Origin of the sequence: Priestia sp. BR_2 (assembly GCF_041954005.1) — a bacterium.
Taxonomy (GTDB): domain Bacteria; phylum Bacillota; class Bacilli; order Paenibacillales; family Paenibacillaceae; genus Paenibacillus_AQ; species Paenibacillus_AQ lautus_A.
Genome location: NZ_JAVFHM010000139.1, coordinates 288,358 through 339,651, shown reverse-complemented (window position 1 = coordinate 339,651; position 51,294 = coordinate 288,358). Strand labels below are relative to the sequence as shown.

53 protein-coding genes and 1 pseudogene (1 of these 54 only partly in view) are annotated in these 51,294 nt (G+C 52.1%); 36 read left to right on the top strand and 18 right to left on the bottom strand.

Annotated features, from left to right (window positions below; translation table 11 throughout):
• Positions 1-21: 21 nt before the first annotated feature.
• A pseudogene (locus tag RB298_RS06700) lies at positions 22-723 on the bottom strand (acyltransferase); the annotation flags it as partial.
• Positions 724-752: 29 nt separating this feature from the next.
• Positions 753-2,105, bottom strand: a complete 1,353-nt coding sequence (locus RB298_RS06695; RefSeq protein ID WP_486046462.1) for a glycosyltransferase family 2 protein — start codon at positions 2,103-2,105, stop codon at positions 753-755.
• A 477-nt stretch (positions 2,106-2,582) separates the two neighbouring features.
• On the opposite strand from RB298_RS06695, the gene RB298_RS06690 reads away from it, so the two are divergent.
• Positions 2,583-3,398 (top strand): alpha/beta fold hydrolase, encoded by an 816-nt coding sequence (locus RB298_RS06690; protein ID WP_486046460.1) that lies wholly within the window; start codon positions 2,583-2,585, stop codon positions 3,396-3,398.
• Between the two features lie 35 nt (positions 3,399-3,433).
• Positions 3,434-4,429 carry a sensor domain-containing diguanylate cyclase gene (locus tag RB298_RS06685; protein ID WP_486046458.1) on the top strand — a complete coding sequence of 332 codons (996 nt, stop codon included), beginning with the start codon at positions 3,434-3,436 and terminating at the stop codon, positions 4,427-4,429.
• Positions 4,430-4,545: 116 nt separating this feature from the next.
• Here the strand turns inward: RB298_RS06685 and RB298_RS06680 are convergent, their stop codons facing one another.
• The gene (locus RB298_RS06680; RefSeq protein ID WP_009591157.1) at positions 4,546-5,460 is read right to left on the bottom strand and encodes a phosphatidate cytidylyltransferase; all 915 of its coding nucleotides are present in this window, start codon (positions 5,458-5,460) and stop codon (positions 4,546-4,548) included.
• A gap of 107 nt (positions 5,461-5,567) precedes the next feature.
• On the opposite strand from RB298_RS06680, the gene RB298_RS06675 reads away from it, so the two are divergent.
• The 8 genes from RB298_RS06675 (at position 5,568) to RB298_RS06640 (ending at position 12,015) form a co-directional block, all read left to right on the top strand.
• A complete protein-coding gene (locus tag RB298_RS06675; RefSeq protein WP_009591201.1) occupies positions 5,568-6,104 on the top strand; it encodes a hypothetical protein in 537 nt (178 codons plus the stop codon).
• Between the two features lie 356 nt (positions 6,105-6,460).
• Positions 6,461-7,210 (top strand): class I SAM-dependent methyltransferase, encoded by a 750-nt coding sequence (locus RB298_RS06670; protein WP_096775648.1) that lies wholly within the window; start codon positions 6,461-6,463, stop codon positions 7,208-7,210.
• Between the two features lie 23 nt (positions 7,211-7,233).
• Positions 7,234-8,181 (top strand): helix-turn-helix transcriptional regulator, encoded by a 948-nt coding sequence (locus RB298_RS06665; protein ID WP_375121611.1) that lies wholly within the window; start codon positions 7,234-7,236, stop codon positions 8,179-8,181.
• Between the two features lie 61 nt (positions 8,182-8,242).
• On the top strand, positions 8,243-8,782 hold the full coding sequence (locus RB298_RS06660; RefSeq protein WP_096775886.1) for a DinB family protein: 540 nt from the start codon (positions 8,243-8,245) through the stop codon (positions 8,780-8,782).
• A gap of 105 nt (positions 8,783-8,887) precedes the next feature.
• Positions 8,888-9,388 carry a cupin domain-containing protein gene (locus RB298_RS06655; RefSeq protein WP_090909659.1) on the top strand — a complete coding sequence of 167 codons (501 nt, stop codon included), beginning with the start codon at positions 8,888-8,890 and terminating at the stop codon, positions 9,386-9,388.
• Positions 9,389-9,652: 264 nt separating this feature from the next.
• Positions 9,653-10,669, top strand: a complete 1,017-nt coding sequence (locus RB298_RS06650) for an SDR family oxidoreductase (RefSeq protein WP_486046454.1) — start codon at positions 9,653-9,655, stop codon at positions 10,667-10,669.
• A gap of 90 nt (positions 10,670-10,759) precedes the next feature.
• Positions 10,760-11,101, top strand: coding sequence for a zinc ribbon domain-containing protein YjdM (locus tag RB298_RS06645; protein ID WP_096775651.1), 342 nt, complete (start codon positions 10,760-10,762; stop codon positions 11,099-11,101).
• Between the two features lie 200 nt (positions 11,102-11,301).
• On the top strand, positions 11,302-12,015 hold the full coding sequence (locus tag RB298_RS06640) for a sulfite exporter TauE/SafE family protein (RefSeq protein ID WP_096775652.1): 714 nt from the start codon (positions 11,302-11,304) through the stop codon (positions 12,013-12,015).
• 26 nt (positions 12,016-12,041) lie between these two features.
• Here RB298_RS06640 and RB298_RS06635 read toward each other — a convergent pair whose 3' ends face one another.
• The 4 genes from RB298_RS06635 to RB298_RS06620 form a co-directional block, all read right to left on the bottom strand.
• The gene (locus RB298_RS06635) at positions 12,042-13,148 is read right to left on the bottom strand and encodes a glycosyl hydrolase family 8 (RefSeq protein WP_486046451.1); all 1,107 of its coding nucleotides are present in this window, start codon (positions 13,146-13,148) and stop codon (positions 12,042-12,044) included.
• A 182-nt stretch (positions 13,149-13,330) separates the two neighbouring features.
• Positions 13,331-14,611, bottom strand: coding sequence for a polysaccharide deacetylase family protein (locus RB298_RS06630; protein WP_096775654.1), 1,281 nt, complete (start codon positions 14,609-14,611; stop codon positions 13,331-13,333).
• Between the two features lie 41 nt (positions 14,612-14,652).
• Positions 14,653-15,393, bottom strand: coding sequence for a hypothetical protein (locus RB298_RS06625; protein WP_486046449.1), 741 nt, complete (start codon positions 15,391-15,393; stop codon positions 14,653-14,655).
• 225 nt (positions 15,394-15,618) lie between these two features.
• Positions 15,619-16,605, bottom strand: a complete 987-nt coding sequence (locus RB298_RS06620; protein WP_096775656.1) for a glycerophosphodiester phosphodiesterase family protein — start codon at positions 16,603-16,605, stop codon at positions 15,619-15,621.
• 200 nt (positions 16,606-16,805) lie between these two features.
• Between RB298_RS06620 and RB298_RS06615 the strand changes: the two genes are divergently transcribed.
• Positions 16,806-17,498, top strand: a complete 693-nt coding sequence (locus RB298_RS06615) for an FHA domain-containing protein (protein WP_141397989.1) — start codon at positions 16,806-16,808, stop codon at positions 17,496-17,498.
• Positions 17,499-17,691: 193 nt separating this feature from the next.
• The gene (locus RB298_RS06610; RefSeq protein WP_486046446.1) at positions 17,692-19,320 is read left to right on the top strand and encodes a glycoside hydrolase family 9 protein; all 1,629 of its coding nucleotides are present in this window, start codon (positions 17,692-17,694) and stop codon (positions 19,318-19,320) included.
• Positions 19,321-19,426: 106 nt separating this feature from the next.
• On the opposite strand, the gene RB298_RS06605 is transcribed toward RB298_RS06610, so the two are convergent.
• Positions 19,427-19,717 carry a hypothetical protein gene (locus RB298_RS06605; protein ID WP_096775658.1) on the bottom strand — a complete coding sequence of 97 codons (291 nt, stop codon included), beginning with the start codon at positions 19,715-19,717 and terminating at the stop codon, positions 19,427-19,429.
• 80 nt (positions 19,718-19,797) lie between these two features.
• The gene (locus RB298_RS06600; RefSeq protein WP_486046444.1) at positions 19,798-20,256 is read right to left on the bottom strand and encodes a hypothetical protein; all 459 of its coding nucleotides are present in this window, start codon (positions 20,254-20,256) and stop codon (positions 19,798-19,800) included.
• Positions 20,257-20,624: 368 nt separating this feature from the next.
• Between RB298_RS06600 and RB298_RS06595 the strand changes: the two genes are divergently transcribed.
• The 5 genes from RB298_RS06595 to greA all read left to right on the top strand — a co-directional run bounded on the left by RB298_RS06595 (position 20,625) and on the right by greA (position 26,537).
• The gene (locus RB298_RS06595; RefSeq protein WP_015738000.1) at positions 20,625-22,058 is read left to right on the top strand and encodes a PTS mannitol transporter subunit IIBC; all 1,434 of its coding nucleotides are present in this window, start codon (positions 20,625-20,627) and stop codon (positions 22,056-22,058) included.
• 72 nt (positions 22,059-22,130) lie between these two features.
• Positions 22,131-24,200 (top strand): BglG family transcription antiterminator, encoded by a 2,070-nt coding sequence (locus RB298_RS06590; RefSeq protein WP_192570237.1) that lies wholly within the window; start codon positions 22,131-22,133, stop codon positions 24,198-24,200.
• A 16-nt stretch (positions 24,201-24,216) separates the two neighbouring features.
• On the top strand, positions 24,217-24,657 hold the full coding sequence (locus tag RB298_RS06585) for a PTS mannitol transporter subunit IIA (protein WP_009591149.1): 441 nt from the start codon (positions 24,217-24,219) through the stop codon (positions 24,655-24,657).
• A complete protein-coding gene (locus tag RB298_RS06580; RefSeq protein WP_192570238.1) occupies positions 24,654-25,823 on the top strand; it encodes a mannitol-1-phosphate 5-dehydrogenase in 1,170 nt (389 codons plus the stop codon). Before RB298_RS06585 ends, RB298_RS06580 begins: the two co-directional genes overlap by 4 nt.
• Before the next feature lie 237 nt (positions 25,824-26,060).
• The gene (gene greA / locus RB298_RS06575) at positions 26,061-26,537 is read left to right on the top strand and encodes a transcription elongation factor GreA (RefSeq protein ID WP_015737997.1); all 477 of its coding nucleotides are present in this window, start codon (positions 26,061-26,063) and stop codon (positions 26,535-26,537) included.
• Positions 26,538-26,658: 121 nt separating this feature from the next.
• On the opposite strand, the gene RB298_RS06570 is transcribed toward greA, so the two are convergent.
• On the bottom strand, positions 26,659-27,864 hold the full coding sequence (locus RB298_RS06570) for an MFS transporter (RefSeq protein WP_486046441.1): 1,206 nt from the start codon (positions 27,862-27,864) through the stop codon (positions 26,659-26,661).
• Positions 27,865-28,521: 657 nt separating this feature from the next.
• A complete protein-coding gene (locus tag RB298_RS06565) occupies positions 28,522-28,833 on the bottom strand; it encodes a hypothetical protein (protein WP_096775663.1) in 312 nt (103 codons plus the stop codon).
• A gap of 162 nt (positions 28,834-28,995) precedes the next feature.
• On the opposite strand from RB298_RS06565, the gene RB298_RS06560 reads away from it, so the two are divergent.
• From RB298_RS06560 to RB298_RS06535, 6 genes are all read left to right on the top strand, one after another.
• Positions 28,996-29,352, top strand: coding sequence for a nucleotide excision repair endonuclease (locus RB298_RS06560; protein WP_015737994.1), 357 nt, complete (start codon positions 28,996-28,998; stop codon positions 29,350-29,352).
• Between the two features lie 61 nt (positions 29,353-29,413).
• Positions 29,414-29,572, top strand: a complete 159-nt coding sequence (locus RB298_RS06555) for a hypothetical protein (RefSeq protein ID WP_486046438.1) — start codon at positions 29,414-29,416, stop codon at positions 29,570-29,572.
• Positions 29,573-29,623: 51 nt separating this feature from the next.
• Positions 29,624-29,953, top strand: a complete 330-nt coding sequence (locus tag RB298_RS06550; RefSeq protein ID WP_015737993.1) for an ArsR/SmtB family transcription factor — start codon at positions 29,624-29,626, stop codon at positions 29,951-29,953.
• A gap of 29 nt (positions 29,954-29,982) precedes the next feature.
• Complete coding sequence (locus tag RB298_RS06545) at positions 29,983-30,492, top strand: SRPBCC domain-containing protein (RefSeq protein WP_096775664.1); 510 nt, start codon at positions 29,983-29,985, stop codon at positions 30,490-30,492.
• A 259-nt stretch (positions 30,493-30,751) separates the two neighbouring features.
• On the top strand, positions 30,752-31,813 hold the full coding sequence (locus RB298_RS06540) for an LLM class flavin-dependent oxidoreductase (protein WP_096775665.1): 1,062 nt from the start codon (positions 30,752-30,754) through the stop codon (positions 31,811-31,813).
• A 101-nt stretch (positions 31,814-31,914) separates the two neighbouring features.
• The gene (locus tag RB298_RS06535; RefSeq protein WP_486046468.1) at positions 31,915-32,376 is read left to right on the top strand and encodes a hypothetical protein; all 462 of its coding nucleotides are present in this window, start codon (positions 31,915-31,917) and stop codon (positions 32,374-32,376) included.
• A 32-nt stretch (positions 32,377-32,408) separates the two neighbouring features.
• On the opposite strand, the gene RB298_RS06530 is transcribed toward RB298_RS06535, so the two are convergent.
• Both RB298_RS06530 and RB298_RS06525 read right to left on the bottom strand, forming a co-directional pair.
• Positions 32,409-33,113 (bottom strand): zf-HC2 domain-containing protein, encoded by a 705-nt coding sequence (locus tag RB298_RS06530; RefSeq protein ID WP_486046435.1) that lies wholly within the window; start codon positions 33,111-33,113, stop codon positions 32,409-32,411.
• Positions 33,110-33,598, bottom strand: a complete 489-nt coding sequence (locus tag RB298_RS06525) for an RNA polymerase sigma factor (protein WP_096775667.1) — start codon at positions 33,596-33,598, stop codon at positions 33,110-33,112. Before RB298_RS06525 ends, RB298_RS06530 begins: the two co-directional genes overlap by 4 nt.
• A 187-nt stretch (positions 33,599-33,785) precedes the next feature.
• Here RB298_RS06525 and RB298_RS06520 point away from each other — a divergent pair, with 187 nt between their 5' ends.
• The 6 genes from RB298_RS06520 (at position 33,786) to RB298_RS06495 (ending at position 39,406) form a co-directional block, all read left to right on the top strand.
• A complete protein-coding gene (locus tag RB298_RS06520) occupies positions 33,786-34,973 on the top strand; it encodes an amino acid deaminase/aldolase (RefSeq protein WP_486046433.1) in 1,188 nt (395 codons plus the stop codon).
• Positions 34,970-36,304 carry a D-arabinono-1,4-lactone oxidase gene (locus RB298_RS06515; protein ID WP_486046431.1) on the top strand — a complete coding sequence of 445 codons (1,335 nt, stop codon included), beginning with the start codon at positions 34,970-34,972 and terminating at the stop codon, positions 36,302-36,304. Before RB298_RS06520 ends, RB298_RS06515 begins: the two co-directional genes overlap by 4 nt.
• A 305-nt stretch (positions 36,305-36,609) precedes the next feature.
• On the top strand, positions 36,610-37,038 hold the full coding sequence (locus RB298_RS06510; RefSeq protein WP_036659443.1) for a MarR family winged helix-turn-helix transcriptional regulator: 429 nt from the start codon (positions 36,610-36,612) through the stop codon (positions 37,036-37,038).
• Positions 37,031-38,263, top strand: coding sequence for an MFS transporter (locus RB298_RS06505; RefSeq protein ID WP_486046429.1), 1,233 nt, complete (start codon positions 37,031-37,033; stop codon positions 38,261-38,263). Before RB298_RS06510 ends, RB298_RS06505 begins: the two co-directional genes overlap by 8 nt.
• 120 nt (positions 38,264-38,383) lie before the next feature.
• The gene (locus tag RB298_RS06500) at positions 38,384-38,782 is read left to right on the top strand and encodes a hypothetical protein (protein WP_486046427.1); all 399 of its coding nucleotides are present in this window, start codon (positions 38,384-38,386) and stop codon (positions 38,780-38,782) included.
• Between the two features lie 138 nt (positions 38,783-38,920).
• Positions 38,921-39,406, top strand: coding sequence for a DinB family protein (locus RB298_RS06495; RefSeq protein ID WP_375121598.1), 486 nt, complete (start codon positions 38,921-38,923; stop codon positions 39,404-39,406).
• 80 nt (positions 39,407-39,486) lie between these two features.
• On the opposite strand, the gene RB298_RS06490 is transcribed toward RB298_RS06495, so the two are convergent.
• The 4 genes from RB298_RS06490 to RB298_RS06475 form a co-directional block, all read right to left on the bottom strand.
• Positions 39,487-41,433, bottom strand: coding sequence for an FtsX-like permease family protein (locus tag RB298_RS06490; RefSeq protein ID WP_375121597.1), 1,947 nt, complete (start codon positions 41,431-41,433; stop codon positions 39,487-39,489).
• Positions 41,423-42,184 carry an ABC transporter ATP-binding protein gene (locus tag RB298_RS06485; RefSeq protein ID WP_009591195.1) on the bottom strand — a complete coding sequence of 254 codons (762 nt, stop codon included), beginning with the start codon at positions 42,182-42,184 and terminating at the stop codon, positions 41,423-41,425. The genes RB298_RS06490 and RB298_RS06485 overlap by 11 nt, the downstream gene beginning before the upstream one ends.
• 99 nt (positions 42,185-42,283) lie before the next feature.
• A complete protein-coding gene (locus RB298_RS06480; protein ID WP_375121596.1) occupies positions 42,284-43,288 on the bottom strand; it encodes a sensor histidine kinase in 1,005 nt (334 codons plus the stop codon).
• Complete coding sequence (locus RB298_RS06475) at positions 43,285-43,974, bottom strand: response regulator transcription factor (protein ID WP_375121595.1); 690 nt, start codon at positions 43,972-43,974, stop codon at positions 43,285-43,287. The genes RB298_RS06480 and RB298_RS06475 overlap by 4 nt, the downstream gene beginning before the upstream one ends.
• A gap of 223 nt (positions 43,975-44,197) precedes the next feature.
• On the opposite strand from RB298_RS06475, the gene RB298_RS06470 reads away from it, so the two are divergent.
• The 5 genes from RB298_RS06470 (at position 44,198) to RB298_RS06450 (ending at position 49,035) form a co-directional block, all read left to right on the top strand.
• Complete coding sequence (locus tag RB298_RS06470) at positions 44,198-45,709, top strand: copper amine oxidase N-terminal domain-containing protein (RefSeq protein ID WP_486046423.1); 1,512 nt, start codon at positions 44,198-44,200, stop codon at positions 45,707-45,709.
• Between the two features lie 277 nt (positions 45,710-45,986).
• Positions 45,987-46,931: a DMT family transporter gene (locus RB298_RS06465; protein WP_176502503.1), complete on the top strand. Its 945-nt coding sequence runs from the start codon at positions 45,987-45,989 to the stop codon at positions 46,929-46,931.
• Positions 46,932-47,083: 152 nt separating this feature from the next.
• Positions 47,084-47,326, top strand: coding sequence for a helix-turn-helix domain-containing protein (locus tag RB298_RS06460; RefSeq protein WP_036659432.1), 243 nt, complete (start codon positions 47,084-47,086; stop codon positions 47,324-47,326).
• 4 nt (positions 47,327-47,330) lie between these two features.
• Positions 47,331-47,849 carry a peptide deformylase gene (def, locus tag RB298_RS06455; RefSeq protein ID WP_096775678.1) on the top strand — a complete coding sequence of 173 codons (519 nt, stop codon included), beginning with the start codon at positions 47,331-47,333 and terminating at the stop codon, positions 47,847-47,849.
• A gap of 208 nt (positions 47,850-48,057) precedes the next feature.
• Positions 48,058-49,035 carry a ring-cleaving dioxygenase gene (locus tag RB298_RS06450; RefSeq protein ID WP_090909696.1) on the top strand — a complete coding sequence of 326 codons (978 nt, stop codon included), beginning with the start codon at positions 48,058-48,060 and terminating at the stop codon, positions 49,033-49,035.
• Between the two features lie 85 nt (positions 49,036-49,120).
• On the opposite strand, the gene RB298_RS06445 is transcribed toward RB298_RS06450, so the two are convergent.
• On the bottom strand, positions 49,121-49,480 hold the full coding sequence (locus RB298_RS06445) for a YybH family protein (RefSeq protein ID WP_486046420.1): 360 nt from the start codon (positions 49,478-49,480) through the stop codon (positions 49,121-49,123).
• 168 nt (positions 49,481-49,648) lie between these two features.
• Between RB298_RS06445 and RB298_RS06440 the strand changes: the two genes are divergently transcribed.
• Positions 49,649-49,990 (top strand): winged helix-turn-helix transcriptional regulator, encoded by a 342-nt coding sequence (locus RB298_RS06440; RefSeq protein WP_486046418.1) that lies wholly within the window; start codon positions 49,649-49,651, stop codon positions 49,988-49,990.
• A gap of 125 nt (positions 49,991-50,115) precedes the next feature.
• Positions 50,116-51,294, top strand: the 5' portion of a protein-coding gene (locus RB298_RS06435) for a BCCT family transporter (protein WP_096775681.1). The gene runs 372 nt beyond the window's last position; only the first 1,179 of its 1,551 coding nucleotides appear in the window; its start codon is at positions 50,116-50,118; the stop codon falls past the right edge of the window.

Sequence of the window (51,294 nt, the reverse complement as noted above, 5' to 3'; positions counted from 1 at the left end):
TTAGGTGGCCACCTACGGTGTAAAACAAGTGAGGATGCCCTGTGAGTAAATAAGTGTTTTGGTTTGAAGAGGCAGCTCGAAATGGAATGGATAGTACTCCAAAACTAAATAACACGGAAATGCCCTGAAGAACGGGATGTTCATACTCGTAATGTTCATGGATTGATCAGTTGCGCGGAAGACGGCATCCGAGATGAAACGATAGGCGATGCTGACGATGAACCAGAGCAGCAGATAATACCGCAGATCCTTCTCGCTGCACGATTGGATGAATTTGCTGATCAGCGGCACCGTCATATAGATGGCAATAATAGCGTACAGGAACCAGAGATGGACGTAATTTCGGTCGGTCAGCAGCCGGTAGCCGAAGTCGATAACGAACTCGTACGCACTCAGCTTGCTTCGCATCAGATAGTATTGATTGTACAAGCCGTAGATGAGCGACCAGGTCAGGAGGGGGATGAGCAACGGCACGACGCGCTTCGTATAGAACTCACGGTAGGATGTTATCTTCGTCCGCAGAATCATCGCTCCGCTGATCATGAAGAAAACCGGGACGGCGAACCGGGAAATGGAATTGAATCCGTTGCTGATCCACCATGAGGAGGAGTGGAAATCATTCGTGCCGGTCAGCACCTCTGCCGTGTAGTGCAGGATAATGACGGCTACGATAGATAGAATTCTTAGAATATCGACATAGATGATTCGTTTGTTGGGAACCATGCGGTTTCGGCAGTCTCCTTCACTATAATTTAGTTCGATCCAGCGGCAATGTTCTGGCTGATGGCGGCCACGCCTTTTCGCTCCACGAATCCCCAGCCCTCATCATTGTCAAAATATTTGAACGTGCCCGCAATGTTGATGTACAGCAGCAAATTCCGATAGGTTAGCAGTTCCGCTTGGCTGAACAGGAACATTCTCACGTAATCGCTAAACGCATAGGTGCTGCCATATTTACGGCATAAGTACAGGGAGATGACGATCTGCGCGGCATTCAGCACCACGCTCATCAGCAGAAAGATAATGGCATGCCACAGGTTCCCGCCCACAACCAGCGTCTGCCCCAGATAAAATATCGTGGTAAACGCCGAGAGCGTCCCCAGCATAAATCCGTCAATCGCAAAGAACAGGCTCACGCTGACGCTGAACTTCCGGGACAGCCTGGACCAATAGATCAGAATGCAGTCAATGAAGGCCTTCTGCCAGCGAATGCGCTGTTTATAGAAGTTCGGCAGATTCTCCGGACATTCGGTGTAGCATACCGCTTCCGGGGCGTAGACGAGTTTTTTCTTCAGCCGATGGGCCTTGATGTATTCATGGATTTTCAGGGTAATGTCGATATCCTCGCCGACCGTGCTGCGGAAGCCGTCGACATGAACGAGAACCTCTTTATAGAAGGCGCCAAAGGCGCCTGAAATCACCACGATCGAATTAAAATACGATTGCGTGAGCTTGCGGACGTAGAAGCCGTGCGTATAATTGATGATCTGGCTTTTGATGAGCCCTTTTCCGCGAAATTTCTCGACGACGGCACCGTTCTTGTCCCGGACGGCACCCTGCACGATTTTGACCGTACCGCCTAGCGCAATGATATCGTCATCGTGAAAATATTGATTCACATACTTGAGCGAGTCGGCTTCCAACATACTGTCCGCATCCAGGGTGATGACGATGTCGGAGACGGCATAGTCGATACCAGCATTCAGCGAGTCGGCTTTCCCGCCATTCATCTTATCGATAACGTAAATATGGCGGTATCGATTGGAACGATAGAATCCTTTTATTGGCTTATAGTTCAGCTTGCTGTCGGCCGTCCTGACACTCGGCTCCAAATCCAGGAGCCCGTCTAGGGCGGATAAGGTTCCGTCCTTGGAGCCGTCGTTGATGATCATGATCTCATAGTTGCGGTAGCGCAAGCCCGCCATGGCATCGATGCAATTCCGGATCGTCAGTTCTTCGTTGTAAGCGGGGACGAGCACCGTGATTGATTTTTCGGCGAGATCGGAATTCAGTTTCTTCACCTTGCTGCATAGCAGCGGTATGAATGTGTAGAGGGCCTGAAACACGAGAAACACGCCGGCTAATCCATAAAAAAAGTACTGCAAACTCCTCACTCCTCTCTTTCTCTGTCTTTTTGTGATGAAGACCAGTATGATGCGCCTTGGGCCTGCTCTATGGGGTGCGGATTAGGTGAGCGCTTTTTCTGTCCATTCGATGTCAAGGGATAAAATCGGGCATAGAGGGATAAAATCATACATTTATAACCTCTAATTCCATATAAATACAAATGACATCCTATGTAATAAACTATCGCAATCGTCCTACAAATGTAAAACCGCTCCATGGATCAAGAAAACGAATACATTGATGCTTTTCGAGAACAGTCTCTGTATAGGTTCGTCTTTCTATATTTTAGGCGGCTAAAGCGATTAAGCATATATGTACATGGAGCCCGTTCATCTTTCGCCTAACTTCGGTTCAACTCGTCTTAAATCGACAAACATTCGGCAAAATGACTTGATATTTACATAGGGTCCCTTAGAATGGAGAGAAAGAAGGAAGAGCATAGAGGAGTTTATGTCATGAATGAGGTTATTGCACGGAATCACGTGAAGGTGCTGGGGACAGGGGAGCGTACGCTCATACTGGCGCACGGCTTCGGCTGCGACCAGAGCATGTGGAGATACATCCTGCCTGCCTTCGAACCGTTTTATCGGATCGTGCTGTTCGATTACGTGGGCTCGGGCGGTTCTAATTTGTCGGCGTATACATCGGAGAGGTACGGCAGCCTTCGCGGCTATGTGCAGGATGTGCTGGACATTGTGGAGGCGCTGGAGCTTCGGGACGTGATTTTTATAGGCCATTCGGTCAGCTCCATGATCGGGATGCTGGCATCGATCGAACGTCCGCAGTATTTCGCTCAATTAATCATGATCGGGCCATCTCCGCGATATCTGAATGATGACGGGTACGTCGGAGGATTTGATAAAAGCGATGTGACGGAGCTGCTGGATATGATGGAGATGAATTTTGCCGGATGGGCAAGCTTCCTCGCGCCGATCGCGATGAAGAACCCGGAGATGCCGAAGCTGACCCAAGAGCTGGAGCGCAGCTTTATTTCGGCGGATCCGGCAATTACGAGGGAGTTCGCCGAGGTCACCTTTTTCTCGGACTGCCGGCAGGCGTTATCCCAAGCCACGGTTCCCTCGCTGATCCTGCAATGCTCGGATGACAGCATCGTCCCTATTGCAGCAGGCGAGTATTTGCACAGTCATCTGGATAACAGTACGTTCCGGTTGATGGAGGCGAAGGGGCATTATCCGCATATCAGCCATCCCGAGGAGACGATTGCGTTGATCAATGACTATCTGAAATCTGAAGCGGCGTATACAGGCTAGCGGGAATGTATTTGGAAAGGATCGATCGATAAGCAATGGATGAACGATTGAACTATGCGCCATGCGGCTATGTCTCCATCACCCACGAAGGCATGGTGGCGGAGGTGAACCAGACCTTCCTCGACATGATGGGGTATCGGCTGGAAGACGTGGTGCAGAAGCATTTTGAAGCTATGATGTCGACGGCGAACAAGCTTATATTCCACTCTTACTTCTATCCGCATATCAATCTGGACGGGCATGTGGAGGAGTTGATTATCCGGCTTAAGAACAGCCGGGGGGAATCGGTGCCGTTTATATTGAATGGACGCAAATTGGAGCGTGAGGGCCAGGAACGGCTGGACTGCGTATTGGTGCAGATGGGCAAACGCTTCGATTATGAAATGGAGCTTCGGATGGCCAACAAGCAGATTGAGAAGGCCTATTGGGAGAAGGACCAGGCATTGGCCGAGCTGCAGCAGATCCATGCCGAGATTGAACGGAAGCAGACGGAGCTCATGGAGATTAACGCGGTTCTGTTGGAACTGTCGAATACCGACAAGCTGACCGGATTGAAGAACCGGAGATTCTTTCAGGAGGAGCTGGAAGAGCAGCTGATGCAGTATAACCATAACCGGATTCCGCTTTCGTTGTTCATCATCGACATTGATCATTTTAAGCGCGTGAACGATACTTGGGGACATGGGTATGGGGATGAGGTTCTGTTTAATGTAGCAACCATCCTGAAGACCCACGCCGTCGAAGGGGAGACGGTGGCCCGCTATGGCGGAGAGGAGTTTGTCATGATCCTCCCGGAAACGGATGCGGAGAAAGCAAAGGCCGGCGCGGAGCGGTTACGGCGGGCAGTCCAGGATTTCAGCTGGAAAACGGGCAGCATGACGATCAGTATCGGCATCATCACGGCCACTCCGGACGCCAATGAAGCGACGCTCCTGCAAAAAGCGGACGAAGCCCTCTATGCCTCCAAGCAAAATGGACGAAACCAGGTTTCCCATTATGAGGATTTGAGGCTCCAGGGATATTCGCCTTAATACGTTCTATCCACGAAAAAGCCATAGCCAAGTTGAGCCTAAGCTCGCATGGTTATGGCTTATAGAGGTTCAGGCCCCTGAGCCTTGTTAACCTATTTTTTGCATGAGAGGCGAAACTACATAAAATCGTAAAAGTAACGGATGAAATGAAAAAAGATCGGCGAGGTATACGTCAGGCTGTCGACGCGGCTCAGGTAACTTTTCTTCAAAGCATCGAATCGTCCGTCATCCCCGATCAATAAATCGCGCTTCAGCACGGAAACCGTCAAGCTGCCGAAGAAGCCGGCGAGGCTGATCAGCATGCCGGACAAGAGGCCAAAGGTCGGGCTTAGCGGCGTCAGATAGGGATAGATGAGATAGGAGCATCCGGTGGTAACGAGAAACGCGCACGCAAAGCCTTCCCAAGTGAGATTCGGGTTCGATGTCGGCACGATTCTCCGTTTGCCGAAATAGAGGGAAGCGATCGTGTGCACCACATCGTTCAGCTGCGTTAAGACGACGAGAAACAGCACGAGCCCAGCTCCATACTGGGGCGTGGCAAATTGAAAATAAGCCAGGTGGCTGAGACCGAATACCATGAGCATGAGTCCCCACTGGGTCGAGCTAACGCTGCGCATAAATCCGACGGTGCCCTTGTTGATCAACCGTGGAAGCGGCAGCACCAAGAATACATAGATTGGAATGAACACGATGAACATCCCGTACCATTCGATATAGATCCAATAGAATTGGACGGGGATGGTTAGATAAGCCCACAGAAATAAACGGCGATCGGCCTTCCGGGTTTTGATCATCGAGAAATATTCTTTGAGCGTAAAGAAGGTCAGCACCATAAGGGATAGCAGGGATACGACGGGATTCAAAAGGGTCGCCAAACAGAAGATGACGAGCATGCCCCACCAGGTTTTGATGCGGAATCCTACTTCGGTATAGTCGATATTCGGCTGCGTCTTACTCATCACGTAATACAGGAGCTGGATGACCGATAAGACGGAGAATATAAGGATCAAGGTTAAAAGCGAGCTTTCCATATGCCTGTCATCACCAACTTGTCACGGGGTACGATTCTTGTTCTACTAAAAGAATCATATGTTATTATGAAGGAATAATTCAATACGGATAAGGGGAAATTTCGTAAATGGTAGACGATCAATCGGTCTTTATATTGCTTACCAATACCGGAACGCTCTTTACGAAAGTCATTCAGGGCTATACGAGAGCGCCTTATAATCATGCCTCGATCTCCTTTAACCGGGAGCTGTCGGAGTTATATAGTTTTGGGAGGAAGAATCCGAACAACCCCCTGAACGGCGGGTTTGTAAAAGAGGATTTGAAAACGGGAACGTTCAGCAAGTACCCCAACACGACCTGCGTGATCTATGAGCTTCAGGTATCCGAACGCGACATCGCGAAGATGAAGCGGGTTTTGCAGGCTTTTATCCGAAAGGATAAAAAGTATTTCTATAACATATTGGGCGTCCTGGGCATCGCCCTGAAGGAACCGATCGAATTCAGCAATTCCTATTTCTGTTCGCAATTCGTGGCCGAGATTCTGCAGCGTTCCGGAGTAAGGTTATGGGATAAGCTGCCTGCCTTGGTAACGCCGGACGATTTTCGCCAAAGCGAGCGCCTGCAGTTGATATATGAAGGGAAGCTGAGCGAGTATGAGCCTTGAACTTACAAAGCATTGTCGGCATCCTGCGGACATGACCAACTTGTAAGGCGGACGGTTGCTAAGACATTCAGCTTCAAGCGCATCCATTTATGCTCGTCAGTGTCAGTTTGTTCCATTCGAATTACCTTATTACGAAATAAGGAAAAAGCCCGCTTAGTCTGCATCCAGATGAGGCTGGGCTTTTTGCAGTTCGTGGATGATGAAGGTCGGGAGCCCCTTCCAGCAGCAAGTACTGGAGATTAAACAGCATTTGCTATAAAATGGAGTTATGAAAATGAAATGCAGTTTCATCTAATGAAACGAAAGGATGTCGTAGTCAGGATTCGCTTATATCTTGGATGGGAGCGTGGTTTAGGATGAACAGCAAGGAACGGTTTTCGAATCGCGTGGATTCGTACACGAAGTATCGCCCGAGTTATCCGCAGGAGGTCATGGATTATCTGTATGACACGGTGGGACTGCATGGCGATATCGCCGATATTGGCGCAGGGACGGGGATATTCACGAAGTTGCTGCTGAAACGGGGGAGCCATGTGACCGCCGTGGAGCCCAATCAGGCGATGCGGGAAGCCGCCGAGTCGGACCTTGGCGGCGAGCCCGGCTTCCGCATGGTTTCCGGTTCGGCCGAAATGACGGGGCTGCCCGATCAATCGATGGATCATATCGTAAGCGCCCAGGCTTTTCACTGGTTTGACCGTCATGCGGCCCAGTCGGAGTTTCGGCGGATCCTGAGGCCGGGCGGGAAGGTTGCCCTGATATGGAATTCCAGGCTCACGGAGGGAACGCCGTTCCTGGGGGCATATGAGCAGTTGCTCCTTACCTATGGCACCGACTATAAAGAAGTGGACCAGAAGAATATTGGGCATGAAACGCTGGCGGCCTTTTTCCGTTCAGGAGATATGAAGGAGGCGAAATTCTTCAATCGGCAGACATTCGATTATGAAGGCTTATGCGGTCGCCTTCACTCGTCATCTTATGCTCCCCTGCCCGGGCATCCGAACTACGAGCCGATGATGAAGGAGCTCCAAACCATCTATGAGCGGAATGAGCAGGATGGCTGTGTGTTTTTTGACTACGAGACGAAGGTGTACTGGGGAGAGGTTTAAGTCCTTTCGGAGGTAAACATAGAATGAACAAGACCGATCGATTACTGGCCATCCTGCTTGAGCTGCAGCAGCGCAAGGTTATGCGGGCCGAAGATTTGGCATCCCTATTCGAAACGAGCGTCCGGACCATCTACCGGGATATTCAGGCTCTTAGCGAAGCAGGCGTACCCGTGATCGGAGCCCCCGGGCAAGGATACTCGTTAATGGAGGGGTACTTTCTGCCGCCCATCATGTTCACGGCAGAGGAAGCCGTGGCGCTGCTCATAGGAACGGATTTCGTCGAGCAGCGCTTTGACGCAGACTATGGCGAGAAGGCTAGGGCTTCCCGCAAGAAGATAGAGTCCATTCTGCCGGACCGTGTCCGCGCAGACGCTGCCCGGGTTCGAAAGACCATGCGGCTCCTTGCTCCCGGCAGCAAGGCAGCTTTAGGAGAAGAGAGGGATTATCTGGAATTGGTTCGTAGGGCCATACTTGAGGAACGGAAGATAGAATTCCATTACGTGAAGAACATGCCGGATTCCAAAGGCAACCGAAAGAGCTTTCGCTCGGCGGCCCCTTATGGCCTGGCCTTTCTTCAAGGCTCATGGACATTGATTGCCTGGTGCGACCTCCGGCAAGGCATTCGTCATTTTCGGTTGTCCCGCATGAAGGACCTGACGATCCTTGAGGAGCGCTTTGAGATGCCGCCGGATTTTCATTTGGAGAATTATCGGCCACGGGATGACCGCAATTTGCTGGTACGGGTTCTGGCAAGTCATGGCATCGCGGATCGAGTGAAGGAAGCCGGCAACTATTATATGGAGACTTTAGAGGAGTGCGAGGAAGGACTGCTTGTGAGCTTTCGCGTCCGCCGTCCGGAGGAGATCCTGCATTGGGTGCTCGGCTGGGGATCGGATGTCGTTGTGCTTGAACCGCAATCCTTCCGAGACCGAATCCGTGACGAAGCGGAGAAGATGTTTAGACGCTACTGACATGACGTTGTCAGTAGCGTTTTTGTATATTCGGTACAAAGACGATGAAGGGGTTGTTGATATGAATACAAAGGAAGCATTGCAGCGCTTGGAAGAGACGGTAAAGGTATATGTGCAGGAGCTGGATGGATTCAGCGAGGAGCAATTAAGATATAAGCTGGCGGAGGACGAGTGGTCGATCGGGCAAATGTACCAGCACTTGATTCAATCCGCACTGTACATGCATCTGCGGAACATCGACCAGTGCTTGAACATGAATGGAGATGCGGCAGCTTCCCCGGCCGGAAAAACGGAAGTGGGAGCGGCGATATTCGAACAGGGCAGTTTCCCGCCCATCCGCATTCAGGTTCCGCCGTCTCCGCAGTATACCCCGGAACAGCCCGCAGACAAGGAGCAGCTGATTCAAGGCTTGAACGCGGTTCTCCATCGGGTGAAAGAAACCGAACCGAAGCTTGGTGAGGCATCCTTGCAGCATACCGTCCCCCATCCGAGGTTCGGAGGATTGCATGCCAAAGAGTGGTTTTTGCTCATTGAGATGCATTATCGTCATCATGTTCGGCAGCTGAATCGGTTGAAACAGGCGTTAGAGCAGCGGGTGTGATGACATATCAAGAATATCGTTTTTCTTGCAAGAAGATTGTTTGAGACACGCTCGGCCCGGGTACTGGTACACGAGTGAACAATGAATCGAAAGGAGCGGATGACCGTGGAAGTACATGTCAGATCATTTTTCGTGAATGACGATGGAGAGGTTCCCAACAATCCCGACCTGCCCGTCATTGTGTACAATGGGGTATTCGCGGATGACCCGAGCGGGTTGGAGGCAGCCTTTAACCGGCATCACTGGAGCGGCAGCTGGTCAGGCGGCGTATACGATTACCATCATTATCACAGCAATACGCACGAAGTCCTTGGCGTGCGGTCCGGAAGCGCGACCGTCCTTGTGGGCGGGGATGCAGGGGAGCGGCTGGAGCTTGCTACAGGTGACGTGATCGTCTTGCCGGCGGGTACTGCACATATGAAGCTTACCAGTACGCCCGACTTCGAAGTGATTGGTGCCTATCCCGAAGGGAATACGCCGAACATGAGGGAGCGGAATCCGACGGATCGGGCCCAGGCGATCAACGAAATCCAAAGCGTGCCTGTTCCGGATACGGATCCTGTCTTTGGAGAGGAAGGGCCTCTGCTGCATAAGTGGGTGAAATAACCTAAGCATGCGACATTATTAGAACGAAAAGACTCCCGCCTGCCGCAAGCAGACGGGAGTCTTTCTGCGCGTTACAACAGCACCTTAGCCTCATGCCGGTTCACGCACGATCTCTATAATGCTTCCTGCCCCACACTCTGCTCAAAGTCTTGTGCGGGTCAACCCTTTTTGGAAATTGTAATGCACCCGTGCCCATGCTATGGTAAGGGATAGAAGGTCAAGTTGCAGTCAGTCTTCTCATTATTGCTACCGGAGGTGCAGTTTATGAAAGCGTTGTTTATTGGAGGAACCGGAACGATCAGCACGGCGATTACGAAGCAGCTGCTTGAACAAGGTTGCGAGTTATACTTGCTCAATCGAGGGAACCGAAACGACACGTTGCCCGAGGGCGCACATATTTTGCAAGCCGATATTCATGACGAAGACCACGTAGCGAAACTGATTGAGCATCTCGATTTTGATGTTGTGGCCGACTTTATTGCATTCGAGCCCGCCCATCTGGAAAGGGATTACCGCCTGTTTGCAGGAAAAACCAAACAGTTCATCTTTATCAGCTCGGCCTCAGCCTATCAAACGCCCCTATCCGATTATCGCATTACGGAAGGGACGCCTTTATCCAATCCATACTGGGCGTATTCCCGAAACAAAATAGCATGCGAAGATTATCTGATGAAGCAGTATCGGGAGCATGGCTTCCCGGTGACTATTGTAAGGCCAAGCCATACGTACGATGAGCGGTCCATTCCGCTCGGCGTGCACGGCAGCCAGGGAAGCTGGCAGGTCGTAAAGCGCATGCTGGAGAATAAACCGGTCCTTATTCATGGAGACGGGACGTCGCTGTGGACCCTGACGCATAACCGCGATTTTGCTAAAGGCTTCATCGGCCTGATGGGCAATATCCATGCCATCGGGGAGTCGGTGCATATTACCTCTGACGAGTCGCTTACCTGGAATCAAATTTATGAAATCATTGCGGATGCCCTTGGCGTACAGCTGAATGCGGTGCATGTCTCTTCCGAGTTCCTGGATGCTACCAGCACGCAGGATTTCCGCGGGTCGTTACTGGGAGACAAAGCGAATACGGTGGTGTTCGATAACAGCAAGCTGAAGCGGCTGGTCCCTGAATTCGTGGCAACCATCCGTGCCGATCAAGGGATCAAGCAGACCGTGGACTATATTTTAGCCCACCCGGAACATCAGCGGGAGGACGCAGAGTTTGATGCGTGGTGCGATAAGGTCATCTCCGCGCTGGAGAAGGCCAAGTCGATCATTACGGGGTAAGGCTTAATCTTTCAGGGGCGGAAGTATATAGCGGACATCTGTTTCGAATATAGGGTATAGTTATTGTAAAACGAATGGAGAAACGAAACGATGTCTACTTTGCCGAATTGCCCGAAATGTAATTCAGAATATACGTATGAGGATGGGAACCTCCTGATTTGCCCCGAATGCGCTCATGAATGGACCCCGGGGTCCCAAGCGGAGCATGAGGAAGATGCGAGGGTCATTAAAGACGCGAACGGAAATGTATTGGCCGACGGCGATTCCGTAACGGTAATCAAAGATCTTAAAGTAAAAGGCAGCTCATCCGTATTAAAAATAGGCACGAAAGTGAAAAATATACGTTTGGTCGACGGCGACCACGATATCGATTGCAAGATCGAAGGATTCGGGGCCATGAAATTGAAATCGGAATTCGTTAAAAAGAGTTAAGATGTGTTAGCACGGTTCCATCATGAATAGCAGCAGCAAAAACCCTCCATCAAGGAGGGTTTTTCTCGTCTAACCAGGGTTTTTGCAGCCTATTGCGGCAACAAATGAGGAGCAGTCTTGTGATGGCCTTATGGTACAATGACAGGATGGGCTTGCTTCGTATAGGAGCTCCCCGAATAGGTGGAGAAAGCAGGTGCAGCGTGGATATCATACTATTTGCGGTTATCATATTCGTGGCGTCGATTCTCCAGACCAGTACCGGTTTTGGGTTCTCCATCCTGGCTACGCCGTTTCTGCTGTTGTTGTTCCGGCCCGCCGAGGCCATTCAGATTAATCTGATTCTATCGCTTGTCATATCGGCTGCCCTGATTGCCAAAATCCGCAAGGACATCGACTACGGCATCCTTAAACGATTGGTGATCGGAAGCGCGGCAGGTCTCCCTCTGGGCATCGTTATTTTTTCGCTCATCGATATCGGCTATCTGAAGCTGGGCGTCAGTCTGATCATATTGGCCCTGACCGTCATGCTGATGCTGAAGTTTAGAATAAACCAAAGCCGCGGCAGGGACTTGGCTGTGGGAGGACTCTCAGGCTCTCTAACGACGAGCATCGGCATGCCGGGTCCGCCCCTGCTGTTATATTTTTCGGGCACCGATACGCAAAAGGCCAAACTGAGAGGGACGACCCTGGCCTTCTATTTGTTCATCTACTCCCTGAGTTTGATCATTCAGGTGATCGTGGCGGGAACGTCCAAGACGGTCTGGGTATCGAGCGGAATCGCGCTGCCGCTGGTATTCATCGGGCTGTTTATCGGACAACGTTTATTCAACGTCATCAACCAGCGCGTGTTTCAGATCTTTACCTATATCATTTTGATCTTTACCGGTGTGTACATGCTGATCGAAAGCTTGTAGTCATGCCAAAGAAGATGGAAGGATCATCATTTGGACTGCTCGAACAGCGTCTCGGCCAGCAAGGGAATCAGGTTATCAAAAGCATGCGTATTCCCGTCAAACACGTATCCTCCCGGATAAGCGGGATCCTGATCCCGGAATTGGAGCATGCGTTCATGCAGCTGCTGCGCCCATGGGAGGTCATTGGTTTGCAGCGCCAGAATGATGGCCAGACCGTAAACGGCAGGCGACTCGTAATCCGCGTCCGGTTTGCGGCTTTCACGGGTGTAGCGGCCTGCCAGCCGCTGATGCTGGCGGAATTCTCCCTTCAGGAACGCTATAAGATCTGTCGGCGGATGATTCATCTCGGCGAGATGGACGCCAACGATCAATTGGTCGATCAGATTGACCGATGCGTCGTACTCATATTGGCCGGAGCCGATGTGATAGGTTTTGGGATAGAAAACGCCGTCCGAAGGCATATGAGCGAGCAGGTTTTGATATCGTTCATAATCCTGGGAGGGTAGGATTTCGTTATTATGCATTTCGCGCAGTGCCGATAAGTCAACGTAGACCAGGCTTAACGCGGCGGCGGATTCATCCCGTGCAAAATCATGATAATCGACGAGGTAACCTTCGGTTTGAATCGCAAGGAGTGCAGACCCGATCCTTTTTGCCAATTGAAGGTATTCTTCCTCGCCCCAGCGATTGAACGCCTTCAGCAGGGCATCGAGGATTCGCAGATCATCGCCCAGCGCATTGGTTGTGACCTCGGATTGACCGTCCGGCCTGAGCTTCCATTGGATATAGGGCTCTTGCTCCTGATTAAGAAAATAGGTGGTAAGAAGCTGGACGCTGTCGTCGAACCGGGCTCGATTGCCGGATATCACGGCAGTCCGCATCCAAAGCCCGAGCGACTCGGATAACGCTTCCCGGCCGGCAACGATGTCCGGATTCACGGAAGCAGCGGGTTTAAGATAGGTGGCAATGGTACCGTTATCGTTTGTCATATGCTCTTCAATGAACGCTGCGGTCACGTCAGGATTCTCCTTGTTCTTGTTGATCCAGCAGGCTATGAGGACGATGCCGGCAAGGGCAAGAACGACGATGATCGCAAGAATGGCTTTCTTGTGCGTTGAAATCCGGTTTGTCATAGGTTCACCTCGACCATACTATTTCGATATTCAACAGGTTAAAGCCTTCAAGGAAGACTGGGCGGCGGTGAACATAGCCCCCGGCTGTAGGAACGGGTATACTTCACTAAAAAAGGCTGTACCTGATGTTGGAAGCTCCAAATCATCAAAGGTACAGCCTTTCTTGCATAAGCGTATAGCGATTATTGCAGACTGACGATGGTTAGTCCTTGATCCTGCAGGCTCTTAATGATCTTCGGTAACGCATCCACGACCGCCTGGGATTCATGCAGGAGAATAATGGAGCCGGAAGCTTCGATGTGCTGGACATAATCCAGGATTTTATCCTCGTCGCGAGTCAGCCAATCCTCGGGATCCCGGTTCCAGAGCACCACTTTATTGCCTTGCTGGCGGCTTAACGCCTCGGTCCGGTCATCAAAGGCACCGTAAGGCGGACGGAAGAGCACCAGCTTCTCATCGGTAATATGCTCAATGAGATCGGCTGCGCGGGTCAGTTCCGCCTTTTGTTCTTCATAAGTAAGGTTTGGCATCTGGCTATGGGTCATCGAATGGCTGCCGACGGAGTACCCGTTGGCATGGATGGCCTTGACGTAGTCCGGATGTTTTTTCACATTGGTGCCGACAAAGAAGAACGTCCCGCCAACCCCGTGTTTCTTCAAGACGTTCATGATATCCATGGAGTGCTTGGATGGCCCGTCATCGAACGTAAGGGCGACATACCCTTTGGGGATGCTGTAGGAGATGAAATCCTTAAGCTCCAGCTGTGGAACGGCAGCCGAAGTCTTGATCTCCTTCCTCGGTTTGCTATCCGCTTCCTTCTCCACGGAAGCGGCTACAGGTTTGGCAATCATCGCATTCCGGTTCTCGGCAAGCAATTGGATGACCGTTTCGACCTCCGCTGCGGCGGTTATAGCAGCTTCATGCCGGATGTCACTCGGATACGAGTAATTAAATGAACTTAGCAATACCACAAAAATCAAGCTCATCAAGGTTGCGCTTGCCAGCTTAAGCGGAAGACGATGCGGCTTCCTTGCAGAGCGCGTGGTGTTTCGATTTCCATCGGTCTGCACCTCTTCGGCCGGACCCGGTTCGGATGGAGGCGCGGACAGGAAGGACAGGGTAGATACATCGTCCAAATGCCGGATAGCCTTGATCGCCTCTAATTCGTTTCTGAAGTGAACGGAGCAAGCAAATGAAAGTCGCTCGCCGTGGTCACGATATGTACGCGTAATGGAGCCTATGTATTGCTGTTGGATGGCATCCCATGTTGTATGTAAAGATAATCGGTATTTGTGAACCCCGTTAAATTCCGACACGGTCGCTATATTCGCTATGGTTTCATGATCGGTTAACCACAACAGCTCCGCCGATTCCGAGAAGGATAGCTTGATTCGCAGAGCGAAAGCCCCGGTATCCGTCTCGATCGCCAGCAGCTCAATGACTTTTCCATAGGAGTCAGACATGACGGCCCTCCTTTCTCTAGATGTTCATGCAGTGATTATGCTTATTCCGATGGTGTGTTGGGAGCCGATGTTTTTGGCGAGAAGGAGAAGGACATCTTCTCGGTAAAATCATTGATGGTCTGCATCAATTTGGCTTTATCGTCCAGAATGTTCTGGTACTGCTCCGCATACTTCTGGTTTGCAATCTCCAACTCGCGCACCTTCTCTTCAAGCGCGTTGATCTTGAGCATGCTCTGATATTGGGTGTTGTTAGACTCTTCGTAGAGCTTGTTGTACTTGGCGGTTTCGGTCTCCAGCTGGTTGGAGAGCTTCTCGTACGCCAGGTTCGATGTCAGCTGGTATTCCTTGTAATCCTCCAACAGCTGGTCGTAACTCATCTGTTTGTTGGTCAGCACGTTCTCGAGCTCGCGGATTTCCTTGTTCTTCTCCTGGACCAACTGATCGCGCTTGATCTGCTCATGCTTATACCGGTTGATCGTTTCGTTGGCGGTAAATAGCTGATCCTCCAGGCCCTTGTTCTTATAAGACAGCAATTGCCGCTCCTTCAGCATGTTCTCGATCGAAACGATGACGTCGAGGCCGATTTTGTCCTGGTTGTCCTTGGAGAAAAGATGCTTGCTGCTCTCCGCGGCGGGCAGTTCAGGCTCCGCGGAATAAGCCGGCTCTTCTTCGACGGTTATGGCAATTTCCTGGTGTTCGGCACTGTTCTTCTCGTGTTGGTTCTGGTTTGAGCGGGCATTCTTAAACCAGGCCATTCCCTTTTTTTCTGTTTCCCTGGCCAAAATATCAACTCCTATATATTTCAATGAATACAGCATGAATTTAGGATAAAAGACCCTATTAATAGTCATCGGTAAAAACACCCTAAAAACTTTGCCCTTTGACCCTATGAAAATAAAAAAAAGCCCCGCAAGCGAGAGGGGGCTTTTTAGAGGGCGGATCTTCCGGTTTATGCGGCCTTTCGACCCGCCTATATTCATGAATTGAAACGAACGCGATGCTTCGACTTATTCCGTCTTCTTTATGGTCAGCTCCGGGGCGATAACGTCGACCCGGTTCGTCCAAATCCCGCCGCTGTAGTCGTCCGGCAGCCTTTCCAAATCCGCTACGGAGTCAAAGCCTTCCGACCAGCCGCCGTCCCCGGCCACGAGGATGACCCGCGTATTGATGCTGTCCATCCGGTTTAGGAATTTATCCGGCCATCCCCATAAGTAACGGGCATATTTCTCTGGTATATGGAGCTGGGTGTTGCGGCAAACCGATGGAAGGTAGCCGCTCCAGCCGGCCCCGGCGTAGGATACGAGACAGCTTTTGAGCGTATTCATGGACATGACGCGCAGCGAGGGGAGCTGCGATTTTAACGTGCGGATCGGCTGGTCATCCCCGTAAACGGTCAGCTGGCTGAGACGCTTCACCGGCAGACCGGACAGATAATCGGCCAGTTGTTTTCCTTCTTCAGGGTCCGTGCTTTTGATATGGATCAGAAACGCGCCGTCCGGGAACGCCTCCAACACCTCGCCTAACGACGGAATCAGCCCGACTCCCTTTCCCCGAAAAGGATAAGTCGCTCCCTGGTCGGCCGTGTAGCCGTACCCGATGTCTATGTTTTTCAGCTCGTCCATGGTATAATCCTTGACCGAGCCCTCCACGTTGGTGCGGCATTCCAGCGTCCAGTCATGGAACACGGCGAACTGGCCGTCCTTGGTCGGTTTGATATCCAGCTCCACGATATCGGCACCTGCCTCGAAGGCGGCTCTCATGGACGGAATGGTGTTCTCCAGGTAAGCGTGCTCCGGCACATAGATGCGGGAGGCGGTACACGTGTCGGCTTCAATGCCTTCCATCGTAAAGGTCTGCCCAAGCCCGCGATGCGCCAGCAGAAGCGGCTCGCCGTCACGGTCTTTGGTGAACAGGGATGAATTGTTAACGAACAAAAACACGAGCAACACAACAAAAAACAGTATGATTTTCTTCCATCTTTTTAGTTTTCGCATGATCCAATCCCCCAAAATCGTATACAATATGCAATAGTAGATTTATATTTTTCTCTTTCTCTATACGAAGTTCTCTATTTATATCCTTCTTTATTCAATCTTAGTGATTTTGGGCGCATACTCAATGGCTGGAACATAACAATTGCATAATAACGAACTAACAAATACGAATGAGCGAGTATATGGGAACAGGAGGGAGCATGATGGACAAATCCTCCTTTTTGATGGTGGAGCGGGGAAATCCCTACGAACGCGGGGACGTTATAGCTTTGACCAAACCGATCACGGTGCTTGGCCGCAAGGGCCAGCATTTTGATCCGGATATCGCGTTTGACAATATTTTTGTGTCCCGGCGGCATGCGGCGCTGCTGCATCGAAACGGGAAGTTCAGCATCAAGGATCTGAACAGCAAGCATGGCACCTTCGTTAATCAGGCACGGCTGGCTCCCCATGATGAAATACCCCTTCAGCATGGAGATACCATCGTGCTTGCGGGAGATCTGATCGTGCTGTCCTTCTCCATCCTCAGCATGGATGAGACGATGGACATTACCCCGCTGATCAAGCAGCTGGCGGCGGTTGAGGGCTCCGGCGGGCTTAAGCTGAATCCTTTCAAGCAGGAGCTGGTATACGGCGAGGACGTGTACGTTTTTTCGGAAAAAGAGTACAAGTGCATGGAGCTGCTCGTCAATCACCAAGGACAGTTCGTGTCCAAGGAGCAGCTCAAGGCATACGTTTGGCCCGAGCGAAGCTACGGGACGGACGAAGTGCCCGATGTGAGCTCGGAAGAGCTGAATGCGCTGATCTACCGGGTCCGCAAGAAAACGAGGGATATTTTGGCCATTGAGAGCATCCGGGGAAAAGGCTATATTTTGCAGTCGACGGCTGAATGACGATCGCAAAAACGAAAACGCAATGAAATCTAAGGAACCATCAAACGGCAGGCCCTTCCTCCATGCAGGAAGGGCTTGCTTGCATGAACAGGACAAATTCGATGGCGGTGAGAGGGAAATGGCAGGCCCCAGCGAACTGTTATAGCATGGAAGTTTCGAATGAAACGACAATCGAAAGGGATGTGCAGAGCAGATGAACATGGAGCACGTGCAGCAAAACGGCATTGCCGTTAACCAGTTAGGTTATCGGGGCCGGGACGCCAAGATTGCCGTCATTGCCGGTCAGGGCGGACGGTTTCGCATCGTCAATGCGCGAAATGGCGAGGTCGTATGGCAGGGGCAGACGGCGCCCGCCATAGAGGATGCGTCCAGCGGACAGACGGTAAGCAGAGGGGAGTTTACGGCATGGGAAGCACCCAGTACCTATCGAATCGAGACGGAGGATGGGCAGTCGTCGGTACCATTTGCCATTGCCGACGATGTATATGAGGATGCCCACCGAGCAATGTTGAAAGCGTTTTATTACTTCCGGTGCGGGACGGCTTTGGATGAGCCGCATGCGGGGCCTTGGAAGCATGAAGCCTGCCATCTCACGCAGGCCATCGTTCATGGACATGAATCGCGGCGGGTGGATGCTTGCGGAGGATGGCATGATGCCGGGGATTATGGCAAGTACGTCGTGCCTGGCGCCAAAGCCGCCGCCGACTTGCTGCTGGCCTTCGAGCTGTACCCCGAAGCGTTTGCCCAGCCGCTGCCGCTGCCTGAAAGCGACGGCCGCATGCCGGATGTGCTGCATGAATGCAGGTATGAGCTGGACTGGCTGCAGCGCATGCAGGATGAGGAATCGGGGGGCGTGTTCCATAAGCTCACGACGCTGCGGTTTCCGGCGGGAGACGTCATGCCGGAGGACGATACGGCCCCGCTGTACTTGTCGCCGATCTCCGCAACGGCAACCGGATGTTTTGCCGGTATCATGGCCATGTCGGCACGGATCTATTCTCCCTATGATGAAGCCTTCGCCGCGAGCTGCCTGAAGGCAGCGGTGCGGGCTTGGGCATGGCTGGAGGAGCATCCCGACGAGCCGGGCTTCCGCAATCCGGCTGATATCGCTACAGGCGAGTATGGCGATGGCCAGGATGCGGACGAACGGTACTGGGCAGCCGCAGAGCTATACCGTACAACGGGGGAGGCGCCATATCATGAGGCTTTCCAAGCTTTAGCCAAGCAGGACTCTTTCGGAAAGTACGAGCTGGGATGGGCGGACATGGGCGGTTACGGGACGTTTGCCTATCTGATGTCGGAGCGGGAAGAAGAGCCCGAGCTGGCGCAAGAATTGATGGCGGGCCTGTTACGGCGTGCGGATGAGCTTGCTGCTGTCAGCGATCGGGACGGCTATGGCCTCTCGCTTCTGCCGGATCAATATATCTGGGGCAGCAATATGCTGGTCATGAACCACGCGATGCTTCTGTTGGTGGCGGGAAGACTGTCGGGGTCCGAGGACTTTGAGCGGCATGTGCACGAGCATGTGCACTATGTATTCGGGGCGAACGTGATGGAGACAAGTTATGTTACCGGATATGGGGCGAGGCCGATCCGGCATCCCCATCACCGTCCTTCCGAAGGCGACGGCGTGGAGGAGCCGGTTCCGGGCCTCGTCTCCGGCGGTCCGAACAAGGGGCTTCACGACGATTATGCGCGTGAGCACTTGGCCGGCAGGGCGCCCGCAGCCTCTTTTGCCGATGTGATGGAGAGCTATTCCACCAATGAGGTGGCTATTTATTGGAACTCGCCGGCCGTGTTCGTGCTGTCTCATTTTGTATAGAAAGAGCATTACATAGAAAAAGAAACGCCGAGAGATTCTTGACGTTTCTTTTTTTGTAATGGACTGTGGATTCTTCCATCTCCAAAGAGTCGAGTAAAGCATGGGCCTAATTTATCGTGATCGCTCGGTGAGGCTTGCTGTAATGGCTTGTTCCGCCCCCGCCGACCAGAACTTTCCCTCCTCTTCTAAACACCAGCAGCTTGGTCAGTCCGCCTGCCAGCAGCACCTCGACTTTGGCATGGTTCGAAGTAGCGATATAAACGACATAACCGCTTTTCGAAAGCACGGTTCTCCAGTTGCCGTCAAACTCTGATCTCAAGACGCGGCTCGAGTATACCTGATTTTCAATTCGACCCGATGACGGTGTTCTCAAGGCGTACACCTCCCCTTCATTCATGAAAAACGTGGGAAATGACCGTGCTGTCGCTGCATCATCTCCTATCTATTCTATGCAGCTGCAGATGATAGGTTTGGATGCTAGCCTCTTAATTTCCCCTTCACCAGCGTATGAAGCAACGTGGCAGCAATGCCGCAGACGCTGCCGACGACCGTACCGGTCACGATGCTGCTGATGAAGGCGAAGGTTCTGGTCAAAAAGCTGTTGGCTGCTGCAGGGAGGTCGGCCAGATTGCCCCCTAGAGCCGGCGGCGTTTCGAAGGCCATATTCCATAACAGCTGATGCGTAATGCCAAGAAAGAGCCCATAGACGGCTCCGATGGCCATTAAGGGCAGAAAAGGATGTTGAACGTGATGCCGCTTGCCGAGTACATAGAGTATCCAGACGATCGGGGGAATGAAGACAAGCAGCCGATTGATGATCCCGTGGGGATCGACCCATTGCAAATCGTGGGCAATGACGCGGGGAACGCCGAGCAATGCCAGCAGTATGATTGAGAGCATCGGCAAGCCGTTGTTATTTCTTCTTTGTATGTTCATCTCGCAATTTACCTCCGTAACCTTGAATTTAGATTCCCGATGTTAGCCGAGATGGTTTTAGTTTACCGAAGGCATGTTGTGAACTTATGACGAGGGTGTACGCAATCCGTGAATTTGAGCCGCTTCGGCTTGCAACTTGGAATATACAGGATCAAGGGGCAGGCTTGTTCTACGAATGAAACCGCGTCAGGACTGCATTTTCATAATGATGACATGATCCATTTAAAATTTGTCAACAATATTCTTGACGAAACCCGCTTTTCCTTTCGTTGAGCCTTTTGCCGGGCTGACTTAACATAGAGGTGTCAGATGAAAGCAACACTACAACATTCAGCTTTATTTTCAAATATGACTAGGAGGTCAGTACGATGTCCAACGAGACAAATACAAACGCTTCCAAAGGCATTCGCGTAAGGGTTCAGCAGCTCGGCCGGCTCCTTAGCGGCATGGTGATGCCGAATATCGGTGCGTTTATTGCTTGGGGCCTGATTACGGCGCTGTTCATCCCGACCGGCTGGTTCCCGAACGAGAAGTTGGGAGCTCTGGTTGACCCGATGATCAAGTATCTGCTTCCGCTCTTGATCGGTTATACGGGCGGACAGATGATCCACGGCAAACGCGGTGCGGTTATCGGTGCGGTTGCCACGGTCGGCGTTATCGTCGGTGCAAGTATTCCGATGTTCCTTGGCGCCATGATTGTCGGCCCTCTGGCTGCATGGGTATTAAAGCAGTTCGACAAGCTGATCGACGGCAAAATCAAATCCGGCTTCGAGATGCTGGTGAACAACTTCTCGCTGGGTATTATCGGCGGTGCGCTGACGCTGCTGGCCTACACCGGAATTGGTCCCCTTGTGCAGGGCATTACCAAAGTTCTTTCAGCCGGCGTTGACGTACTGGTCGATGCCAACCTTCTGCCGCTGGTCAACATTATCATTGAACCGGCGAAGGTATTATTCCTCAACAATGCGATTAACCACGGGATTTTCAGTCCTCTCGCTACAGAGGAATCGGCTCGGATCGGTCAATCCGTCCTGTATATGCTGGAATCCAATCCGGGACCCGGGCTGGGCATTCTTCTCGCCTTTTGGTTCTTTGGACGCGGTTCTGCCAGATCCTCTGCTCCGGGGGCGGTTGTGATTCACTTCCTGGGCGGTATCCATGAGATCTACTTCCCGTATATTTTGATGAAGCCGGTCCTCATCCTGGCCGCTATTGCGGGCGGCGTGGCCGGAACCTTCACCTTCCAGATTCTTGGAGCGGGACTCGTGGGACCTGCGTCGCCAGGCAGTATCCTTGCTTATTTCGCCATGGCGCCTAAGGGCGGCCTGGTTCCGGTGCTGGCCGGTGTCCTTGCTGCAACGGTCGTTTCCTTCGTGATTGCGGCACTGCTGCTCAAAACGGGTAAACAAACAGAAGAAGAGCCGAATTTGGAAGAAGCATCCGCCAAGATGAAAGAAATGAAAACCGGCGGCATGAACGACCAAGTTGCCCCAGCTTCTGCGGCTGTGGCCAATCTGGACAAAGACAACGTGAACAAAATCGTGTTCGCTTGCGATGCCGGCATGGGCTCCAGCGCGATGGGCGCCTCGGTATTGCGTAAGAAACTTCAGCAGGCAGGCGTCAACATTACCGTTGTGAATTCGGCGGTAAGCGAAATACCGGATGATGCGGATATCGTCATTACCCAGAAGACTCTCACCGAGCGGGCCATCGCCAAGAATCCGAATGCCGAGCATATCTCGATCGACAACTTCCTGAAGAGTCCGAGATATGACGAGCTGGTGGAACGACTCAAAGACTAACATAAGCTTGAACCATATGACACGCTGGCGTAATCACGCCGGCGTTGTCTCCATTTCATGAAGAAGGGAGCCATGGATCTGGGACACATTACTGCCCGCCAGCGACAAATCCTTCTGCTCCTCATGAGCAGGACCGATGGCATGACGGCTGCAGAAATAGCCGCTGACGTTGGGGTCAGCGTCAGGACGGTTCACCGGGAAATGGAGGAGATCGAGAAAGACCTGCAAGGTACGGGCGTTGTGCTTCTCAAAAAGTCGGGAACGGGCATCCGGCTGGAAGAAGAGAAGCCCGAAGGGATGTCCCTGCTGCGACGATCCCTGCTTGCGGGGAAGCCGGCCGATTATTCCGTGGAAGAACGCAAAATCCTCATGCTGTGCGCTTTGCTTGAGGCGGATGAGCCCGTCAAATTGTTTGCTTTGGCCCATAGTTTGAAGGTAACCGTCCCGACGGTGAGCAATGATCTGGATGAGCTGGAGCCGTGGATGAAGCGGTTTAACCTGAAGCTCATACGGCGCCGGGGCTACGGCATCGAGATCGACGGCGCGGAAGGGGTAAGGCGAAGGGCGATTGGCAGGCTCGCCGAGGAATATCTGGATTATTCCGATCTTGTCGGTGACGGATACAGCGACACGCGGGAGCCGGTGACGGCCCGGCTGCTGTCCATGATCGATAAACCGGCTCTGCTGGATGTAGAGAAAACCTTGTGGGATATGAATTGGGATTGGACGGAGGATCTTAGCGAAAGTGCCTACACTTCCACGCTGATCGCGTTATCGGTTTCCGTAAACAGGATCAAGCGGGGACGGGACATGGAAGCTGCCGATATTGCGAGCTACCCTCCTTCCTCTGTTTCCGTCGAGGAGGCGCGGGATTTTGTTGGTCGCCTCGGCGAGAAACTGGAAATGAATTTCCGCGAATCAGAATTGATCTATATCGCCCAATTGTTTGAGGCGGCAAAGAACATGTCCGAGGTCAGCGAGCTGGTTCATGCGGACGTCGAAATGGTGGAGATCGCCCATCGCCTGATTGAACGGGTTCAGGGGCGCACCGGCATTCCGTTCCAGGAGGACCGCACGCTGCGGGCAGGTCTGGTGGAGCACATCGGAGCTGCACTGAATCGGATTCGGGAAGGGACCCGGATCCGAAATCCGCTGCTCAGTCCGATTCGGAAGGATTATGAGGAATTGTTCGGGATCGTCCGGCGCTCGGTCGACGAGCTGAAGCTGGATTTAAGCATCCCGGATGAAGAAATCGGGTTTCTGGTTATGCATTTTGGAGCATCAAGCGAACGGCTGAACCAGCCGGAACACCATCTGAAGGCCATCCTGGTATGCTCCAGCGGTCTCAGCTCCTCCAGGCTTCTCGGGACAAGGCTGAATAAGGAGATGCCGCAGATCGAGGTGCTCGGCAACGTATCGTGGTATGAAGCGGCTCGGATCCCGAAGGAGCAATACGATCTCATCATATCGACCATTGATCTGCCGCTGCCGAAGGATCGATATGTAAGACTAAGCCCGCTGCTGACGGCGGATGATAAAGAGGCGCTGCTTCGATTCATCCAGAGCACATCCTTCGAGCCGGCCAGCAGCAGGGCTGCCGTCAGCCGAATCGAGGAAGATCGTAAAGCTGCATCTTTCGAGCGGCTCCGCATGCAGGCCGCCCTGATGAACGAAATCGTATCGCTTCTGGACGGCTTCCATGTCTACCATCTGGATAATCTTCAGAATGATTTGCAGGGAACTTTGAACGAGGCCTTGGCCAAGGTATATGAGCAAGGGGCTCTCCGTGATGCGGAGATGGTGAAGGAGCGCCTGCTTGAACGCGAAAGGATGGGTACCCAGCTTATTCCCGACACGACGCTGGCTTTATTCCATACGCGAAGCCGCTATATCACCTGGCCTTCGCTGTCCCTGTTCAGGCTGGCGCATCGAGCGCCGCTTGAGGATGGGGCCCAGGCGGGCGTCATTCTGCTGATGCTGGCACCGAAGCAGCTTCCGAAGGAAAGCCTGGAGGTGCTCAGCGAAATCAGCGCCATGCTGCTTCGCTCCGAGCTGATCGAGCTGATGGAGCGGGGCGGCGAGGAAGAGATTCGATCCTATTTGGCGGAAGAGCTTCAGCATTTTTTCAATCACAGACCATAGAAAGAGGGAGACTAACATGAATAACATACTGTCCAAAGATAAAGTCGTACTGAACGCAAAGGCTGACAGCAAGAGTGAAGCCATTCGCATGGCGGGGAACCTTCTGGTACAGGCAGGCCATGTATCGGCCGATTACGTGGATAAAATGCTGGAACGCGAAGAAATTGCGTCCACTTATATGGGCGGGGGACTTGCAATTCCCCATGGCACCAAAGAAGCGAAAGGCATGGTCATCTCCACGGGATTGTCGATCGTCCGCTTTCCGGAAGGCGTGGATTTCGGCGGAGACGAGCCGGCGTTCATCGTCATTGGCATCGCGGCTGCCGGCGGCGACCATATGGAGATTCTGACGAATGTGGCCATGATTTTCACGGATGACGAGAGCATCGAGAAGGTCATGAACGCTTCCAGCGAAGAGGAGATTCTGGCCATCTTCGAGGGAGGAATGGGCGCATGAAGGCAGTCCATTTCGGCGCGGGCAACATCGGACGCGGTTTTATAGGGCTCTTGTTGTCACAGGCCGGTTATGAGGTTTGTTTTGTCGACGTAAACGAAGAGCTGGTTTCAGAGCTGAAGGCGCGCGGGGAATATCCCGTAACCCTGGCCAGCGAAGGGCAGGAGACCACGGTGGTCAAAGGCATCACCGCTCTCAATAGCGCCTCGGAACCGGAAGCTGCCGCGCGCGCGGTAGCGGAAGCGGATCTCGTCACGACGGCGGTCGGCGTCAACATCTTGAAATTTATCGCCGGCACCATTGCCGAGGGGCTGAAGCTTCGGCTGCAAACGAACTCGGCATCGCCGCTTCATATTATTGCATGCGAGAACGCCATCGGCGGCAGCTCGCAGCTGAAAGAGCATGTCTATGGGAAGCTTGATGACGAGACGAAGCGTAAGGCTGATCGGCTCGTGGCTTTCCCGGATGCAGCCGTAGACCGGATCGTGCCGCTGCAGCAGCATGAGGACCGTCTGAAGGTCGTGGTGGAGCCGTTCTATGAGTGGGCTGTGGATCGCTCGCAGATGTTTGAGGATTATGTCCCCGTTGAAGGCATTCACTACGTGGACCGCCTGGAGCCGTACATTGAACGCAAGCTGTTCACGGTGAATACCGGACACTGCTCGGCTGCGTATGTAGGCTTTCTGAAAGGCTATGAAACGATCCAGGACGCCATGAAGGACGAGGCGGTGGCAGGCCATGTCCGCGCGGTGCTCGAGGAAACGGGAGCTGCGCTCATACACAAGCACGGCTTCGGTCCTTCCGAGCACCAAGCATATATTGACACCATCCTGGAGCGGTTCCGCAATCCCGCGCTGACCGACGAGGTGTCGCGCGTTGGCCGCTCCCCGATCCGGAAGCTGTCCCCGGGCGACCGCCTGGTCTCGCCGGCCATGCTGGCTTTCGAGAGCGGACTGGCGTATAAGAGCCTGGCGAAGTCCATGGCGGCAGCCCTGCTGTTCGATGTTCCGGAAGATCCGGAAAGCGTGGAGCTGCAAGCCTCCGTTCGGGATATCGGCGTAAGCGACACGGCTTCCCAATATACCGGCATTGCCGGAGAGCATCCCATCATGGGTGAGGTAATGGAGCAGTATGAGGCCTTGAAGGCCGAGCTCGAAGCGAATGCATAATCATTGGAAATATAATGATGGGCCCCTGATCCTCTTCGCGGAGATATCAGGGGCTTTATGCATAGCGGGGAGTTCCTCATGCTTCAGGATGTTGTGCGCTTTGTTGGCGCTTATCGTTGGAAACCATAAGGAACTAAATTCCAAATATTCCATCCATAATATTTCAGAAAATTTTCGCTAATTTTCGAAATAAAGAGTACACTAGAAGTAAGAATCTACAAATTGGATGTGATGAGCATGGCAGAAGAATTGATCTTGACCCAGGAGGGCTATGACAAACTCCAGGAGGAACTTGACGATCTCAAGTATGTAAAACGCAAAGAATTAGCGGAACGGATCAAGCTCGCGATCAGCTATGGTGACTTGAAGGAGAACAGCGAGTACCACTCAGCCAAGAACGATCAGGCATTTATGGAAACGCGCATCATCATCCTGGAAAAAACGCTTAACAGCGCCCGGATCGTCGACGCTAAGGATGTAAGCTCGACCACGGTCAACGTCGGTTCGAACGTCGTTCTGAACGACATCGAATTTGGCGAGAAGCTTGAATATCAGGTGGTAGGCCCCGCAGAAGCCGACGTATCCAATAACAAAGTTTCCTATGAAAGCCCGCTCGGCAAAGCGCTGATGGGCAAAGCGGTAGGCGACCAGGTCCATGTGGAAGCGCCCATGGGCATCGTGAAATACGAATTGTTGGAGATCAAGGCGCTGTAATCGCCGATGGATCAACGAATATATAGATGCAAAAGGCGTAACCGGGTGCCGCATGTCCGGTTACGCCTTTCTTATGCTCGTCCCGGTTAAGGGATCGGCTTTTCATGCCTGTTGGAGCCCTTTAAACATTAGCCGTCACGGCCTTGCGCTCATACATATAGCAGGCTGCTCCCAGAATGAAGGCGAGCCCTACCAATCCGGCGCCCACCCAAGGCAGGGCCGTTAAGCTTAGATGCGTAATGACCAATCCCCCGATAAAAGCGCCCGCCGCATTTCCGAGATTGCCCGCGGAATGGGTTGCTGTGGAGGCCAGTGCAGGAGCGGATTGGGCCAGACTCATCACGCGCACCTGCATTCCCGGCATAACGGCGAAAGAGGCGGCCCCCCACAGCACGATGGTCAGCACAGCCGTGACCGGGTGATGGATGGTCACCGTGAGGATGGTCAGAATGACGGCCGTCGCAAAGTAAACGCCCAGGATGGAGGGCAGCAGTTTCCAGTCCGCCAGCCTGCCGCCTACGATGTTGCCTACGGTCACGCCGATACCGAACAGGATCAGAATCCAGGTGACGCTGGGTTCCGCAAAGCCCGTGATCTCAATCAGCAGGGGCGCGATATAAGTGAAGACGGCGAACAGGCCGGCATTGCCAAGCGCGCCGATCAGCAGGAAGAGAAGAAGCTGGGGTCTAATGATGGCCGTGATCTGCTGAACGATGCTTGTCGCTTGCTCCTGCCGTATCTTCGGTATGAAGATCAGGATGCCGATCAATGCCAACACGCCCATGACGGCAATCGCGCCGAATGAAGCGCGCCAGCCCATCGTTTGGCCGATGAAGGTACCGATCGGAACCCCGATGATATTGGCTATCGTTAATCCCGCCATCATGATGGACACCGCTCCGGCACGCTTGTCCGGCCGCACCAGATTGGATGCGATGACAGCGCCCACGCCGAAGAAGGTCCCGTGGGTCAGCGCGGTCAGCATCCGGGCTCCCATCAGAACGGCATAGTTCGGAGCGAAGACCGAGATGCCGTTGCCCAGGATGAACAGGCCCATGAGCAGCAGTAACAGCTTTTTCTGCGGAATTTGGTTAGTAAGGACGGTCAGAATAGGGGCTCCTACGGCTACCCCGAGGGCATACATCGTAATCAGCTGCCCGGCAGACGCGATGCTGACATTCAGATCATCGGCTACATTGGGGAGGATCCCCATAATGACAAACTCCGTCATGCCAATGGCAAATGCGCCCACGGTGAGAGAGAGTATAGAGATGGGAAAGGGTTCTTTGCCGCTTTTTTCCCCAGTGGCATGTTGCGAAATATCCATGGTGTTCAAGTCAACCTTTCTGCTCTGTATGTTAAAGATATAATCCCAATCTCCATTATCGGTTTTATAGAGGGACTGTTACATATTATTTAACGTAGCGGGAGGATAATCAAGAACTTTATTTTTCGTAAAACAGGGGCATCCTGTTAAGGTAGACTCTTCCATGAACAGGAGCTTGTCCGTCATGTAAGAGCTTAAGAGCGCCATTGCAGGCGCTCTTCCCATAAGCAGGCGCTATAGAGGTGCCTGTGGGAGCGGATTGACCCATTCCTTTTGATATAAGAGCATCAGAAACAGGTGAACGACTCGATACTTCTTAAGTCGAGCCCTGAATATACCCACATCCATCCCGTCCAGCGGAAGCCGGCCACCGAGGTGCGGCCCACAAAAGTCGGGTAAAACCAGAAGCCGGGTCCACGTGTCGGCCAAATATAGGTATTTCTGAACAAACAGCCCCTGATCGCTCCAGGATCAACTGCGAAGGTACTGGCCATAGGCTGTTGGGGGACAGATGTTGGAGGCGGGGATGAGGGCCCTTGCATCGGTCCCTGGGGTCCTTGCGGCGGCATAAATGCCATGAGGATTCACTCCTTAATCGGGTTTTTAGGTTTGGAAGTGCGCGGGAGACTTGCCGAACTACAATGTAAAGCCCTTCTTCTAGATGTAAAGCAAGGTGATGACAAGCAATTCGAAGAGGACAAGTGGCAGGATTACATTGTTATAGTAACTGGGACCGAAGCCGCGCTGGTTTCCGTATCCGGGCATGCTCAAATACAGAATCCCTTTCTCGCAATGCATAATAGTGCCTTCAAAGACATCGCCGTCAAGCGTTTCGACGCGAACCAGCTGATTCGCATGCTGCTTGCATAGATGGTGGATATGATCGCGAACCGATTTGATGTTGTGCTTCATGCTGGGTTCAGCTTGATATAAGGTTTGCTCCTGGTGTCCGGGATATTGAATGCTCATATGGAAAAGACCCCCATCGTGAATTAGTCATACATAATCCCATCCTATGCAAATGCCCAGAGAAGGGTGTTAAGGGTCTGTTGAATTTCCCGCATGGGCAAATGAGCCGATCAGTGATACGATTTAGGTCAATACATTGAATAGAGGAAGTGAACGTTAGCCATGATCGATATAACCATCCCCAAGCCGGACGTCACCATAACCAAGCAGGATGCTCCGGAACTGAGCCATATTTACGGATTTACGGATTTCCACCTGATTCCGAGAGACCGGGGCGGGATTTTCATGTTCTACAACAGCAAGGAGGAGCTTCTGTTCGTTGGCAAAGCTAGAAAGCTGAGACCTCGGATCAAGAAGCATTTTGAAGATAGCGTCTCCCCGATCAAGGAGCATCGGAATGAAGTGACGAGCATCGAGGTTTGCGTCATTGAAGACGCGGTGCATAGAGAGATATATGAAACCTATATCATTAATGAATTCAAGGCCAAATACAATGTGGACAAGGTGTTCTTTCGATAAGGAATACGAACGGTAAAGCGAAGAGGGGCAATAAGCGAGGTCAGGTAAGGAGCCGCGTTTGTTGCTTTTTTTGCGCTGTAATAAAAATAAATTGAAAAAACATCTAAATATTCCTTTACACGAATATTCCATTTGTGGTATATTGAAAACAAGAAAAACGGCAGCAAAAAAAGAAGCCGAAAAAAGAGGTGATGATGGTGACGGGAACAGAGAGAGTTGACAATCGCCGTAAACGCCATAACAGCGGGTCTGTACCGGTCATCACGACAAGATGGAACTGACAACATTTAACGCATTAGCCGAACCAAGCCGTTTTCGTATCGTGAATCTCCTGCAGAAGGGGCCGCTTACGGTAGGGGAAATCGCCGAACGTCTCGACATTCGGCAGCCTCAAGCCTCGAAGCATTTGAAGGTACTGCTGGATGCCGGACTGGTCGAGGTAAGGGCGGATGCGAACCGACGGAATTACATGCTGCGGTCGGAGCCGTTTCAGGAATTGGACCGTTGGCTCGATAATTACCGCCGCATATGGAACGAACGGTATGACAACTTGGATGATTACTTGGAGAAGCTGCAATCGGATATGAAGAAACAGGAGTAAACACCATCTAATTCGAGGAGGAATATATAATGACAAGCAAAATGATTACACGGGTAGAAGGTCAAGTGATCGTACTGGAGCGCGTATTTAATGCACCAAGAGAGCTGGTATTCAAGGTGCTTACCGATGGAGAGCATCTGAAGCAGTGGTGGGGGCCTCGCGGATGGGACATTACGGTATCCGACATGGATTTCCGTCCTGGCGGCCAATGGCATTACTGCATGAAGTGCATGGATCAGAATCAAGGGGATTTCTACGGCATGGAATCCTGGGGCAAATCGGTCTACCAGGAAATTGAGGAGCCGGAGAAAATCGTCTATATCGACTATTTCTCGGATGCGGAAGGCAATATTGCGGAGGGCATGCCCGCAACCACGGTGACGATGACGTTTGAGGAAGTGGATGGAAAGACCAAGCTGGTCAATCGAGGTGTATATGAATCCGCTGAAGCGCTCCAATCGGTATTGGATATGGGAATGGAAGAAGGCATTACCCAAACCTGGGATCGCTTGGAGGAATACCTGGCATCGAAACAATAAGCCCATTTCAAATGCATCGTTAAAAGGTAAAATGCATGGCCGGAATCCGTATGGATCCCGGCCATATTTAGATTTCCTATGCATCGAATCCACCGATTTCACGTTATCAGTTAACTTGTAACTTGAAAAATCCGAACCAAAAGTTCAATATAAAGATAATTGCAAGATGATTAACGATATGGACTGCCCTGGGCGGGAAGCATCGATAACCTTTGCCTGCGGTTCTGACCGCGGCAAAGGATAATAGGAGGAAAACATAATGGAAATTGGGGTTAGCTCGTTCGTGGAGACGTGGCCGGATGTGAAGACCGGCGAAGTGATGAGCCATGCGCAGCGGCTGCGCGAGGTGGTTGAGGAAATCGTCCTGGCCGATCAGGTGGGATTGGATGTGTATGGCGTAGGGGAGCATCACCGCAAGGATTATGCGGCGTCTTCGCCTGCGGTCGTTCTTGCCGCGGCTGCGTCGCAGACGAAGTGGATTCGGCTGACCAGCGCGGTGACGGTGCTGTCTTCCGCGGACCCGGTACGGGTCTTTCAGGATTTTGCTACCTTGGACGCGATTTCGAACGGACGCGCGGAGATTATGGCCGGCAGGGGTTCGTTCATCGAATCGTTCCCGTTATTCGGCTATGATCTGAGTCATTATGACGAGTTGTTCGAGGAGAAGCTGGAGCTGCTGCTCAAAATCCGCGAGTCGGAAAAAGTCACCTGGCAGGGCGAGCATCGTCCGGCGATCCATAACTTGGGCGTCTATCCTCGTCCGGTTCAGAACCCGCTGCCGGTGTGGATCGGAAGCGGAGGCAATTCGGAATCGGTCGTGCGGGCAGGCCTGCTCGGCCTCCCGCTGGTGCTGGCGATTATCGGCGGCAGTCCCCTGCAGTTTGCGCCGCTGGTCAAGCTGTATAAAGAAGCGGCAGCTCATGCCGGGCATGATGTGTCGAAGCTGCCGATCGGCTCGCATTCCCACGGATTCATTGCGGAAGAAACCGAGCTGGCCGCGGACAAGTTCTTCCCTTCGACCCAAGCCAGCATGAACGTGCTGGGACGGGAGCGGGGCTGGGGATTCTATGACCGCGCAAGATTCGATGCGGCCCGCAGCTTCGAAGGTGCGCTGTATGTAGGGGATCCTGAGACGGTGGCCGAGAAAATCATTCACCTGCGCAAGCATGTGGGCATTACCCGCTTTATGCTGCATGTGCCTGTGGGAACGATGCCTCACGACGAAGTCATGAGAGCCATCGAACTGCTGGGAACCGAAGTCGCCCCTCGGGTCCGGAAGGAAATCGACCGCTGGGAAGCGGCTGGCGAGCCTGCGGAGTAAGCAGAATTACTTTTTGACGATATGAAATGAAGACGCATGTAACTTTTTCCGGCACGAGTTCGTCTATGACATAAACAGGCGGGGCGGTGTACATCTTGCGGGTGGCCAGATATTTTGTGTTGTGGTTCGTCTTTATGTTTCTGTTTACCGATGCTGTCGTAGGCTTGGAGTATATCGAAGGATACAAGATCACGACGACGGAATATTTCGGCCTTCGTAATGCGGGTTTTGTTCTGATGATTATTCCGATTCTCATATCCTCGCTACTATACCCAATGATCGTGCTCCCTTTATCGTGGCTCATGGGCATGATTCGATGGGGCAGAACTTCACTCATCCTGTACGCCCTGCTGTATGCCGTGATGTGGGCTGCCGCCGGGACAGTGCTGTTCTACGAAAGCTATGATGATCGATTCATACAGGAATATGAACTACATGTCAGCACCGCGGTCATTCTGTTTGGTGTAATCGGCTTGATCTACGGCGGGATCGAGCGGAAGGTTCTGCGTAATCATCCGGCCGGCTCGGTTAAGGTTCAAGAAAAGACCATGGGAAGCCATTAGGGCATCCGATGGTCTTTTGATTAAAAATATACTTATTCGTCGCTCCTGAACTGCATCTCGACGGACTCGCTTGCCGGCGGCAGCTCCATGCCTTGTTCCCAGATCAGAACCCGGTCATCCGGCGTCCCCAAATAGAGGGCCTTGATCTGAACGCCGTCGCCAAAGCTCTTCTCGTAGGCATTTCGTTCTTCAATATCGTTCGTATAGTACATATTGGACAGTCCCATATCCGCGAATTTTTTAGATTTGATGATGGGACGCTTGGGTGTCACATAGAAGTTTCCTTCCTCATCCGTATCGTAGCTGGCTTGGTTAACATTATAGCCGTCGGTCATCTTCACGTGATAAGCAATGCGCCCATCCTTCAGCTGGCTGATATCGGATACCTGCATCACGCGGGTCGGCACGCTTGTAATGTTCCATTCGAACAGACCCGCATATGCCAGGAACAAGAGACCGACTGCTAAGCAGCTGATCAATAGACCTTTGGTAAACGAGATCCATTTGGTGCGCGACCACTGGGCCGCAACTTGCCTCAATCCGGCTCCTTCATCCTTGTTTTGCTCCATCGTATGGGTGGGCAGCGATATTGGGGAGCTCATATGGCTCAGCACCTCCCGGCAAGCCGGGCAATCCGCCAGATGCTCTTCTACCAAGGTTTTGGTGTCTGCGCTGCACACATCATCATGGTACAAAGGCAGCAAATCCTGAATAATCTCGCACGATATTCGGCTCACGATTGATTCCCCTCCTTGTACAGGCTTTGGATTTTTTGCTTGGCTCGAAAGAAGGTGACTCTTGCCCAGCTCTCGGTTTTTCCAAACAGCCGGCTGATTTCGCCAAAAGACAATTCCCCGAACACTCGCAGCGTAAACACCTCTTTATACGGCTCGTCCATCCGGTGCAGGATTTGATGGATGCGAAAAGCCTCAGCCCTTTCCACGGTTTGCCATGCGATATCCTGACCGCTGCCGTGGTCGATCTGCGGGGCCGGCTCATACCGCTTTTGTTTATCAAGATAGGAGAAGTATGTATGTTTAGCGATTTGGCATAGCCACACGCTCAGCTTGCATGTGCCTTGAAACGAATCGATATGCTTCAGCGCTTTGAAAAACGTCTCCTGCGTGAGTTCTTCCGCAACATGCTCGTCTCTGCTGAGCGACAGCAGAAACCGATACACGTCTTGAAAGTGTTGATGGTAGATCTGGTGCAAATCCGTCACCTGCTCACCTCCTTGCCTATATGACCGGGCCATGGCCGATTCGTTACAAGAATCCGCGAAAAAAGTTAACTGTAGGCTGGGCTCTTTTTTATTTGTACGGATGGTGGTATGCAGAAGGATAATCCGTTACCTTCGAGAATATCATGTGGCATAGGCGTGAGGGAAACGGGAAGGTGTTGATGTAGGGGTGTCGACATACGAGTATTATAAAGAGATTTTCGCGGAGATTCCGAAGCCGTTCGCCTTGGTGGATCTGGACATGCTGGACGACAATGCCGAAGCGATTGCACAAGCGGCTGGGGGTAAGAAAGTGCGGCTGGCCAGCAAGTCCATCCGCTCCGTGGACGTGTTGAACCGTCTCCTTCGTTCGAACCCGATCTTTCAAGGAATCATGTGTTATACGGCAGCGGAGGCCGTATTTCTGGCGGAACAGGGCTTTGACGATCTGCTGCTGGGATATCCGCAGTGGCAGCCGGAAGCCATTCGCTCCATCGTGAATCTGGTCGGCGAAGGTCGCAGCATTACCTTCATGGTGGACAGCGTGGAGCATGTCGAGCACATCGAACAGTTCGCCAAACAACAGCGGACCGTGATTCCATTATGCATCGATGTGGATATGTCGGTCCAATATCCAGGTCTGCACTTCGGTGTATGGCGATCGCCCGTCCATTCGTGGGAGGGCATGTACCCGATAGTGGAGCAGATTATCCGCTCTCCATGGCTCCACCTGGACGGCATCATGGGGTACGAGGCGCAGGTAGCAGGCGTTGGGGATAACGCAAACGGTAAGCATATGAAGAATACCATGGTCCGGTGGCTGAAAAGCCGCTCCATCGTTGAAGCGGCCAAGCGGAGGAAAGAAGCCGTGGAGCGGCTTGCCGCCATGGACCTTCGGCTCCGCTTCGTGAATGCAGGGGGAACCGGAAGTTTGGACAGCTCCCGGGAGGAAGCTTGGGTAACCGAAATTACGGCCGGCTCAGGCTTCTATGCGCCGGGTCTGTTCGATCATTATGCCTCGTTCCGTTATAAGCCGGCAGCGGCCTATGCCGTAGAGGTGGTTCGCATCCCGAAGGCAGGGATCGTGACCTGCATGGGAGGAGGCTACACGGCATCGGGTACGGCAGACAAGGATAAGCTGGCGAAGCCTTACTTGCCTTCGGGATTGAAGCTGTTCCCGCTTGAAGGGGCCGGGGAAGTGCAGACGCCGCTGCGTCTGCCTGCCCATGTGGAGCTTGGCCTGGGAGACCCGGTGTTCTTCCGCCATGCGAAGGCCGGCGAGCTGTGCGAACGGTTCAAGGTGCTGTATGCGGTCTCGCAAGGCCGTATCGTAGGCGAATATGCAACCTATCGCGGAATGGGGGAGTGTTTTCTATGAAGCAGGTCCAGTGGTCGAATTGGTCGGGATCGGTACGAGCCAATCCAAGAACGGTGTTGTATCCTGCCTCCATAGCGGAAGTCGAAAAAGTGGTCCGGATGTGCCGGCAGGAGGGCAGGCGGCTGCGAGTGGTCGGTTCAGGGCACTCTTTTACCCCCATTGCGGCATCCGAGGACTGCCTGATCTCCTTGGACAGGATGCAGGGCCTGGTCCATGTCGACGCCGAAGCCCGAACCGCCACCGTGTGGGCAGGGACGAAGCTGAAGCTGTTGGGCGAGCTGTTGTTTCGGCAGGGGCTGGCACAGGAGAACCTGGGGGATATTGATGTTCAGTCCATTGCCGGCGCCATTAGTACAGGGACGCATGGTACGGGCCGGGCCTTCGGGAATATATCCACGCAGGTTGTCGGAATGACGGTGGTCACCGGTACGGGCGAGGTGCTGGTGTGCAGCGGGGAGTCGCACCCCGATTGGTTCAAGGCGCTGCAGGTATCCTTAGGTACGCTCGGCATTATCGTGCAAGTGACGTTGAGGCTTGAGCCGGCTTACAAAATCGAATATGAAAGCCGGAGAATACCGCTCGACGAATGCTTGAAACAGCAGACGCGATTGGCGGAGGAGAACCGTCACTTCGAGTTTTATTGGTTTCCTTACGCAGAGCCGTGCCAGATCAAGCTGATGAACAAGACGGACCAAGAGGTGAGGGAGCATCGGATCAAGGATTATATCAGCGACGTGTTGGTGGAGAACACCTTCTTTGGGCTGATCTCGGAGCTGTGCCGCAAGCTGCCCAAAGCAAGCCCGTATGTGAGCCGTCTCTCGGCGTCGCAGGTTCCGCTGGGTCGCAAGGTGAATTACAGCCACCGGTTATTCGCGACCCGGCGGCTCGTTCGTTTCAACGAAATGGAGTATAACATTCCCGCGGAGTCGATGAACGCGGTCATTGAAGAGATGCGTGAAGAAATGTCGCGAAACAAGTACCATGTGCATTTCCCCGTAGAATGCCGTTATGCCAAGGGCGATGATATTTGGTTAAGCCCTGCCTACGACCGGGATTCCGCCTATATTGCGATCCATATGTACAAAGGCATGCCGTATGAAGATTACTTCAGTGCGATGGAGCACATCTTCCTGCGGTACGGCGGCAGGCCGCATTGGGGAAAAATGCATCATCTCGAGGCTGCTCAATTGAAGGAGCTGTATCCCATGTGGGAAGCATTCCGCGCGGTTCGGCAAGAGCTGGACCCGGACGGTATCCTGCTGAGCGATTATATGGGCAGACTGCTTGATGTATCTGGGCCGATTTCCGATTCGTTCAGTGATATTGGATAGAATTCACAACAGATTTGATACCCAATTGAAATTGCCGCATAGATCGCATACCTGGTTCGAATCGCCCTTGAGATGGCAGACCACCTTCCATCGCCCCAGGGCGATTTTTTTTGTCCACCGCTACTTGTAATAAGCGGCAGAAACGTGAATAGAGCCATTCCTAAACAGGGAGAATAAGCGTCGGTATGCCGTCCGCATCAGTTCGAACTTGGATTTGGAAATCATTCCGGATGGACAAGCAGAAGGATCTTCTTTATAATCAATAAATAGTTACCCAAGGTAACTAATTTGAACGGAGGTCTCGAATGGACGCCCACAGACACTTTTTTCATAAATACTTTACGCTGTATCGCCCTTTCGTCAATGAGCTTAATCGTAAGCTCGAAGACTACAACTTGTATTATGCCCAGTGGTCCATCATGTACTATCTGGATTTTTATCAGTCGATGACTTTGGTGGAGCTGTCCAGAATGCTGTACGTGGAGAAGCCCACCGTCACCCGAACCGTCAACGCGCTGATCAAGCTGGAATATGTGGAGCAAATCCCGGTGCGGGATAAACGGGAGAAGCGCATTCAGCTATCCAAGGCCGGAGCTGACGTCTTCCTGCAAATTCGCAAGATATTTGACCAATATGAACAGGAGATTATGGAAGGCGTTTCTGAAGAGGATCAAAGGGCGGTCATCCGCGTGATGGAGACGGTCAGGGACAACATTATTAGAAAAGGTGATTAACTTGGAGCAAGCAGACTCGCGAGAACGATTGTGGAGCAAGGACTTTTTGATTGTGTTCGGCGTCAATTTTCTGCTCTTTTTATGTTTTTACTTATTAGTGGTGATCATGTCCTCATATGCAAAGAATGAGTTTCACGCATCGACGGGAATGGCTGGCCTGGCTTCCAGCATTTTTGTCGTCGGCGCATTGATTGGACGGTTGGTCGGAGGAAGCATCATCGAGCGGGTCGGCCGCAAAAAACTGCTGTTTACCGGTCTGATCGCCTTCAGCGTTCTCATCGGTTTGTACTTCGTCGTAAACAGCTTGAGCGTGCTGCTCGTTGTCCGTTTCTTTCACGGTATCGCCTTCGCCCTTGCCTCAACGGCAACAGGCACGATTGCGGCCAGCCTGATTCCGAATTCGAGAAGAGGCGAGGGTACAGGCTACTATGGCGTGAGCATTATTATCGCTTCGGCAATTGGCCCTTTTATCGGCTTGATGATTAACGAGCATGCTTCGATGATGGCTAACTTTACGCTGTGCGCCGCGCTAGGGGCGCTTTCGCTGCTGTCGGCTTTCTTTATGAACATACCGAAACTGAAACTGACCACGGAGCAGAAGAAGGATCTGCAAGGGTTGAAGCTATCCAACTTTATTGAGCCGAAGGCGGTGCCGATTTCGCTGGTCAGCTTTGTCATGGGGTTCGGGTATTCCAGCATCTTAACGTACCTGATGATTTTTGCCGGGCAGATCAGTCTGGCCCAAGTGGCAAGTTATTTCTTTATTGTCTATGCGATTGTGGTCATTCTGTCGAGACCGTTCACGGGTCGCTGGTTTGACCAGAGAGGGGCCAATGTGGTGATGTACCCGGCCATTCTATCGTTTGCGATCGGGATGGTTCTGCTCAGCCAAGCCCATCAGGGCCTGACCTTGCTGCTCTCGGCCGTATTCGTCGGTCTGGGCTACGGCACGACGCAGTCCAGTGCTCAGGCCCTGGCCATTAAGCGTTCGCCGGCGCACCGGATCGGGCTTGCGACATCGACCTTTTATATTTTCGTGGACGTGGGCATCGGGTTTGGCCCCTTTATACTCGGCTTCCTGACGCCGCTTGTCGGTTTCCGGGGCATGTATATCGCGATGGCGGTCCTGCTAGCTGCGGGAATCGTCCTCTATCATATCCTGGTTGGGAAAAAAGAAAACGACGGGAACGACGGACATGCGATCGTGCATTCATCAACGATTTAAACCCATGAAAGACTGCCTTTGGGCAGTCTTTTTTTGTATAGGCAGGTACGAGGCTGCAATCGGATTAAATAGGATCGAAAAGGAGACTCTAAATAGAAAAAACGAAAAAGGTGAACGCGTATGAAGCCACGATTCTTCATCTGCCTGCTGCTCTCAGGCGGATTGATTCTATCAAGCTCGGGAAGCAGCACAGCTTATGCAGGGCCACAGGACAAGCCTAGAGAGCAGCAGCTTGAGAAGGCCATGCTGCAGCTGCTATATCCGGTTATCCGGTCGGCCCTTCAGGATATATACAAGGAGACGTATCCTGCCTTTGGCTGCGAACGGATTCTAGCGATTAACGAGCGGACGACGATGAAAGAGGATAACCAACAGGCCAGTCCGGTTGATGCGGTGCACGGGGCAAGCTATTTTGAGATCACGGTGGGGCTATGCAAAAGCGGGGAGAAGATCGAGCTGCGTTTCAAGAACGATACGCCAACGGCACAGTATTATTTGGATTTGTTCCATGTGAGGTAGAAGTTAATCCAGACGGGACGAGCCGAGAAAGAATGATTTTAATCATTTTTTGCGAATCACAGGGGTTCATCCTATAGTAAAATTAGTCATGATTTGTGATGCTGCCCATTACAGGGCGCATGAAGGAGTGAATGACCCATGGCGCATGCAAATGATGTTCTATTGAATCAGCTGTTAGCGAACGCGAACGATCCCAGCTGGCACGTCCCGTTCCAGCAATCCGTGGAGGAACTGACGGAGGACGAAGCGTTCTGGACGCCGGCCAATGGCAGCCACAGCATTGCGGAGATCATACAGCATCTGTTGTATTGGAACGAAACGTGGCAGACGCGGTACCGCGAATCGCAAGTCGATGCCGTACCTTCTATTGGAGACAACCATAATAGCTTCATGATTCCGGATAACGCGACTTTTGCCGAGTTAAGGGACCGGCTGCTTGAGGTTTTGCTTCAATGGCAGGAGCTGTTGTCGGCGGCCAAGCTTGAGCAGGAAGTGAACGGATTCCCAATACCGGCCAAGTGGTGGGAATTGGTGAGTAATGCGGCCACGCACAATGCTTATCATATCGGTCAAATCGTGTATATCCGGAAGCTGCAGAAGAGCTGCAGTCCGTTGGAATGGTAATCCGCGGTTTTTCAAGCCTGCGCACGGAAAAATGCATGGATGGTACCCGAATCGTCCCTGGGCCCAACCATGCACCTCGTTTATAACGCTTCTTTAATTACCCGTTTATAGAACATGACCGACAACAAACCGAATATGGAATACAGCGCCGTATACAGGAGCATTACCATAACCATCGGCAGCCACAGCTCGGTTCCGAAGAAGAACCAGCCGGATTTCACGGCGAAGTAACTGTGGGATAAGCCGACGACCAGGGGTATGCCGAAGTTGAACAGCTGTTTGAATTGAATCCCCGCAAGCAGGTTCCCTTGAGTGAATCCCAGTTTCCGAAGGATCGTGTAATTCGGCTTCTCCTCTTCGCCTTCGTCCATTTGCTTAAAATACAGGATGCAACCTGAAGTAATCAGGAAGGTAAGTCCCAGGAATCCCACAATAAACATCATCAAGCCCATATTGCTCTTCTGGTGGAAGATCATTTCCGGCTGAGAGAGGTTCCCTGTTCGCTCGCTAATGCCGAGATCTTTAAAAATTTGATTCGCCTGATCCATGGCGATCGGATCCACGATATCGATGCCGTGATAGACATTGGTTTTCTTCTGGATCTTCGGATCCAGATCCTGAGCCAGCTGATCAAAGACGGTCTGGTCCACAATCGCCGTCGGCAGCCCGCCGCTGGCAAAGTAATAAGAAACATAGGCTTCCTTGTTCAAGCCGATCAGCTCTTGCTTAATGCTGTGCTTAGGGCTTTGCAATACGATTTGCCCTGTGGTTTGAATGGCCATAAACTGCTGGATGGCATCGCTGGACCCGGTGAACAGCGTCTCCTCGGGAGAAACATCCATTCCTTCCACGCTTTCGTCACTGATCACAGGGAGAATCATGGAGTTCGGATTTCCCTGAGCAACCTCCAGGTTGGCCCCAATAATCTGGGATATGTCAGCACCCACCTGGATTACGTCCCGTTCGGTCTTCTTAAATTCGATATCTTCATCTGTAAGTGCCTGGATAAATGCGGAAAGATCGTTCTGATCCGCTACCGCAAAATGATTGGGCACGCTCTGCTCGGCCGATTTCTCAGCGGAATAGTACGAAATATAACTAAGAGACAGCAGTCCGATCGCGAGTGCGGACACGGTCGTAATGATCGTTAACAGCAGCGCGTTCGATTTCATGCGGAACATGATGGAGGACAGGGACAGCACATTATTCAGGGACAAGTAACCGCCCTTGCTCTTCCGGATCGCGTTGAATATAAAGCTGACCGACCCTTTATAGAACAGATAAGTCCCGATGATCACCGCCCCCAGGATCAGGATCATGGCCATGAACAGCTCGTTCATGGTGGTGAAATCTCCGCTGAACAGCTTGGTCGACACATAGTAGCCAAGAAGTATGAGTCCGATGCCGAGCAGGCCGAACAGCATTTCGGCGAAGGACATTTTCTTAATTTGGTTCTCGGTCGTCGATACCGCGCGGAAGAGGGATAGAATGCTCTGCCTTTTGATGAACGTATAATTCATGATCATGATCAGCACATAGATGACGGCAAACACAATCACGGTCTGGATGAGCGCCTCGGTCGAGAAGGAGAGGGCTGCTTCGGTGTCTACGCCGGTCACCTTGAACAGGATCATCAGAATTAAGCGCGAAGCCGCGAAGCCGGCAAAGATGCCGATGACCATGGAGCCGAAGTACAGAATCAGGTTCTCCGCACTGAGGATCCGGAAGATCTTGCCCTTGGTCAGTCCGATGAGCTGAAACAGTCCGATTTCCTTGCTGCGCCGTTTGATGAAAATCGTGTTGGCATACAGCAGGAAGATCGCCACGATGGCCACGAGCAGCACGGAGGCGGCTCCAAGCGCAGCCGCTCCCTTAATGGAGCCTTTCGCTTCATCCATTGCGGGATCATATTGCAGCGTGACAAACGCGAAGTACAGACCCACGCTGAAGATCAGCGCAAATACATACAGATAATAGTTCTTGATATTCTTCTTCAAATTCCGGTAGATCAGATAATTAATGTTCATTCTGAACACCGCCTAGCACGCCTTGAGTCTTGATGATGTCGTTGAAGAAGGCCTGCCGGGATTGCTCACCCTTGTTCAGCTGGGTGTAGATCTGTCCGTCCTTAATGAAGACTACCCGGGTGCAATAGCTGGCCGCTACGGGGTCATGGGTAACCATGATGATCGTGGAGTCGATCTTCTGATTTAATTCGCTCAGCTTGTTCAACAGATCGGATGCGGACTTCGAGTCCAGCGCTCCCGTCGGCTCATCGGCAAAAATAATGCTCGGATCGTGGATGAACGCGCGGGCCGCGGAGGTCCGCTGCTTCTGTCCCCCGGAGATTTGGTTCGGATATTTATCCTTGAGTTCGTAGATGCCAAGCTCGGTCGCGATTCTTTGGAATTTCTGATCGGCTTCTTTTTTGGATACCTTCTTAATGGAGAGCGGCAGCAGGACGTTTTCTTTGACGGTCAGCGTATCCAGCAGGTTATACTCTTGGAAAATAAACCCGAGATGATGCTTGCGGAACTCGGCCAGCTCCTTCTCCTTGAGGCCCGTAAACTCTTTGCCCTCGATTTTGATGCTGCCGAGGCTCACTTTGTCGATCGAGGAGAGCACGTTCAGCAGCGTGGTTTTCCCGGAGCCCGAAGCGCCCATGATGCTGACGAACTCGCCTTTGTCCACGCGGATGTCGATGCCCTTCAGCACTTCCTGTTTATTGAATTTGTTGCCGTAGCTTTTATGAATTTGGTTTGCTTCAAGAATTGCCAATTTCACTCACTCCTTTGTTATCTGTCCTTATCATAAAGGAGTCGAGGGCCCTTTTCCTTCGATTCGCCGAACAAAGAGCAAAAGCATGTGACATTGTTGTCACATGCCGGTAATGCTTACGAAATCATTCCGTTTCGGAAAGATCAAGGTAAAGGTTGTGCCGATGCCCGGCTTTGATTCTACCTGGATCCGGATCATCAAGGCCTCGGCTACTTTTTTCGTCAGATAGAGCCCCATGCCGGTTGCGGCACTATCCTGATGCGAGGTGGTGGACGTGAAGCCTTTATCGAAAATCCGGGGCATGTCCTTCGGATCAATGCCGCGTCCGGCATCCCGAATGATGAGTCTGACATGGTCGGCCACGAGATCGCTCTCGATGCTAATGTCCGAAGCGGAGCTGTATTTGACCGCGTTGGTCAACAGCTGGCGGATGATAAAGCCCAGCCATTTGGCGTCGCTCAGCACTTCCGCTGCCTGCAGGGAAACGTCAAAGCCGATGCCCTTTTGCATGCACCAGGTTTTGAGCCCGCGGATCTCCTGAAAGATGATCGGCTCCAGGGCGGACACCTCGATCAGAAGATCGTTCTGAATAAAAGGGATGCGCTTCTGGTGCAGCTGCTGGTCAAGCAGCAGGTGAATGCGGAGCCATTCATACTGGAGCTGCGCTTTCAACGTTTCGTCTTCCATGCGTTCGATCATCAATTGCATCGTGGTGAGCGGCGTTTTCACTTCATGAATCCAGGATAACAGCTCGTCCTTCTCCCCTTGCATCTCCATCAGGCGCATGGAGGATTCCTTCTTGAAACGCTCGGTCTGCAGGGAGAGCATGTCCATGGCAATCGCCTCAAAGGGGTGCTCCGGATCGCTGATGGCGGCTAAGTCGTAGGTGTCGTCCCATGCCTGGAGACTTTTGTAGAACTTGGTTTCCCGGTTGTATCTGACGAACAGAAACACCAGGAAGAACAGCGTCGACAGAAACACGATATAGAGGATGGGCAGGAACGGGATTTGGGCGTCCACCGCGGCTATAAACAGAAGCATCACCTGCAAGAACACGAATAACAGAATCCAGCTTAGCCGTTCCCGGATATAGGCCATCATCATGCGTGGGCCTCTTCCGTGGCGATGTAACCTTGTCCCACCTTGGTTTCGATGTAAGGGTCAAGTCCCAAGGGCTCCAGCTTCTTGCGAAGACGATTCACGTTGACCGTTAACGTATTATCGCTGACAAAATGCTCGTTGTCCCAAAGGCTCTTGATCAGGTCCTCCCGGCTGACGATCTGGTTCTTCCGCTCCATGAGGATCTTCAGAATGAACATTTCATTCTTTGTCAGTTCAGCGGTGCCCTGAGGGCTGCTTATCGTATTTTTGCCGAATTCGACGGTGGCTCCGCGCCAGGTTCTCAGCTCGGTCCGCTCGGTGTTGTAATTGTATACCCGGCGCAGGGTGGCCTGGATTTTGGCAATCAGGACATCGAAGTGAAACGGCTTCTGAATGAAATCGTCGGCGCCCAGCTGCATCGACATCACCATATCGGTGGGATGATCCCGGGAGGACAGGAATATAATCGGGACGTTGGAGTGGGAACGAATCATTCGGCACCAATGGAACCCGTCAAATTTCGGCAGATGGATATCGATAATGACCAGGTCGGGCTGAATCGCCGTGAACTCCTGGAGTACGGCGCTGAAATCGCGGACGCCATAAACGTCATACGACCATTGCGAGAGACGCTCCTGCACTTCATGGAACAGGGTCACGTCGTCTTCGATCAGCATAATTTTAAACAAGAGATTCACCACGCTTTAAAAGGTTGTTCAAACCGCACTTCATGAATGTGCGCTGTTCCGTCATGATTTTCATTCCCCAGTGTATAGCAAAAAGTCGATATATGCTATCTTGAAGCGCCTTCCCATGTGCATACATGACGAGGCTTAAATACCTATTTACAAACATTTCCTCCCTTCCCATAATAGAAATGAGCCTATGACCTGGGAGGGGACGAATATCAAAATGTATAAGAAGTTCAAATGGTTGACCTTACTCATTGCAGCCGTGTTGGTCGTTATGACAGGATGTCAGGCCGTCGGGGGACTGGATATCAACAAGGCGATGCTGACCAGTCTTGATGTGAAATCCAGCGAATCCAGCGCAAGTATTCGATTCGAGGTGGTGCCTGCGGACAAGGCCCTATCGTCTGAAGATAAAGAAGCGATTGATCTTATTAATTCCTTATCCTTGAATATCGACCATGCCATCGTGGAGGATAGCAATACGGTGTCCATTCAAGGCAGCGTTCATTATTCGGACAAGAAGATTCCGCTTCATCTGTCCATGGATGCCAAGGGAATGGCGATTCAATTGGACGGCGCCAAGCAGCCGTTCTATCTGTCGATGGATACAACCGTTCCGGGAATGCCGGGCACCAGCCAGTATGAGCAGGCGATTCAAGATGTCGTGAAGAAGGCAGCAGGACTTGTGCTGAAGCATTTCCCGAACCCGTCCAAAGTTTCGGTGAAGCCGGTCCAGGAGAAGGTGAACGGAGAGAGCTTGAACCTGACGCATCTTCAGATGGAGCTTACGGGCGAAGAGATTTTGAACATGGTTAAGCCTTTCGCCGAAAGCCTGCTTAAAGACGAAGCCGGCTTGAAGCAGGTAATCGGTGATGGTTATGACGCCATTTATCCGATGATAACCAGCATCGGCGAGGCATACGGCGAAGACGTTGAACTCCTGCCGCAGGAATCCAAGGAAGAGGTCGTCGCGTCGCTCTACGAGATGGTGCATGGCGCACTGACCGAATTTACGGAGAACTACGATGAACAGAAGGAGCAGTTATTGGAGGAGCTTCCGGGATCCGAAACCGTCTTCGGCAAGGATACGATCCTCAAACTGGACTATTACTTCGACGAGCAGCTGAATACGCGCAAGAATGCGTTGGAGCTGACCGTCGCGCTTCCGGCATCCGAGGACCTGCCATTAAAGTCCTTCAAGGTGTATTCCGAAGGTGAGGTCTGGAATATCGGCGGCGCAGTGAAAGCCAATAAGGTCGACACGTCCAAAGGCGTGCTGGACGTCCTGAATGAATCCGTGACGCCGGGTCAAGTGTTGCGGAACTTCGAGAAGGATTCCCTCATCTACAACGTGTTGAAGGATGATCTGAAGATCACCCAAAAGTCGATGTATTTGAATATCTCGAACGAGGATTTTGGATACGGCGCCATCAAGAAGAACCATCAGAGCTTCGTTCCGCTCCGTTACCTGGCAGATCAGCTGGATGCCGAAGTGAAGTGGACCAAAGGCTCGAATAAAATTATAGTCATCAATGATTTGACGGGAGAAGAAATCGTGGTGACCGTAGGCTCCAAAAAAGCCAGCGTTGGCGGTAAAAGCGTGACGCTGCCGGAAGCGCCATTCGTTCATAGCAACGGATCTACCTACGTTCCGCTCCGGTTTATGGCCGAAACGCTCGGCGCAACGCTTCATCTCGAGGGCGATGGCTGGATTTCGGTCGAACGCGATTAACGGTTTTTATATCGATAACGGGGTCGGCAACGCCGGTGCCTGTTATGAAAGAATGCAAGTTGAAGTATATATAACGGGGCTGTTTCCCGTCATCCCCGGATGACGGGAAACAGCCATTTTGTTGTTACCCTCCTTCATCGCGCTAACTGTACCGGTACAGTTAGCGTTATTTCAAATCGTAACGAAGTCTTTCCTGCCGTAAGATAAGTAACAAATGCACCGGCCCTCTAGGTTAGACATAAAAAAGAGAAGATGAAGGAGATACACAATCATGAATATACCGCATACAAGCCGTGCCTATGCCGCCGCTTTGGGATATACGGCTATCATTGGTTTTTCGTTTATGTTCGTAAAGCTGGCGCTGGTCCATGCTAACCCGCTGGATACGCTGGCGCATCGGTTTACCATTTCGTTCTTAGCCGCATCGCTGGGGCTCCTCATCGCCCGCAGAAAGGTCCCGATGGATCTGAAACGGCTGCTGACCATCGTGCCGCTGGCCATATTCTATCCGTTCCTGTTCTTTACGCTGCAAACCTTCGGGTTAGTCTATACCAGTTCGGCCGAGGCCGGAATTATCCACGCTACCGTACCGATCTTTACGCTGATCTTGGCGTCGCTGTTCTTGAAGGAGCGCTCCAGCTGGGCACAAAAGCTGTTTACCGTGTTGTCGGTAACGGGAATCATCTCTATCTTTGTGTTGAAAGGCGTGTCCTTCGAGCAATCGAGCACGCTCGGAATTGTGCTGATTCTGCTCTCTGCGCTATCCAATGCCGTTTACAGCGTGATGGCCCGCAGGATGACGCAGAAGCAGTCGGTACTGGATATCACCTTCATCATGTCGATGATCGGATTCGTGCTGTTTAACCTGATGTCGGTCGCTCAGCATGCGGCGCAAGGGACGCTCGTCCATTATTTTGACCCGTTTATGCACTCATCCTTCGTGTGGGCGGTTCTTTATCTCGGCGTCTTGTCCTCCCTGGGAACATCGCTTCTGTCCAACTATGCTTTGTCCCAGATCGAGGCGTCCCGGATGGGCATCTTTAACAATCTGGCTACCGTGGTCACGATTTTTGGAGGCGTCGCCTTCTTGAATGAAAAGCTGGCTTACTATCATGTCATCGGAGCAGCGCTCGTCATTGTCGGCGTGATCGGGACCAGCCTTGCAGGAAGAGCCGGGAACGCTAAGAAACAGCTGGCCCGGAACGAATCCAAGCCTGCTTAAAATATCTCTTCCGAATAAGTGTAAGCGAAGGATCATCAGGACCTCTAGAGCACCACTGTTGTCAAACCCCAAAGAAATGGGCTTGAGATATTAGGCAATACCTAATAAAATTAGGTGTAAGCTAATATTTTGATGAACTGGAGGGTGACCCTTTGCTCGAATGGATGTTACGTAACGTGATGGCAGAGAGAGGGATATGGTCGGGAGCGGCTTTGGCGCGGCTGATGAAAGAGAAGGCGGATTACAGCCTGTCGGCTGCTTCCATTAGCGCATTGCTGACGAACCAGCCCAGGCAGATGAAGGCAGAGACGTTAGATGCCCTTTGCACAACCTTAGAGTGTACTCCAAGTGACTTATGGGTGCATACACCTCCTTCCAAAACTAAGGGGGCTTAAGTGAATGACGGTAAAACCTATTGTGCCATTCGGCGATCCCATCCTGCGCAAGGTGGCCCGGCCGGTCGATTCCGTGAATGCCAGAGTATTAAAGATACTGGATGATATGGTCGAGACGCTGTACGACAGCGATGGGCGCGCCGGCCTTGCAGCACCGCAAATCGGCATTTTGCGAAGGCTTATTGTCATGGACTGCGGAGAAGGGCTGATCGAACTGATTAATCCTGAAATCGTGGAGATGAACGGGGAACAAATGGGCCCTGAAGCGTGCCTCTCCTATCCGGGCTACTACGGATACGTGAAGAGAGCCGACAAAGTGACGGTGAAGACATTGAACCGGCAAGGCGAGACGGTAATCCTGAAAGGCGAGGATTACCTGGCCAGATGCATGCAGCATGAGATTGATCACCTGAACGGCATTTTGTTTGTGGACCATGTTCGGGATGGATGGTTGTATCATGAGGAGACGCATCGACGCATCGAGCTGCTGCCCGTCATTGGTTTATCCAATACAGGCTCATAGGTCCATAGAGACCAAGGGCGAAATGAATAGAACAGCCGGATCTGATGTCCGGCTGTTTTTTTATTGGTTATGGCTGAGAATGTTGATGCTTGACGGAATAGGAAAGCCGTGATATTATTATCTTAAATTAAAGATGTTTTAAATCGAAATAATAAATGAATCAGATTCGACACACACTTTACAATATAAGAGACGGAGGCGTTTAACTATGAACGGATTAAAAGGAATTCACCACGTAACAGCCATTACGAGCAGTGCCGAGAAGAACTACGAGTTCTTCACCTATGTGCTGGGCATGCGGCTCGTGAAGAAGACGGTTAACCAGGACGATATTCAGACATACCATCTGTTCTTTGCGGATGACAAGGGCAGTGCAGGCACGGATATGACCTTCTTCGACTTCCCGGGTATTCCGAAGGGCAGACACGGTACGGACGAGATCTACAAAACCTCGTTCCGTGTTCCTAACGATGCGGCGCTGGAATATTGGGTCAAGCGATTTGATCGGATGGACGTGAAGCATCAAGGCATTCAAGAGTTATTCGGCAAAAAAACACTCGCTTTTGTTGATTTCGACGATCAGCAATATCAACTCATCTCCGACGAGAACAATGAAGGCGTGGCTTCGGGAACGCCTTGGCAGAAGGGGCCGATTCCCTTGGAGCATGCGATTACAGGACTTGGCCCGGTCTTTGTGCGGGTGTCCAATTTCGATCATTTCAAAGAAGTGATGGAGAAGGTGCTTCAGTTTAAGGAAATCGGCAAGGAAGGCTCGCTTCATCTGTTTGAGGTTGGTGAAGGCGGCAACGGCGCGCAGGTGGTTGTCGAGTACAACGCCGTGCTCCCACGGGCCCAGCAGGGCTTCGGTACCGTTCACCACGCGGCCTTCCGGGTAGAGGACCGTTCGGTGCTGGAGCACTGGATCAAGCGTCTGGACGACTTCCAATTCCATACGTCGGGCTTTGTCGACCGCTATTTCTTCCAGTCCCTGTACGCACGCGTCGCGCCGCAAATTCTGTTCGAGTTTGCCACCGACGGTCCGGGCTTCATGGGGGATGAGCCGTATGAAACGCTGGGCGAAAAATTGTCCCTGCCTCCATTCCTGGAGCCGAAGCGCGAGCAGATCGAGAGCATGGTTCGCCCGATCGATACGGTGCGCAGCACGAAGGAATTCGTGAAGGAATGATGCAATGAATATCAAGAAGCAATCCGCTTGTTCGTGACAAGGGCGGATTGCTTTTTTTGTGCCACCGAAATAACGGATCTTACGGTCATTCCCAAGTATCCGAACCGAATGGATGGTCCACGATGTACAGCCAGCTTCCATCGGGCTGTTGTCTCACGATCTCGGAGGTATGTCCTTGCAGCACCAGCGGTTGGCCATTCGGGTCGGTCGTTTGCAGGGTGAACCGAGCGCGCAGCATAGCAATATTTTCAAACGGGATACAGTATACATTGGTGGAGACCATGGCGCCTTTGAGCCGCAGCAGTTCCTCCAACGTATGGCGGAAGGAATGGATTCCGATTTCCAGGCTTCCGTTTCGGCGGACATGAACGCCGTTCGGTTCATACAGTGCCAGCAGTTGATCGATATCCCCGCTATTATACGCGTCTGCAAAAGCTGCATTCATATCTTCCGGCCTCCGAACTGGTTTTGAAGGATTTGATGGTTTCATTGTATCTCCTCTTTCTGTAAGATGATAATCAATAGCCTATCTGAAAAAGAAAGCCATGGTAAGTACGCAGAATATGGTGACCTAGTCATCTATTCATGACCAAGGGAGTTGAGGAATAGCAATATGCCCTATCAGGATGAGAGTTTTGGGTGTCCGGCTGAAGTCGGCCTGCACATGATTAGCGGAAAGTGGAAGCCTCGAATACTATATGAGCTGTTTCAGGAAACCCGCCGTTTCGGTGAGCTACACCGGAGAATACCTGAAGTATCACGTCACGTGCTGACCTTGCAATTACGGGAGTTGGAGGAGAACGGCATTGTGAAGCGGACGGTGTTTCATGAGCTGCCTCCCAAGGTGGAGTATTCGATAACGATGTTTGGCCGACAGTTTGAAGCGGTGTTGGAGCAGATGGTCATTCTGGGCCAGCGGTATATCGGATCTCAACAAGATTCTAAGGGGAAATAACAAACGATAGCTTTGATCGGATGAGTACCCGATGCAGCACGCGTTCAGCGATTAAGTACATCAATTCTGGTTTAAATACAAATACTGTATGGGAAAACGATGACTTATTTGCTGAGGTGGGGCTTGTGAAAGGAAGTTTACTGAAGAATATCGTGTTTTCGGTATCAGCTGTCATTATTGCCGTGTTGGCTATTCTGGGGGCCGTCAAGCCCGGGGCTTTCGGTGAAGTGGCAGGGTATCTGTACAGATTTACGACGAATACGTTCGGCTGGTTCTATATGCTCTCGATCTTTGCGATTATCATATTTCTGATCTGGGTTGCGGCCAGCAAATACGGCACCATTCGCCTTGGCGGAGATAAGGAGAAGCCCGAGTACCCGTTCTTCACCTGGATCGGCATGCTGTTCTCCGCAGGATTTGGTGTCGGGCTGGTGTTTTGGGGCGTGGCCGAACCCATGAGCCATTTTTTTAAGACGCCCTTCGGAGGCGTCGAAGCACAAGGCGTCGAAGCGGCACGCGTGGCTATGGGCTATTCCTTTTTTCACTGGGGGATAAGTCAATGGTCCGTGTTTGCCCTAGTCGGGCTTGTGATTGCGTTTCTACAGTTCCGTAAGCAGAAGGATGGGCTGGTGTCTACCGCGCTGGAGCCTGTTACCGGTTCAAAGCGCAGCGTCAAGAATGTGATTGATATCCTGGCGGTCATTGCAACGGTCATGGGTATCGCTACTTCGATCGGACTTGGCGTTCTGCAAATGAGCGGCGGGTTGAATACCATTATGGGAATTAACAATGGCGTAGGGCTGCAGTTATTGATGCTGGGGATTATTTTTGTCGCTTACATGATCTCGTCGACGACGGGATTGGACAAGGGGATTAAATACTTAAGCAACCTGAACCTCGGGATGGCGCTAGCCTTTTTATTGTTTGTGTTTATCTGCGGACCCTCCGTATTCATCTTGGAGACGTTCACATTAGCGCTTGGCGACTATATTACGAATTTCGTTTCGTACAGTTTAAGGCTCCAACCCTATGCGGAAGGCACATGGGTACGGGAATGGACGATATTCTACTGGGCGTGGGCCATTGCTTGGTCGCCGTATGTGGGAGCCTTCGTGGCGAGGGTATCCAAGGGAAGAACGGTTCGCGAATTCATTGTGGGCGTAATGGTTGTACCGCCGGTCATTGCCTGTCTCTGGATCGCCGTGTTCGGCGGAACGGCCATCTGGTTTGACCTGCACGAGAACACCGGGATAGCGGCAGCCGTTAACGCGGATGTCACGTCGGCGCTGTTCCAATTGTTCAAC

What these genes read in the sequence shown, in the direction of transcription:
- RB298_RS06690 (WP_486046460.1), top strand. Translation starts at nt 2,583, where the DNA reads ATGAATGAGGTTATTGCACGGAATCACGTGAAGGTGCTGGGGACAGGG.
- RB298_RS06685 (WP_486046458.1), top strand. Translation starts at nt 3,434, where the DNA reads ATGGATGAACGATTGAACTATGCGCCATGCGGCTATGTCTCCATCACC.
- RB298_RS06680 (WP_009591157.1), bottom strand. Translation starts at nt 5,460, where the DNA reads ATGGAAAGCTCGCTTTTAACCTTGATCCTTATATTCTCCGTCTTATCG.
- RB298_RS06675 (WP_009591201.1), top strand. Translation starts at nt 5,568, where the DNA reads ATGGTAGACGATCAATCGGTCTTTATATTGCTTACCAATACCGGAACG.
- RB298_RS06670 (WP_096775648.1), top strand. Translation starts at nt 6,461, where the DNA reads ATGAACAGCAAGGAACGGTTTTCGAATCGCGTGGATTCGTACACGAAG.
- RB298_RS06665 (WP_375121611.1), top strand. Translation starts at nt 7,234, where the DNA reads ATGAACAAGACCGATCGATTACTGGCCATCCTGCTTGAGCTGCAGCAG.
- RB298_RS06660 (WP_096775886.1), top strand. Translation starts at nt 8,243, where the DNA reads ATGAATACAAAGGAAGCATTGCAGCGCTTGGAAGAGACGGTAAAGGTA.
- RB298_RS06650 (WP_486046454.1), top strand. Translation starts at nt 9,653, where the DNA reads ATGAAAGCGTTGTTTATTGGAGGAACCGGAACGATCAGCACGGCGATT.
- RB298_RS06645 (WP_096775651.1), top strand. Translation starts at nt 10,760, where the DNA reads ATGTCTACTTTGCCGAATTGCCCGAAATGTAATTCAGAATATACGTAT.
- RB298_RS06635 (WP_486046451.1), bottom strand. Translation starts at nt 13,148, where the DNA reads ATGACAAACCGGATTTCAACGCACAAGAAAGCCATTCTTGCGATCATC.
- RB298_RS06630 (WP_096775654.1), bottom strand. Translation starts at nt 14,611, where the DNA reads ATGTCTGACTCCTATGGAAAAGTCATTGAGCTGCTGGCGATCGAGACG.
- RB298_RS06620 (WP_096775656.1), bottom strand. Translation starts at nt 16,605, where the DNA reads ATGCGAAAACTAAAAAGATGGAAGAAAATCATACTGTTTTTTGTTGTG.
- RB298_RS06615 (WP_141397989.1), top strand. Translation starts at nt 16,806, where the DNA reads ATGATGGACAAATCCTCCTTTTTGATGGTGGAGCGGGGAAATCCCTAC.
- RB298_RS06610 (WP_486046446.1), top strand. Translation starts at nt 17,692, where the DNA reads ATGAACATGGAGCACGTGCAGCAAAACGGCATTGCCGTTAACCAGTTA.
- RB298_RS06605 (WP_096775658.1), bottom strand. Translation starts at nt 19,717, where the DNA reads ATGAATGAAGGGGAGGTGTACGCCTTGAGAACACCGTCATCGGGTCGA.
- RB298_RS06600 (WP_486046444.1), bottom strand. Translation starts at nt 20,256, where the DNA reads ATGAACATACAAAGAAGAAATAACAACGGCTTGCCGATGCTCTCAATC.
- RB298_RS06595 (WP_015738000.1), top strand. Translation starts at nt 20,625, where the DNA reads ATGTCCAACGAGACAAATACAAACGCTTCCAAAGGCATTCGCGTAAGG.
- RB298_RS06590 (WP_192570237.1), top strand. Translation starts at nt 22,131, where the DNA reads ATGGATCTGGGACACATTACTGCCCGCCAGCGACAAATCCTTCTGCTC.
- RB298_RS06585 (WP_009591149.1), top strand. Translation starts at nt 24,217, where the DNA reads ATGAATAACATACTGTCCAAAGATAAAGTCGTACTGAACGCAAAGGCT.
- RB298_RS06580 (WP_192570238.1), top strand. Translation starts at nt 24,654, where the DNA reads ATGAAGGCAGTCCATTTCGGCGCGGGCAACATCGGACGCGGTTTTATA.
- greA (WP_015737997.1), top strand. Translation starts at nt 26,061, where the DNA reads ATGGCAGAAGAATTGATCTTGACCCAGGAGGGCTATGACAAACTCCAG.
- RB298_RS06570 (WP_486046441.1), bottom strand. Translation starts at nt 27,864, where the DNA reads ATGGATATTTCGCAACATGCCACTGGGGAAAAAAGCGGCAAAGAACCC.
- RB298_RS06565 (WP_096775663.1), bottom strand. Translation starts at nt 28,833, where the DNA reads ATGAGCATTCAATATCCCGGACACCAGGAGCAAACCTTATATCAAGCT.
- RB298_RS06560 (WP_015737994.1), top strand. Translation starts at nt 28,996, where the DNA reads ATGATCGATATAACCATCCCCAAGCCGGACGTCACCATAACCAAGCAG.
- RB298_RS06550 (WP_015737993.1), top strand. Translation starts at nt 29,624, where the DNA reads ATGGAACTGACAACATTTAACGCATTAGCCGAACCAAGCCGTTTTCGT.
- RB298_RS06545 (WP_096775664.1), top strand. Translation starts at nt 29,983, where the DNA reads ATGACAAGCAAAATGATTACACGGGTAGAAGGTCAAGTGATCGTACTG.
- RB298_RS06540 (WP_096775665.1), top strand. Translation starts at nt 30,752, where the DNA reads ATGGAAATTGGGGTTAGCTCGTTCGTGGAGACGTGGCCGGATGTGAAG.
- RB298_RS06515 (WP_486046431.1), top strand. Translation starts at nt 34,970, where the DNA reads ATGAAGCAGGTCCAGTGGTCGAATTGGTCGGGATCGGTACGAGCCAAT.
- RB298_RS06510 (WP_036659443.1), top strand. Translation starts at nt 36,610, where the DNA reads ATGGACGCCCACAGACACTTTTTTCATAAATACTTTACGCTGTATCGC.
- RB298_RS06500 (WP_486046427.1), top strand. Translation starts at nt 38,384, where the DNA reads ATGAAGCCACGATTCTTCATCTGCCTGCTGCTCTCAGGCGGATTGATT.
- RB298_RS06495 (WP_375121598.1), top strand. Translation starts at nt 38,921, where the DNA reads ATGGCGCATGCAAATGATGTTCTATTGAATCAGCTGTTAGCGAACGCG.
- RB298_RS06490 (WP_375121597.1), bottom strand. Translation starts at nt 41,433, where the DNA reads ATGAACATTAATTATCTGATCTACCGGAATTTGAAGAAGAATATCAAG.
- RB298_RS06480 (WP_375121596.1), bottom strand. Translation starts at nt 43,288, where the DNA reads ATGATGATGGCCTATATCCGGGAACGGCTAAGCTGGATTCTGTTATTC.
- RB298_RS06470 (WP_486046423.1), top strand. Translation starts at nt 44,198, where the DNA reads ATGTATAAGAAGTTCAAATGGTTGACCTTACTCATTGCAGCCGTGTTG.
- def (WP_096775678.1), top strand. Translation starts at nt 47,331, where the DNA reads ATGACGGTAAAACCTATTGTGCCATTCGGCGATCCCATCCTGCGCAAG.
- RB298_RS06450 (WP_090909696.1), top strand. Translation starts at nt 48,058, where the DNA reads ATGAACGGATTAAAAGGAATTCACCACGTAACAGCCATTACGAGCAGT.
- RB298_RS06445 (WP_486046420.1), bottom strand. Translation starts at nt 49,480, where the DNA reads ATGAATGCAGCTTTTGCAGACGCGTATAATAGCGGGGATATCGATCAA.
- RB298_RS06440 (WP_486046418.1), top strand. Translation starts at nt 49,649, where the DNA reads ATGCCCTATCAGGATGAGAGTTTTGGGTGTCCGGCTGAAGTCGGCCTG.